The 49,981-nt window shown below is 63.9% G+C and carries 45 protein-coding genes; 18 read left to right on the top strand and 27 right to left on the bottom strand.

The window, feature by feature from the left end:
- Positions 1–1,203: 1,203 nt before the first annotated feature.
- From FLO80_RS19740 to FLO80_RS19720, 5 genes are all read right to left on the bottom strand, one after another.
- Entirely contained in the window at positions 1,204–2,709 is a 1,506-nt protein-coding gene (locus tag FLO80_RS19740) for a tripartite tricarboxylate transporter permease (protein WP_111366467.1), read from the bottom strand.
- Between the two features lie 9 nt (positions 2,710–2,718).
- The gene (locus tag FLO80_RS19735) at positions 2,719–3,138 is read right to left on the bottom strand and encodes a tripartite tricarboxylate transporter TctB family protein (protein ID WP_111366469.1); all 420 of its coding nucleotides are present in this window, start codon (positions 3,136–3,138) and stop codon (positions 2,719–2,721) included.
- 18 nt (positions 3,139–3,156) lie between these two features.
- Complete coding sequence (locus tag FLO80_RS19730; RefSeq protein WP_188078362.1) at positions 3,157–4,098, bottom strand: tripartite tricarboxylate transporter substrate binding protein; 942 nt, start codon at positions 4,096–4,098, stop codon at positions 3,157–3,159.
- Between the two features lie 272 nt (positions 4,099–4,370).
- Positions 4,371–4,583 carry a hypothetical protein gene (locus FLO80_RS19725; protein ID WP_188078361.1) on the bottom strand — a complete coding sequence of 71 codons (213 nt, stop codon included), beginning with the start codon at positions 4,581–4,583 and terminating at the stop codon, positions 4,371–4,373.
- Between the two features lie 129 nt (positions 4,584–4,712).
- Positions 4,713–5,669 (bottom strand): AraC family transcriptional regulator, encoded by a 957-nt coding sequence (locus tag FLO80_RS19720; protein WP_111366861.1) that lies wholly within the window; start codon positions 5,667–5,669, stop codon positions 4,713–4,715.
- Between the two features lie 138 nt (positions 5,670–5,807).
- Here FLO80_RS19720 and FLO80_RS19715 point away from each other — a divergent pair, with 138 nt between their 5' ends.
- A complete protein-coding gene (locus FLO80_RS19715) occupies positions 5,808–6,335 on the top strand; it encodes a DUF4142 domain-containing protein (RefSeq protein ID WP_111366473.1) in 528 nt (175 codons plus the stop codon).
- Between the two features lie 50 nt (positions 6,336–6,385).
- Positions 6,386–6,691 (top strand): cupredoxin domain-containing protein, encoded by a 306-nt coding sequence (locus FLO80_RS19710; RefSeq protein WP_146611041.1) that lies wholly within the window; start codon positions 6,386–6,388, stop codon positions 6,689–6,691.
- Positions 6,692–7,006: 315 nt separating this feature from the next.
- Here FLO80_RS19710 and murJ read toward each other — a convergent pair whose 3' ends face one another.
- The 3 genes from murJ to FLO80_RS19695 form a co-directional block, all read right to left on the bottom strand.
- Positions 7,007–8,551, bottom strand: a complete 1,545-nt coding sequence (murJ, locus tag FLO80_RS19705; protein ID WP_111366477.1) for a murein biosynthesis integral membrane protein MurJ — start codon at positions 8,549–8,551, stop codon at positions 7,007–7,009.
- 196 nt (positions 8,552–8,747) lie between these two features.
- Positions 8,748–11,582, bottom strand: coding sequence for a [protein-PII] uridylyltransferase (locus tag FLO80_RS19700; RefSeq protein WP_111366479.1), 2,835 nt, complete (start codon positions 11,580–11,582; stop codon positions 8,748–8,750).
- Positions 11,542–12,726 carry a penicillin-binding protein activator gene (locus FLO80_RS19695; RefSeq protein WP_111366481.1) on the bottom strand — a complete coding sequence of 395 codons (1,185 nt, stop codon included), beginning with the start codon at positions 12,724–12,726 and terminating at the stop codon, positions 11,542–11,544. The genes FLO80_RS19700 and FLO80_RS19695 overlap by 41 nt, the downstream gene beginning before the upstream one ends.
- Positions 12,727–12,810: 84 nt before the next feature.
- Here FLO80_RS19695 and rsmI point away from each other — a divergent pair, with 84 nt between their 5' ends.
- From rsmI to FLO80_RS19675, 4 genes are all read left to right on the top strand, one after another.
- Positions 12,811–13,764 carry a 16S rRNA (cytidine(1402)-2'-O)-methyltransferase gene (gene rsmI / locus FLO80_RS19690; RefSeq protein ID WP_111366483.1) on the top strand — a complete coding sequence of 318 codons (954 nt, stop codon included), beginning with the start codon at positions 12,811–12,813 and terminating at the stop codon, positions 13,762–13,764.
- A complete protein-coding gene (locus FLO80_RS19685; RefSeq protein WP_246156750.1) occupies positions 13,764–14,177 on the top strand; it encodes a YraN family protein in 414 nt (137 codons plus the stop codon). The genes rsmI and FLO80_RS19685 overlap by 1 nt, the downstream gene beginning before the upstream one ends.
- Before the next feature lie 89 nt (positions 14,178–14,266).
- Positions 14,267–15,202 (top strand): glutathione synthase, encoded by a 936-nt coding sequence (gene gshB / locus FLO80_RS19680; RefSeq protein ID WP_111366485.1) that lies wholly within the window; start codon positions 14,267–14,269, stop codon positions 15,200–15,202.
- A complete protein-coding gene (locus FLO80_RS19675; RefSeq protein ID WP_111366487.1) occupies positions 15,199–16,098 on the top strand; it encodes an alpha/beta hydrolase in 900 nt (299 codons plus the stop codon). Before gshB ends, FLO80_RS19675 begins: the two co-directional genes overlap by 4 nt.
- On the opposite strand, the gene FLO80_RS19670 is transcribed toward FLO80_RS19675, so the two are convergent.
- The 3 genes from FLO80_RS19670 to cobU all read right to left on the bottom strand — a co-directional run bounded on the left by FLO80_RS19670 (position 16,076) and on the right by cobU (position 18,800).
- The gene (locus tag FLO80_RS19670; protein WP_111366489.1) at positions 16,076–17,590 is read right to left on the bottom strand and encodes a YifB family Mg chelatase-like AAA ATPase; all 1,515 of its coding nucleotides are present in this window, start codon (positions 17,588–17,590) and stop codon (positions 16,076–16,078) included. The two genes, FLO80_RS19675 and FLO80_RS19670, sit on opposite strands and share 23 nt — an antisense overlap.
- 119 nt (positions 17,591–17,709) lie before the next feature.
- Entirely contained in the window at positions 17,710–18,282 is a 573-nt protein-coding gene (locus tag FLO80_RS19665) for a histidine phosphatase family protein (RefSeq protein WP_111366491.1), read from the bottom strand.
- Positions 18,279–18,800 carry a bifunctional adenosylcobinamide kinase/adenosylcobinamide-phosphate guanylyltransferase gene (cobU, locus tag FLO80_RS19660; protein ID WP_111366493.1) on the bottom strand — a complete coding sequence of 174 codons (522 nt, stop codon included), beginning with the start codon at positions 18,798–18,800 and terminating at the stop codon, positions 18,279–18,281. Before cobU ends, FLO80_RS19665 begins: the two co-directional genes overlap by 4 nt.
- A 53-nt stretch (positions 18,801–18,853) precedes the next feature.
- On the opposite strand from cobU, the gene FLO80_RS19655 reads away from it, so the two are divergent.
- The 5 genes from FLO80_RS19655 to FLO80_RS19635 all read left to right on the top strand — a co-directional run bounded on the left by FLO80_RS19655 (position 18,854) and on the right by FLO80_RS19635 (position 24,739).
- On the top strand, positions 18,854–19,648 hold the full coding sequence (locus FLO80_RS19655; RefSeq protein WP_111366865.1) for a ChaN family lipoprotein: 795 nt from the start codon (positions 18,854–18,856) through the stop codon (positions 19,646–19,648).
- A gap of 61 nt (positions 19,649–19,709) precedes the next feature.
- Positions 19,710–20,912, top strand: coding sequence for a bifunctional phosphopantothenoylcysteine decarboxylase/phosphopantothenate--cysteine ligase CoaBC (gene coaBC, locus FLO80_RS19650; protein ID WP_111366495.1), 1,203 nt, complete (start codon positions 19,710–19,712; stop codon positions 20,910–20,912).
- Positions 20,913–20,969: 57 nt separating this feature from the next.
- Positions 20,970–21,410: a dUTP diphosphatase gene (gene dut, locus FLO80_RS19645; protein ID WP_439328722.1), complete on the top strand. Its 441-nt coding sequence runs from the start codon at positions 20,970–20,972 to the stop codon at positions 21,408–21,410.
- Entirely contained in the window at positions 21,410–22,462 is a 1,053-nt protein-coding gene (locus FLO80_RS19640; RefSeq protein ID WP_111366499.1) for a HesA/MoeB/ThiF family protein, read from the top strand. The genes dut and FLO80_RS19640 overlap by 1 nt, the downstream gene beginning before the upstream one ends.
- A gap of 258 nt (positions 22,463–22,720) precedes the next feature.
- Entirely contained in the window at positions 22,721–24,739 is a 2,019-nt protein-coding gene (locus FLO80_RS19635) for a M3 family metallopeptidase (RefSeq protein ID WP_111366501.1), read from the top strand.
- A 153-nt stretch (positions 24,740–24,892) separates the two neighbouring features.
- Here FLO80_RS19635 and FLO80_RS19630 read toward each other — a convergent pair whose 3' ends face one another.
- The 6 genes from FLO80_RS19630 to FLO80_RS19605 all read right to left on the bottom strand — a co-directional run bounded on the left by FLO80_RS19630 (position 24,893) and on the right by FLO80_RS19605 (position 31,261).
- Positions 24,893–26,389 carry a phosphomannomutase/phosphoglucomutase gene (locus FLO80_RS19630; protein ID WP_111366503.1) on the bottom strand — a complete coding sequence of 499 codons (1,497 nt, stop codon included), beginning with the start codon at positions 26,387–26,389 and terminating at the stop codon, positions 24,893–24,895.
- 17 nt (positions 26,390–26,406) lie between these two features.
- Positions 26,407–27,240 carry a 3-deoxy-8-phosphooctulonate synthase gene (kdsA, locus tag FLO80_RS19625; protein WP_111366505.1) on the bottom strand — a complete coding sequence of 278 codons (834 nt, stop codon included), beginning with the start codon at positions 27,238–27,240 and terminating at the stop codon, positions 26,407–26,409.
- Position 27,241: 1 nt separating this feature from the next.
- A complete protein-coding gene (locus tag FLO80_RS19620) occupies positions 27,242–29,002 on the bottom strand; it encodes a KpsE/RkpR family capsule polysaccharide export protein (RefSeq protein ID WP_111366507.1) in 1,761 nt (586 codons plus the stop codon).
- Positions 28,980–29,639: an ABC transporter ATP-binding protein gene (locus FLO80_RS19615; protein ID WP_111366867.1), complete on the bottom strand. Its 660-nt coding sequence runs from the start codon at positions 29,637–29,639 to the stop codon at positions 28,980–28,982. The genes FLO80_RS19620 and FLO80_RS19615 overlap by 23 nt, the downstream gene beginning before the upstream one ends.
- 218 nt (positions 29,640–29,857) lie before the next feature.
- Positions 29,858–30,883 carry a permease gene (locus tag FLO80_RS19610; RefSeq protein WP_111366509.1) on the bottom strand — a complete coding sequence of 342 codons (1,026 nt, stop codon included), beginning with the start codon at positions 30,881–30,883 and terminating at the stop codon, positions 29,858–29,860.
- Between the two features lie 3 nt (positions 30,884–30,886).
- The gene (locus tag FLO80_RS19605; protein WP_111366511.1) at positions 30,887–31,261 is read right to left on the bottom strand and encodes an ArsR/SmtB family transcription factor; all 375 of its coding nucleotides are present in this window, start codon (positions 31,259–31,261) and stop codon (positions 30,887–30,889) included.
- A gap of 97 nt (positions 31,262–31,358) precedes the next feature.
- Between FLO80_RS19605 and FLO80_RS19600 the strand changes: the two genes are divergently transcribed.
- Together FLO80_RS19600 and FLO80_RS19595 are read left to right on the top strand one after the other, a co-directional pair.
- A complete protein-coding gene (locus tag FLO80_RS19600; RefSeq protein ID WP_111366513.1) occupies positions 31,359–31,946 on the top strand; it encodes a uracil-DNA glycosylase family protein in 588 nt (195 codons plus the stop codon).
- The gene (locus FLO80_RS19595; RefSeq protein ID WP_246156749.1) at positions 31,943–32,725 is read left to right on the top strand and encodes an SseB family protein; all 783 of its coding nucleotides are present in this window, start codon (positions 31,943–31,945) and stop codon (positions 32,723–32,725) included. Before FLO80_RS19600 ends, FLO80_RS19595 begins: the two co-directional genes overlap by 4 nt.
- A 142-nt stretch (positions 32,726–32,867) precedes the next feature.
- Here FLO80_RS19595 and FLO80_RS19590 read toward each other — a convergent pair whose 3' ends face one another.
- The 3 genes from FLO80_RS19590 to pepN form a co-directional block, all read right to left on the bottom strand.
- A complete protein-coding gene (locus FLO80_RS19590; RefSeq protein ID WP_111366517.1) occupies positions 32,868–33,800 on the bottom strand; it encodes a 2-hydroxyacid dehydrogenase in 933 nt (310 codons plus the stop codon).
- A gap of 237 nt (positions 33,801–34,037) precedes the next feature.
- The gene (locus tag FLO80_RS19585; protein ID WP_111366519.1) at positions 34,038–34,502 is read right to left on the bottom strand and encodes a hypothetical protein; all 465 of its coding nucleotides are present in this window, start codon (positions 34,500–34,502) and stop codon (positions 34,038–34,040) included.
- A 6-nt stretch (positions 34,503–34,508) separates the two neighbouring features.
- Positions 34,509–37,058 carry an aminopeptidase N gene (pepN, locus tag FLO80_RS19580; protein ID WP_111366521.1) on the bottom strand — a complete coding sequence of 850 codons (2,550 nt, stop codon included), beginning with the start codon at positions 37,056–37,058 and terminating at the stop codon, positions 34,509–34,511.
- A gap of 184 nt (positions 37,059–37,242) precedes the next feature.
- Between pepN and FLO80_RS19575 the strand changes: the two genes are divergently transcribed.
- Positions 37,243–37,968 (top strand): YrbL family protein, encoded by a 726-nt coding sequence (locus tag FLO80_RS19575; RefSeq protein WP_111366523.1) that lies wholly within the window; start codon positions 37,243–37,245, stop codon positions 37,966–37,968.
- Between the two features lie 171 nt (positions 37,969–38,139).
- On the top strand, positions 38,140–40,263 hold the full coding sequence (locus tag FLO80_RS19570; protein WP_111366525.1) for a malate synthase G: 2,124 nt from the start codon (positions 38,140–38,142) through the stop codon (positions 40,261–40,263).
- Between the two features lie 21 nt (positions 40,264–40,284).
- Here the strand turns inward: FLO80_RS19570 and FLO80_RS19565 are convergent, their stop codons facing one another.
- Positions 40,285–40,815: a glutathione peroxidase gene (locus FLO80_RS19565; RefSeq protein ID WP_111366527.1), complete on the bottom strand. Its 531-nt coding sequence runs from the start codon at positions 40,813–40,815 to the stop codon at positions 40,285–40,287.
- A gap of 284 nt (positions 40,816–41,099) precedes the next feature.
- Positions 41,100–43,274, bottom strand: a complete 2,175-nt coding sequence (locus tag FLO80_RS19560; protein WP_111366529.1) for an RNA degradosome polyphosphate kinase — start codon at positions 43,272–43,274, stop codon at positions 41,100–41,102.
- A 307-nt stretch (positions 43,275–43,581) separates the two neighbouring features.
- Here FLO80_RS19560 and FLO80_RS19555 point away from each other — a divergent pair, with 307 nt between their 5' ends.
- From FLO80_RS19555 to FLO80_RS23055, 3 genes are read left to right on the top strand one after another with little or no spacing between them, the layout of a single operon-like run.
- The gene (locus tag FLO80_RS19555; RefSeq protein ID WP_111366531.1) at positions 43,582–44,529 is read left to right on the top strand and encodes a helix-turn-helix domain-containing protein; all 948 of its coding nucleotides are present in this window, start codon (positions 43,582–43,584) and stop codon (positions 44,527–44,529) included.
- Between the two features lie 22 nt (positions 44,530–44,551).
- Complete coding sequence (locus FLO80_RS19550) at positions 44,552–44,839, top strand: DUF4258 domain-containing protein (RefSeq protein ID WP_146611042.1); 288 nt, start codon at positions 44,552–44,554, stop codon at positions 44,837–44,839.
- A 26-nt stretch (positions 44,840–44,865) separates the two neighbouring features.
- Positions 44,866–45,315: a hypothetical protein gene (locus FLO80_RS23055; protein ID WP_223145520.1), complete on the top strand. Its 450-nt coding sequence runs from the start codon at positions 44,866–44,868 to the stop codon at positions 45,313–45,315.
- 114 nt (positions 45,316–45,429) lie between these two features.
- Here FLO80_RS23055 and FLO80_RS19540 read toward each other — a convergent pair whose 3' ends face one another.
- The 5 genes from FLO80_RS19540 to FLO80_RS22940 form a co-directional block, all read right to left on the bottom strand.
- On the bottom strand, positions 45,430–46,104 hold the full coding sequence (locus tag FLO80_RS19540; protein WP_111366535.1) for a P-loop NTPase family protein: 675 nt from the start codon (positions 46,102–46,104) through the stop codon (positions 45,430–45,432).
- Positions 46,104–47,171, bottom strand: coding sequence for an AI-2E family transporter (locus FLO80_RS19535; protein WP_111366537.1), 1,068 nt, complete (start codon positions 47,169–47,171; stop codon positions 46,104–46,106). The genes FLO80_RS19540 and FLO80_RS19535 overlap by 1 nt, the downstream gene beginning before the upstream one ends.
- 169 nt (positions 47,172–47,340) lie before the next feature.
- The gene (locus FLO80_RS19530; protein WP_111366539.1) at positions 47,341–47,874 is read right to left on the bottom strand and encodes a fasciclin domain-containing protein; all 534 of its coding nucleotides are present in this window, start codon (positions 47,872–47,874) and stop codon (positions 47,341–47,343) included.
- A 117-nt stretch (positions 47,875–47,991) separates the two neighbouring features.
- Positions 47,992–49,656 carry a pentapeptide repeat-containing protein gene (locus FLO80_RS19525; protein WP_111366541.1) on the bottom strand — a complete coding sequence of 555 codons (1,665 nt, stop codon included), beginning with the start codon at positions 49,654–49,656 and terminating at the stop codon, positions 47,992–47,994.
- Positions 49,657–49,745: 89 nt separating this feature from the next.
- Positions 49,746–49,981 (bottom strand): SGNH hydrolase domain-containing protein (locus tag FLO80_RS22940; RefSeq protein WP_188078360.1); only part of this gene is annotated, 236 nt, incomplete at its 5' end.

The following is a 49,981-nucleotide window of genomic DNA, read 5'->3' as shown; positions in this document are numbered from 1 at the left end:
CTTCAAGAACCGCGCATAGCGCCAACCCGGACCCCCGCAGGCCCGCCGCCGCTGCGCTATGTGAGGGCTACGCAGCGCCGGGCCTGCTCAGCTCAAAGGGGTCAATTTTGAATGCCGATAGGGGGTCAGCTTTGGATGCCGATTGACATCAAACACCCAGAATGTCGGCGAACGACCGAATTCAGCCCCCTTTGAATAAGTGCTCCCAGCGCAATTAGTTGTGGCTCGGCATGTAGATTTTCTGCCCTCTCGCTTACCTTCGAGAACGAATCTGGACCTGCATCTTGGGGATTACCGTCTCGGGCGCGAGCTTTCGAAATACCTTTCAAGGCGCAAGCTTCAATTCATCCCGTTTGATCCGGCTTGGGTGCTCGATTGCGAAACACTCGACTGCAAGACGGTTGTCGAGCATGTGGAGCGGTCCTTCGCTGATGCACAGGGAGAGTTTCCAGAAGCGGAGCTTCCGCCCTATGAGAAGATGATCAGCGAGAACCGCAAAGTCGTTCGCGCCTTCGCGAACAAAGCGAAGCCTTTGCTGGGGCGTGGTGCAGTAAGACCAATGTCGATCTTCCGGATGTGTGCGAGATCGGAGAGGCTCGGGAGGTTGTCCGTATGCGCGAGAATGTCGGCTTGCTTGATTTCGAGCTGGTGGATTTGCACCGCGTACCCGCTCTGTGCCAGCGCGCTGGCCCTCGTACGCAGAAGGCGGCCCCCTGAAAACCCACGAAGGCGGCGGCTACCAAGTCCGGATGGGACGGCCAAGGCATATGCCGTTCATGCGTCCTGGCTCCTCGGAACGGGCGACACCTGAGTGACGATTGATCAGGCCCACCACCGCAAGAAAGAGGGACGGCGAGCCTCTTTCACCCACCGAACCGCTTGGACCAGCCGAACTTAAATACGCTGTAAATTCAATATGGCTCAACCGGTCCAAACCGTTCAGTAGCAAACAATGCCATGTGAGGGGCGCAGGAGGGGCCGGCTTTTCCAGGATAAGCCTCTTTATTTGTTGGTTTTTACGATATTTCATGCATCGGATTGCTTGGCGGTGAATGCGCATATTGGCGGCCTTCCGCTACATCAATCGATGCGAAACTGGACGGATACGTCGACAGAACCCACAAACGCCCTGAATTGGTCGTTGCGCATTAGAATAAACGCGCATCATAGCGTTCCGTCGCGGCGGAAAAGATCATCAGTGCATCAGCTTTGGCTGGCGCTCCGGTCAACCCGGCGAGTGAGGATAACAGCGGTGACCAAGGCTAGCAACGTCAAAGCCAAGCCGACCGGATAGTCCAGCAGCTTTGCCGGGTCTCCATTGAGTAGTGCCAACGTCTGGCTGAGCGAAACTTCAAGCCGGGGGCCGAGAAAGAAGGCAATGATGAAAACGACAACCGAGATGCCGAGGGATGTCATGACGTAAGCAAGAACGGCGAACACAAGCATCACACCGATGCCGAAGAGTCCGCCCGAAGCAAGGTAAACCCCGGCAAAGCACATGAGAAGTGCTGACGCGAATATGAAACTTTCAGGCGCCGAAACCACCCGCACCCAGAATCGCAGTCCAAACAGGCCGATTATGAGATTGCCAAGGTTGGCCAGAAGCATGGCGCCAAAGAGACCGTAGATCAGACGGCCTTGGGTGTCGAACAGGAAGGGGCCGGGCTGTATGCCGTGGATCATGAAGGCGCTGATGATCAACGCCGCGCTGACCGAGCCGGGAATGCCCAGCGTGAGAAGGGGGATCATATTGGCCCCCATGACCGCGCTGTTGGCCGACTCGGTGGCGGCGATGCCTTGAATATTGCCTTTTCCGAAGCTCTGCGGGTCTTTGGCGGCTTGCTTTGCTGTGGCGTACGACATGAAGGCGGCCGCCGTGGAGCCGATGCCGGGGAGAGCCCCGAGTAACGTGCCGATCGTGGCGCCGCGTGCGAGCGTGAAACGGCAAGCCCAGTATTCGTGCCAACTGACCATGCTGTCTTCGCGCGGTTGGCCTTTGGGAAGTCGAACAGCCGGGCGCACCTCGCGCCGGCTTTCGCTCAGGCGGCGCAAAAGCTCGGATATCGCCAGCATGCCGATGGCGATGGCCGGCAGCGGGATTCCATCATAAAGCTCGAACTGGCCGAAGTAGAGCCGAGGTGTGCCGTGCTCGGGGTCGGTTCCGACCATGGCAGCAAGCAACCCCAGCGCTATTGCAATGACGCCTTTGACGAGCGAGCGGCCCATAAGCCCTGCAATTACTGCAAAGGCCAGCAACATCAGGCCGAAGACTTCGACAGGCCCCATGCGCAACGCAAGGATGGCAAGCGGGGCCGAGACGGTAATGAGGACGATATCGGAAACCGTGTCGCCGGTGACGGAGGAGTAGAGCGCCATTTTTGTGGCTTTGAGCGGCTTGCCTTGCTTGGCGAGCGGGTGCCCGTCAAGTGCTGTTGCAGCTGCATCGGGTGTACCGGGCGTGTTAAGCAGAATCGCCGGAATGGCTCCGCCGACGAGTCCGCCTTTGTTGACGCCGACGAGAAAGCCGATACCTGCGAGCGGGTCCATCCCGAAGGTGAAGGGAATAGCGATTGCCATCGCCATGACCGGGCCGATTCCGGGAACCGCGCCGACGAATTGTCCGACGAGCACCCCCGCAAAGACGAAAAACAAATTGGCCGGTGTGAACGCATCGCCGAGACCGGCGAAGATGATGGTGAGTTCAGGCATTGTGCGGCCTCATGGCAGGGGGCGCTCCAGCAAGACCGTGATCACAAACCAGATGACAGCGGGCATGACCAGGCTGCCAAGGAGTAGCCAAGGCCAGCGCCGCTCGTAGGCAAGCCACATGAGGCCAAATGCCAATGGCGGCGCAGTGTAGACAAAGCCGAGCACATCCAAAAGCCAAAGCGCGAGCGCCAACACCCCAGCAAAGAGAGCCGCGCGCAGCCAGTTGAATGTAGACGGCTGGGCATCACCCACGGGATTGAACATGAGCGCGATGCCGCAGAGGCCAAGCACGAGCGCAAGGAGAAACGGGAGCGTGCGCGGCTTGAGCCAGCCATATTCGGCAGTTTCAACCTGCCAGGGGATGATCCAAAGATAAAGAATCACCCCCAGCAGGGCAAAAAACGCGCCGGTCAGCCTGTCGGTCAGCATGAAGCGCGCGCTTTCAGGTCAATTCGCAAAGAGCGCGCCGACATTTGTGACGCCGTCGCGCATCATGTTCTCTGTGCCATCCGGCCCCATGTTGTGGATTGGCGACTTGAGCGTGTTTAGCACCACATCTTTCACCGTATCGGATTCGAGAGCGGCAGCGAGAGCTTCGGTGAGCGCCTCGCGCGCATCATCGGGCGTTCCGGCCGTGGTCGCAAAGAAGAAGACCGGATCGACATAGATGTCGTAGCCCTGCTCTTGCAGCGTGGGCGTGTCGGGCGCGTAATTGTGTCGGCTGTTGTTCATTGAGGCGATCATCTTGATCTCGCCTGCTTCGAGAAATGGGATATGTTCGCCGGCTTCAAACGCCGCAATCGCTTGCCCGCCAAGCACGAGTTTTGCATTTTCCGCGCCGCCCTTTGTAGACAGAAACTGGAACTCAGCCCCTGACTGCGCCATGACAAAGCGCATCGCGAGCTCTTGAGGCTTGGCGTCGAAGGCGACGGGCGCGTCGTTTGCCTTGGCGTAGTCGACAAGCCCTGCGACGTCGTCGAACGGGGCATCGGAGCGGGCGATGAGGGCCAGTTGCGCGCGAGTTGCAGTGCCGAGGTAGTCAAAACTGTCGAGGTTGAATTTCAGCTTTTCAGGGCGATTCACGAGATTGACGAGGATCGGCATGCTGACGCCAAGCCCGATGACCGAGCCGTCAGCAGGGCGGTTGGCGATGCCTGTGAACATGGCGATGCCGCCACCGCCGGGCTTGTTTTCGGCAATCACGTTCCAGCCGGTTTGCTCTTTCATGACCTTCGCCACAACTCTGCCGATGGTATCGGTTGAACCACCAGCGCCGAAGCCGATTTGCAGGGAAATGTTGCCTTTTGGTGCCCACTCCGCCTGCGCGGCGCTGGCCAGCATCACTAGCGAGGCAGCAGCAAGTGCCTTGAATTTCAGTGTGATTTTCACGTCTTCCTCCCTTTCAACCGACATTCCCCAAGTGGCCTGCCGCTTGACGCAAGTTTGCAAGATTCTGCCAGTTGATCAAGTTTCCCGTGCCGCGCTGATCAGAATATCGCGATGTAAGAGGATCTTCACCCGAACCGACCTCAAGAGAAATGGCGTCGCCGCTCGCGCCAGGTGGTGTGATCTCTGCGCGAGAGAAAGGGCAGGCAGTCTGCCCTTTGGAAAAGCGTTCTCTCGATCCGGCTGCGGTCGAATTTTCTCGCTGTTTTCGAGGGTTATGCGGGGAGGGCTGTTCGTCTGCACCGGATCAGTCCGAGATGGTGATCGGAGAACACGGTCAGCAGGAATGCCGCGACGCCGACCAGCGGCGAGATGGTGAGCGCGAGCGGGTTCGACCCTCCTAGCCCGAGCAGGAACGGCAGGCCGATGAGCATCAGCGCGACCAGGTGGTCGAACCGGGCGTGAATGGTCTTGGTGATGAAGCGCATGGCGCAAAGTCCTTTCGGTTGCAGGTCAGGGCCGGTGGTTCACCTGTAGCTCACCCGATCCATCTATCAACCGCGGGACGTTGAAGTTCAGTTTGCCCGTAGTGTCTTGCAGAACGTCCGAATGATCTGTCATGCCACGTCGCGCCTTGCAAAGCCCGACTGCCGGAATGCGGCGGGCGAGACGCCGATTTCCTTCTTGAAGACCCGGCTGAACGCCGATTCCGAGGCGTAGCCAGAAATCTCCGCCGCTTCGGCGACCGACAGGCCCCGCTGGACCAGCGCTTCGCGTGCGATCTGCATCCGCCACGACGTGACATAGGCCATCGGCGTGACCCCGATGCGCGCCGTAAAGCGGTCGGCGAATCCGGTGCGCGACAGCCCGGCCTCCCGGGCGAGTTCGGCCACCGTCCAAGACGCCGTCGGCGCACGGTGAAAGGCCGCCAGCGCCCGGCCGAGATGCGGGTCGGCGAAGCCCGCCACACCGCAATCGACCGCTCGCGATTGCTCGACATGGGCGCGGATCGCCTGGGCGAAGATCGCCTCGGACATCTTCAGCGCGATGAGATCACCCCCGAGCCGCGCCCCGCCGGCCTCGGCGCCAATGACCTTCAGCGTTGCCTCGAGCCAGGGCCCGGCTTCATCGCCGTAGCCGCGGAGATGAATGAAGGGGGGAAGCCGGTCAAACAGCAGGTGCCTCGATCCCTCGGCTAGGGCGAAGTGCCCACAGATCAGTTGTGTGTCACGCGGGCTTTCGTCGCCGCCCCAGACCAGCATGCCGTGGCCCGGGAAGCCCGAGCGCGACAGAATATCGTCGAGCGGTAGCGCCTCTTTCGGGCTGGTGTGACGGCAGGAAAGCACATGCGCTGTCCCATGCGGGATGATGACGAGATCGCCCTGCGCCAGATGCACCGGCGCGGACTGGCCCGCGACGCGCACCAGCGCCTCGCCGCGATGCGCGAAATGAAACCGCGCCACGTCGCGGAACGCAGGGACGCGCACGCCCCACGGCTCGGTAAAGCTTGTCCGGAAGTAGAGCGTGCCCCGCAGCGAGAGGCGGGTGAGGATGTCACTGAGCAGGTCCAACATGCTCCGCAGTTTACCAGCAAAATCATCGTCGTCCAGATATCCGGACGATTGAGCATGAAACCTGAACCATCCGGCATTCATACGTCGGCCCCGCTCTGACATCCCTATCGCATCGAAACCCGATCAGGAGATCAACCGATGAAGACCCTTGCTCTTGCTGTCGTCCTCGCCGCCACTGCCGCCGACTCTGGCGCCCGGGCCGAGGAGCCGATGAACGATCTCGAAATCGCGCACGCCGCCTATACTGCCGGCGGGCTCGACATTCGCTATGCGCACCTGGCGCTGGCAGTGTCCGAGAATGACGCGGTGCGCGACTTCGCCCAGACAATGATCCGCGACCATTCGGCGGTGAATGAAGCAGCCGGCGCGCTTGTCACGGAATTGAACGTGACACCGCAGGACAACGCGCTTTCCCAGGCGCTGGTTGAGGGGGCGGCGGCCAAGCGCGCCAAACTCATGACGCTGGATGGCGCCGCTTTCGACTGCGCCTACGCCAACAACGAACTGGGCTACCACCAACTCGTCAACAAGACCGTCGCGGAAAGCTTCATTCCAGCGGTGACAGTCGCGCCGCTGAAGGCGCTGCTCGAGGATGCGCTGGTCACATTCCGCGCGCACGAGAAGCATGCGGCGCAAATGGTCGCGGGGCTGCGGTGCGCCGACTGACGCACAAGACGCGCCGGTGGTTCGGTCAGGGTCTGGGCTGTGCCTTGGGTATGGCCGGGGCGCCCCGCACCGTCAGGGCGCATGACAGGGCGCACGAGGTCGAGGTGCGCATTGCGCACTTCGCCTTCGATCCCACCTGGATCGAGATTCTCGTCGGCGACAGCGTGATATGGATCAACAACGATCTCGCCCCGCACACGGCAACAGCCAAAGATGCGGCATGGGACACCGGCTCGATTGACCGGGGAGACACCCGCCGGATCACGTTCGAGGCGCCCGGCGAGCATCCGTATTTCTGTGCGTTTCACCCGCACATGAAAGGCAGTATTCTTGTTCGTTCCCGCAGTGAAGGCTGACCGCCCCGAACATGCATCAGCCCATAACCCCCGTGAGCCATTCGATCACGTTTAGTTCTTTGGTCTGCTTCGGCATTCTATACCACCATCCTCGCCACCAAAAAATTTGCCACTCAGCGCAAATCCCCGTAGCGGTTCGCGAGATGACGTGGAGATAAGGTCATGAGAAATAGGTTGGAAACCATCACTTTTGCGATGATCCGAAACTATGTGCACATCGTGTGTGGCTGACTTCCCCTCCACCTGCATGTACCGTCGGCAAAAGGCATGAGATTTTTGCAGGATCGTGCGCCACATGTCGATTGCCATGATCAATCAGACTTTGCGGCGCAGGTTGTCACGAAACTCACGCAGTGAGAACGCACCAAGAAGTTGGCCCAGCCCGAAATAGCTGGTGATCCCCGCGCCAATAAGGATCAGGAGTGCGAGGTAACGCCAGCCGGGTGCGGATATCATCGGGCCCAAGAGCAGGTTCACGCCCCATAGAACCGCCCCCATTAACACCGCGGCAAGGGTGATACGCCAAATCCGACGGCGGAACCTGTCATCGAAACGTGCGACGTCGCCCATGGCGCGCGCGCCGCGCGCCAGAAGCCAGACCATCACCCAACCGGCAAGCGTGGTGGCCAGTGCGGCGGCGATCCAGCCGATGTAGATATGCAGCCCGATCGCAACCACCGCGTTGATCATCATCGCCCATAGGGCGTACCGGAACGGTGTACGCGTGTCCTCACGTGCAAAATAAAGCGGTTGAAGCACCTTTTGCAGAACGAAAGCGGGCAGACCCAGACCATAGACAGCAACAGCGAGTGCGATGGCGGCACTGTCATCGGAGGTTTGTGCGCCGCGCTCGAACAGCACCGACACGAGGGGCATCGGGATCACAATAAGCGCCACGGAGGAAGGGATGGTGAGGGCCAGTGAGATCTCGCCGGCGCGGGAAAGGGCATGGCGTGCGCCGTCACTGTCCTTGTCGCGCAAACGCCGTGACAGGTCGGGCAACAAAACAATACCCACAGCAATTCCGACGACGCCGAGCGGCAGCTGATAGAGACGGTCGGCGGCGAAGAGCCAGCTCACGGCGGCGTCATAGCGCGAGGCCACTTGTTGGCCGACGAGTAGGTTGATCTGCATCACGCCCGAGCTGAGCGCCGCGGGGATGGCCACGACCACGAGATGCTTCATGTCGGGGGTCCAGCGGGGTCGTCCGGGGCGAATGCGCACCCCGGCGCGGGATGCTGCCGACCAGACCAGTGCAAGCTGGGCCAGACCGGCAAAGGGAATGGTCCAGACCAGCCAGACGATCACGGTTTGTCCGAGCCAGACTGCGATCGCCATGGCACAGATCACGAAGATGTTGAGAAGGACCGGCGCGGCGGCTGCTACGGCAAAGCGCCCGGTGGCGTTCAGAACACCCGAGAACAGAGCCGAGAGCGACATGAACAGGATATAGGGAAAGACGATCCGTCCGAAGCCCACGGTCAGGTCAAAGCGTTCATCCCCCGCAAAGCCTTCGGCTGTGGCCCAGACCAGGGCCGGCATGAAGATCATCGCCAGCGCGGTCAGGATCAGCACAATGAAGGCCAGACCGCTGAGGGCTTCGCGGGCAAAGGCCTGTGGGTCTTCGCCTGCCTCGTAGCGTTTGGCGAACATCGGAACGAAGGCAGCATTAAAGGCGCCTTCAGCGAAAAACCGGCGGAACATGTTGGGCAGTCGGAAGGCCGCCACGAAGGCATCCATCACCGGCCCGGGTCCGATCAGAGCCAACAGCATGATCTCGCGCAGAAAGCCGAGGATTCGCGAGGCGAGCGTCCAAAACCCCACGGTGAGAAAGCCGGAGACGAGGCGGATGGGTTTCATGATCTGCTCGGGCCCTTGTTTGGGGCGTTTTAACCTGCCCTGCGCCTGTTGGGAATGTGGCTTGGCAAGGACGGGCTAAAAAATCCGTTCAACGCGGTTCAGCGGTGTTTTTTGCCGTGGCAGGGAGCGATGGCGTCACAGGTACTGTTTCCGGTGACGACAAACAGGTTAAGTTCCAGTTTGGAATTCGATTGCCTCAGGGCCTGCGGGCACGTTCCACGCCGGTCTCGATGGCTTCACGAAGTCTTTTCTCAAGTGCTCTTTGCTTGGCCTTGGAGTGTAGTTTCAGACCGAACATGTCTTTGACATAAAAGCTGTCCACGACTTGTTCGCCATAGGTCGCGATCACCGCCGAAGCGATATAGATATTGGCGTTGGCCATGGTCCGGGTCAGGTCGAAAAGAAGGCCGGAGCGGTCGCGGGTGTCGACCTCGATGATGGTATAGATCTCTGACCCGTCATTATCGAAGGTGATTGATGTCGGCACGCGAAACGCTTTTTCGCGCGTCTTGAACTTGTCGCGATCCGCGATCGCATCGGCGGCGATGATCTCGCCCTTTAGGGTCTTGTGGATCATGCCCTCGATTCGTTTGAGCTTGCCGGCTTCGAAGGGGTGGCCCGCGGAATCCTGAATCCAGAAGGCGGCCGTGGCATATCCGTCTTTGGTGGTGAACGTCCGGGCATCGACGATATTGGCGCCGACAAGTGCCAGCGCGCCGCACATCCGGCTGAAAATCCCCGGGTGGTCGGCCATGGCGAAACAGGCGCGGGTGGCGTCGCGGTCATCGTCAGGATGCAGATCGATGCGGATCTCGTCATCCTCGATACCCTTCAGAAGCCGGGCAAAGACGACATGGGCAGTGACATGCAACCCCTGCCAATAGGGATCGTAGTGGCGCGCGGTTTCGATCTTGAGATCGGCCGCATCCCAATCCGGCAGTGCCGCGCGCAGGTTCTTTTTCGCTTCGGTGCCGCGTACTTCGCGCGAAAGCGCCTCGATCCCTTCTTCGAGGGCAAGCCGGGTCTGCCGGTAGAGCGCGCGCAGGAGCACTGCTTTCCAGTTGTTCCAGGTCTTGGGGCCGACGCCGCGGATATCGCAGACGGTCAGCAGCAACAGTAGGTCGAGCCGAGCCACGCTGCCTACAGCCTTGGCAAAATCGCGCACGGTGCGCGGATCGGCAATGTCGCGTTTCTGCGCCATGTCGGACATCAGAAGATGGTAGCGGACAAGCCACTCGACAGTGTCGACCTCTTTCGGCTTGAGCCCCAGCCGGGGTGCCACACGCCGCGCGATCTGGGCCCCGAGGATCGAGTGGTCGACGTCGCGCCCCTTGCCGATATCATGGCACAGCATCGCCACCATCAGGACCTTGCGGTTGAGCCGTTTGCGTTTGAGAATATCCGCGGACACGGGCAGCTCGTCGTCGAGCTCTCCCTGTTCGATGGCGTTGAAATTCGAGATCACCTGGATCGTGTGCTCATCTACCGTATAGGCGTGATACATGTTGAATTGCATCATCGCCACGATCGGTTCGAATTCGGGAATGAAGGCGGCAAGCACGCCCAGTTCGTTCATCCGCCGCAGGGCACGTTCGGGGTTGCCGTGCTTGAGCAGAAGATCAAGGAAAATGCGGTTGGCTTCCCTGTTTTCGCGCATCTCATCGTCGATCATGTCGAGATTGGCCGTGACGAGCCGCATCGCGTCCGGGTGGATGAGCATCCCGGTGCGCAGGCCTTCTTCGAACAGTCGCAAGAGGTTCAGCGGGTCGGAGAGGAATGCCTTTTCGTCCTCGATCGCCAGCCGTCCATGGATTTGCAGATACCCGGGCTTGAGCTTGCGGCGGCGCTTGAACAGCCGCTCGAGCAGGGGTTCGGCCTTGGCGTGGGCGGCTTCGAGCTTGGTCAGGAAGATGCGTGTCAGGTCGCCCACGCGGGTGGCCTGACGATAATAATCCTGCATGAAATGTTCGACGGCACGCCGACCGCCCTTGTCGGCATATCCCATCCGGTCGGCGACCTGTACCTGTAGATCGAAGGTGAGCTGATCATTCGGGCGCCCGGTGATCAGGTGTATGTGGCAGCGTACCGCCCAGAGGAAGGTCTCTGCCTTGTCGAAGGTACGGAATTCGTCTTCTGAAAAGACCTTGAGACGCACAAGATCACGCGCGTTGCGCACATCGTGGATGTATTTCGCGATCCAGAACAGCGATTGCAGGTCACGCAGGCCGCCTTTGCCCTCTTTCACATTGGGTTCGACCACATAGCGTTCCCCCTGTTTGGCATGCCGGGTTTCGCGCTCGGCCAGTTTCGCCTCGATGAAGTCGCGCTCGGTGCCTTTGAACAGATCTTTACGCAGGCTCTGGTTCAGCCGTGTCGCCAGCGGGGTATCGCCGGTGATATGTCGATGCTCGAGCAGCGCGGTGCGGATGGTGTAATCGTCGCGCCCGAGGCGCAGGCAGTCCTTTATCGTGCGGCTGGCATGGCCGACCTTGAGCCGCAAATCCCACAGGATATAGAGCATGGATTCGATGACGTTCTCGGCCCATGGCGTGATCTTGCGGGGCGTCAGAAACAGCAGGTCGATATCCGATTGTGGGGCCATTTCACCACGGCCGTACCCGCCCACGGCCAAAAGCGACAGGTGTTCACTCGCGGTCGGATCGGGCGGGGGATGGATGTGGGTGGTAACGAGATCGAAGACGCTGATGATCAGGCTATCCGTGAGCCAGCTATAGGCGCGGATGGCGGGGCGGGCAGCGAACGGGTCAGCGTGCAGGCCCGCTTCGATGGCGGCAAATCCGTTCTTGCGCGCATCGGACAGCACGCCAACAGCGGCGCTTCGCAACTCGGTTTCGTCGCGGGCCGTTGCTGCGGCCGCGTTGAGCGTGTGCGAAATCGCTGCCCGGTCGAAAATCGCGGCGGCCAGGCAGATCAGGTCGTCAGGTATGTCGGCAGGCGCCGTTGCGGCGGTACCGAACGGAGCGGACGGGTCAGAGCCCGGCGCCGCCGAAGGCTCTTGGGGCAGGGTCAATCACAACCACCTGTTTGTCACGGATCTGGGCCACGGCGAGGCCCCGTTCATTGGTGCCGTCGGCAAGGAGGCGGAAGATGCCCGTGGCCCCTTGGAACCCCGCACCCTGGGTCAGGGCGCTGGTTGAAAGCGCATTGGAGCGACCGGATCTCACCAACGCACCGATTGCGGCGATGCCGTCATAGGCCAATCCCGCGATTGGATGTGGCGCACTGTCGTTGGCGGCGGAATAGCGCGCGGCGAAGCTCTGGGTCCGGCTTGGGTCGGGCTGTGCGAACCAACCGCCTTGAACACCGGGCATTTCAAGCGTTTGCGGTGGAATGTCCCAGCGGGTCAGGCCGATAAACTGGGCCTCGTCAGGCCCAAGCCCGGCCTCCGGCAGCATCTGGGCGAAGAGTGGCAGTGCACCGGCTGTATCGGCCGTGAGAAAGATCGTGTCGGCCTGACCCGAGCGGGCAGTGGCCTTAATACGGGGAATGGCGGAAATGACCCCTTGTTGGCTGAACGTATATCCGACCGAGCCGACCAGCGTGGCGCCGTTGGCAGCGACCGCGTTCTGGATGGCGCGACTGCCGAGCTGGCCCGACAGGTTCTCGGAATGGACCACGAGAACTCGGGATTTGCCTTGGCGCCGGGCGAATCCCATCAGCCGGTTGGCGGTGTTCTCGAATGTGGGGCCGAGCACGAAGACATTTCCGCCCGCAATGGTGGTGTTGTTGGAGAAGGCCAGGACGTTCACACCCTTGTTGGCAACAGCGTTTCCGACCGCATTTGCGGATTCGGCATAGACCGGGCCGAGGATGATCTTTGCCCCGTCGGCCACGGCCTGCTGGGCCGCGCTTTGTGCCTGAGCTGCATTTCCGGCCGTTGCGTAAACCCTGAGATCGACCTCAACCCCGTCGAGATCGGCCGCGGCGAGTCGCGCGGCATTTTCGAGGCTTTGGGCAAGCACGTTATCGCCGGGCTGTTCCGACCCGCGCGGCACGAGCAGCGCGACAGGCACCGGGGCCGAAGGATTGATCGACGGGCCGCGCATTCCGGCGCCAGACCGGTTGACTGGATCACAAGCCGCAAGCCAGATCATCGACAGAAGGGCGATGAGAGGCGCGGCGCTCTTGCGGATCGGGGTCAAAACAGCAAACATGGGCAAATGAACACTCCCTTTTGGCCACCCCCCACGGGCGGCAGCATTTGCAGGGAATAATAGACGTCACATCCATGGGGTCCAGTGGTGAATCCGAAATCCGCCGATCTTGACGGAGGTCTCTACCTTGTTTCGGTGCCGATCGGGACGGCGCGGGACATCACGCTCAGGGCGCTTGACGTTCTGGCGGGCGCGGATGTGATCGCGGCCGAGGATACCCGCTCGATGCGGCGGCTGCTGGAAATCCATGGCGTGGCTCTGGGGGATCGTCCACTGATTGCCTATCACGATCACAACGGGCCAAGGGTGCGGCCTAGGTTGCTGCAATGGCTGCGCGAGGGCAAATCGGTGGCCTATGCCTCGGAGGCGGGAACACCGATGGTCGCCGACCCCGGTTTCGATCTCGCCCGGGCGGCGCGAGACGAGGGAACGCCGGTCACGGCGGCCCCCGGCGCAGTGGCTGCGATTGTGGCGCTGACGCTTTCGGGCCTGCCGACTGACCGGTTCCTTTTCGCGGGGTTCCTGCCAAGCAGCAAGGGGCGGCGAAAATCCGCCCTGCAAGACCTGGTCGCGATACAAGCGACTCTGGTTCTTTACGAATCGCCCAAGCGCTGCGCGGCGGCGCTGGCCGACATGGCAGCGGTTCTTGGTGGAGACCGTCCTGCGGCGTTGTGCCGGGAGTTGACAAAGAAGTTCGAAGAGGTGCGCCGCGGCACGCTGGCCGAGCTGGCCCTCGGCGCGGCAGAGCGGCAGGTGCGGGGAGAGGTCGTCATCGTGGTGGGTGGGGCCGATGGGGATTCATTGAATATTAGCTCCAATGATGTCGATTCGAGATTGAAAGAGGTGATTCCTGGGATGTCGCTGCGCGATGCGGTGGACCTTGTGGCGGCGGAAAGCGGTATGAAACGAAGGCAGGTCTATCAGCGGGCGCTTGATTTGATCGACCGTGATGCGGCCAACGCACAAGGCGATGACAAGGAACCAGGCGTGGCAAATGACGCTGAAGCGAATGGCGAAGATGGAATGGATGCGGAATGATGGCTGAGGTCAGGGATGAGACCTTTGCCGGAGCGATGTCGACGCCTGCCCGCAAACGACGTGGTCGGCGCGCCTATATCGCCGGGGCTTTGGCCGAGGAACAGGTGGCGCGGTATTACGAGCTGCGCGGGTTGCAGCTTGCTCATCGGCGCTGGCGCGGGTCCCGGGGCGAGATCGACCTTGTTCTGCGCGACGGCGATGCCGTGGTTTTTGTCGAGGTGAAATCCGCGCCGACCCATGCGCGTGCCGCCGAAAGCCTGCGCCCTGCGCAAGTCAGGCGGATCATGATGACGGCGCAGGAATTCCTGGGCCGGGAACCGCGGGGAGAATTGACCGAGATGCGTCTGGATGTGGCGCTGGTCGATGGGCAAGGCGTGATCGAAATCGTGGAGAACGCGCTTTCGGATTTCTGAGCGCCGGACCGGTTGGTGAGGATTGCGCTGGTCGCGGGCTTGGGCCATGTAAGGGGTTGACCTCGAGCAGCTGAGCAAGGGAGCGGCGCATGAAGATCGCAATCCAGATGGACCCGATCGGGCCGATCGATATCGACGCGGACAGCACGTTCCGAATCGCCGAGGAGGCACAGGCGCGGGGGCACGAACTTTTCTATTATACACCGGATCACCTGTCCTATCAGGGGGGGCGGGTGACGGCGAAGGGCTGGCCGCTGGAGGTGCAAAGGGTCAGGGGAGATCATTTTCGGCTCGGGGAGCGGCAGGTGGTCGATCTGGCCGATTTCGATGTCATCTGGCTGCGACAGGACCCGCCGTTCGACATGTTCTACATCACGACCACGCATCTGTTGCAGCGCCTGACGCCCAAGACGCTGGTGGTGAATGATCCGTTCTGGGTGCGCAATTATCCCGAGAAACTGTTGGTTCTCGACTTTCCGGACCTGACGCCGCCCACCACCATCGCCCGGGATCTCGACACGATCCGGTCGTTCAAGGACAAGCATGGCGACATCATCCTCAAGCCGCTTTACGGCAATGGCGGGGCGGGTGTGTTTCGCCTTACCGAGAGCGATCGAAACCTGTCGAGCCTGCATGAGATGTTCACCGGCTTTTCGCGCGAGCCGTTGATTGCGCAGAAGTTCCTGCCCGATGTCTCGAACGGGGACAAGCGCGTGATTCTGGTTGACGGGGAGCCGATCGGCGCGATCAACCGGGTGCCGGCCGAGGGCGAGACGCGGTCCAACATGCATGTGGGCGGGCGGCCTGAAAAGATAGAACTGAGTCCGCGTGACCGCGAAATCTGTGACCGGATCGGCCCGCTTTTGCGCGAAAAGGGGCAGATCTTCGTGGGGATCGACGTGATCGGGGACTACCTGACCGAGATCAACGTGACCTCGCCCACCGGCATTCAGGAACTTGAACGCTTCGACGGGATCAACGTGGCGGGGCGGATCTGGGAGGCGATCGAGGCGCGCCGGGCGTGAGCCTTGTCCGGCAGATCCTGAACCGCGGTCTGCGGCTTTTCGAGAAACGGCAGCTTGCACGGGCGCGGTCGCATGAGAAATTGCGGCGCTCGTTCGAGTTCAAGGCGCGGCTGTTCTTTCATGCCCCGCGGGGTAGCCGGGTGCAGGCCGATCATCTGAACGGGGTGCCGGTCGAATGGGTGTCGGGGCCGGGTGTGGCGCGAGGCGCGGGACCGATCCTGCTTTATTTTCATGGGGGTGGCTATGTCTTTGGCTCGCCGCGCACGCATCGGGCGATGTTGGCGCGGGTTTCGGGGTTGAGCGGTCTGCCAGCCTGTTTGCCCCAGTATCGCCTTGCGCCCGAGCATCCGTTTCCGGTGGCGGTTGAGGATGCCTTGAGCACATACCGCGCGGTGGCCGGGCGGCCGGGGGGCGTGATTCTGGGGGGGGATAGTGCTGGTGGAGGGCTGGCGCTGGCCTTGCTTGGAGAGATATTGCGACAGGGTGAGACCCTGCCGAAGGGTCTGTTCGCGTTTTCCCCACTGACCGATCTGAGTTTTTCAGGGGCCAGTATCGAGGAGAATGCGCACGCCGATGTGATGTTGCCACCGGGCAGATTTGACGAGGTGACCGAGATGTATCTGCCGCAGGGTGAAGTGCAGGACCCGCGTGCGTCGCCGCTTCTTGCCGATTTCGCCGGAGCGCCACCGGTCTGGCTTACCGTGGGGGACACCGAGATCCTGCGCGATGATACTCTGCGTATTGCCGAGCGGATGCGGGATCAGGGCGTGGTGGTCGAGGCTGTGCTGGAGCATGATCTGCCGCATGTCTGGCCGATCTTCCAGCCCTTTCTGCCCGAGGCCATGGCGACGCTGCGGGGCTTGGCGCGCTGGATCAACTCTCTTTCAGAGCGGTGATGCGATAGCTGACCGCTTCTGCGACATGCGGGCGGTGGACCTCGTCTGAACCATCGAGATCGGCAATGGTGCGGGCGACGCGCAACACCCGGTGATAGCCGCGGGCCGAGAGGCCGAAGCGCTCGGCGACGCGGGTCAGGAGCGCACGCCCCTCGGCGTCGGGCGTGGCGATTTCTTCGAGCAGGGCACCCTCGACATCGGAATTGAGCCGCGTGCCGGGGTGATCGGCAAAGCGTTCGGCCTGACGGGTGCGGGCGATGGCGACGCGGGCAGCGACCGCGCGGGAGTCGTCACCCGAAGCGGGTAGGTCGAGATCGGTGAAGGCGACGGGCGGCACCTCGACGCGCAAGTCGAACCGGTCCATGAGCGGGCCGGAAATGCGGCCGAGATAGTCCTCGCCACATTGCGGCACCCGCGCGCAGGCCCGGGCGGGATCGGAAAGATAGCCGCATTTACAGGGGTTTGCCGCGGCGACCAGCATGAATTTGCAGGGGTATTTCACATGTGCGTTGGCGCGGGCGATCATCACCTCGCCGGTTTCGATCGGCTGGCGCAGGGTTTCGAGAACGGCGCGGGCGAACTCGGGGAATTCGTCCATGAAGAGCACGCCGTTATGGGCGAGGCTGATTTCGCCGGGTTTTGCATGCCGCCCGCCCCCGACAATGGCGGCCATGGAGGCGGTGTGATGAGGTTCGCGAAACGGGCGGCTGCGTGAAATGCCGCCCTCGTCGAGAAGCCCGGCCAGTGAATGGATCATCGAGGTTTCGAGCGCCTCGCCGGGATCGAGCGGCGGCAGGATCGTGGGAATCCGGGCGGCCAGCATCGACTTGCCCGAGCCCGGCGTGCCGACCATGATCAGGTGATGGCGCCCGGCGGCGGCGATCTCGATGGCACGCTTGGCCCGTTCCTGCCCCTTGACGTCGCGCAGGTCGCGGGCATGCGGCGCCTCCTTGACCTCGCCGGGTTCGGCGGGCGAAAGCGGGCTCTGACCGGTAAGGTGGCGCACCATGTCCGAAAGTCGCGCGGCCGCGATCACCTGGGTTGCACCGACCCATGCGGCCTCGGCCCCCGAAGCGTCGGGGCAGAGGAGGATGCGGTCCGCTTCGGCGGCGGCCATGGCGGCGGGGAGCGCGCCCACGACGGGGATGAGACAGCCGTCGAGCGACAATTCCCCGAGTGAGGTGGCCGCCTCCACCGCATCGGGCGGAACGATTTCGAGCGCCGCGAGCAGGGCGAGCGCGATGGGCAGGTCGAAATGGCTGCCTTCCTTGGGGATGTCGGCGGGCGAGAGATTGACGGTGATGCGCTTCGACGGCAAGGCAATGGCCATGGAATTGAGCGCGGTGCGCACCCGGTCGCGCGCTTCGCTCACCGCCTTGTCGGGCAGGCCGACGATGGAGAAGGCGGGGATGCCCGGGGTGACGGCGCATTGCACCTCGACATTGCGCGCCTCGACCCCTTCGAAGGCAACCGTGTAGGTGCGAGCGACCATTCTGACCCCGAGGCTTGGTTAAACTTGGTTAACCCGTAGCGTGCGGACGGTTTACGAATGGTTAATTCGGAATGGGGTTTTCGAAAGGCACGTCCTTTCGCGCCACGCGCGAAGGCGCGTCAGGGGAGGTGATTGACCCGTTCGGCGTGCCAGCCGGTATTCGTGCGATTGAGTTCGGTCACGGAAAGATTGTCGATCTTGAACGAAAATGTCTCGTAAGCGGTGAGGCCGAGGGCCTTTTGCAGTTGTGTCAGGATCACGCCGAAATGGGCAACCGCGATGATGTCACTTTCGGGGTATTGGTTAAAGATGCGGTTAACGGCCCGGTCGACGCGGGCCGACAGGGTGTTCCAGCTTTCGCCGCCGGGTGGGCCGAGGTCGCCAGGAGTTTCCCAGAAGGCGCGGGCATGGACCTGGTCCTCGATCTCGTTATGGCGTTTGAGTTCCCACGCGCCAAAATGCATCTCGCGCAGGTCGGGATCGTGGGGCAGGCGCGGGCGGTCGCGGGCGATGGCGTCGGCGGTGGCCGTGGCGCGGATGAGATCCGACGAAATGACGGGTGCCTCGCGCGGCAGGAAATCGGCCAGACGGTCAAGGCGGTCGCGATCCGAAAGGTCCGCAGGCAGATCGGACCAGCCGACCATGGATTTCGCATGGGTCGGCCCGTGGCGCACCCAGAAGATGCGGCTCATGCCACCGGGCCCTTGAGCGTGACCGGCAGTCCGGCGGTCACGAGGATCACCCGTGCCGCGCGGGCGGCGATGGATTGATTGAGGCGGCCCTGCGCATTGGCGAACCGCCGCGCCAGCGCGTTATCCGGCACCCCGGCGAGACCGACCTCGTTCGAGACCACGACCAGGTCGGAGGTGCAGTCGGCGAGCCCGGCGAGGAGTGCATGGGTTTCGGCCTCAAGGTCGCTATCGGAAAGCAGGTGATTGGAGAGCCAAAGGGTCGCGCAATCGAGCAGCACGCAATGACCCGCCGCGATGTCGCGCAGCCGCTGGGCCACGGCGAGGGGTTCCTCGATGGTGTGCCAGCCAGGGCCCCTTGCCTTGCGGTGGCGCGCGATCTTTTGCGTCATCTCGTCATCGAAGGCCTGGGCGGTCGCGAGATAGATCATCGGCTTGCCCGATTGCCGCACCAGCCCCTCGGCGAAGGCCGATTTGCCGCTGGCTATGCCGCCGAGAACCAAGGTCAGTTGCGCAGGCATGGGCGTCTCCTTAAACAGGTCGGAGTTAGCAGAGTGCAATGGCGGAGGGAAGCATGAGAGGGTTGATCATCGCGGTGTTGGCGTGGGCCGCGAGCGTCGCGCAGGCCGGGGTGCCGCAGGAGATGCGCGCGGCGGATGTGGTCATCCTCGGCGAGGTGCATGACAACGCCCATGCCCACACGCGGCAGGCCGAACTGGTGGCGGCGTTGCAACCCAAGGCGATCGTGTTCGAGATGCTGAGCTCGGAGCAGGCCGGGCGGGTCACGCCGGATCTGCGCAAAGACGCCGGGGCGCTTGCGCAGGCGCTGGGCTGGGCCGCGACTGGTTGGCCGGATTTCGCGATGTATCACCCGATTTTCACGGCGGCGCCCGAGGCGCGCATCTTTGGGGCGGCGGTGCCGCGCGGGGCGGCGCGCAAGGCGATGGAGGCGGGCGTGAGTGCGTTCTTTCAAGGGGATGCGGCCCTTTATGGCCTCGATCAGCCGCTGGACGCCGATCAGCAGGCGGCACGGGAACGGTTCCAGTTCGAGGTGCATTGCGAGGCGCTGCCCGAGGAGATGCTGCCGGCGATGGTCGATCTGCAACGGCTGCGCGATGCGGAACTGGCCCGCCAGACGCTGGTCGCACTTGATGAGACCGAGGGCCCGGTGGTGGTGATCACGGGAAACGGTCATGCGCGCAAGGATTGGGGGATGCCGGTCTACCTGGGCCGCGCGGCACGGGGCGTGGCGGTATTTTCGCTGGCCATTGCCGAAGAGGGCCGGGTTGAGGGCGCGTTCGACGTGGTCGAAGACGTGCCAGTGGCGGAGCGCGAAGACCCGTGCGCGGCGTTTGGCAAGCAAGACTGATGCCATTGTTTTCGCGCCCCTTCCACCGTAACACTGTGGCGTGAGCACCGGGGAGGTCGCGATGCTGGGCGGCAAACGTATTCTTCTGATCATCGGCGGCGGGATCGCGGCCTATAAATGCCTCGACCTGATCCGCAGGCTGCGCGAGCGCGGGGCCGCGGTGACGCCGGTGATGACCCGCGCGGCGGGCGAGTTCGTGACCCCGCTTTCGGTTGCGGCGCTGGCGGGCGAGACGGTGCATTCCGACCTGTTCGATCTGACCGCCGAGGCCGAAATGGGCCATATCCAGCTTTCCCGAGTGGCCGATCTCGTGGTGGTGGCCCCGGCGACCGCGGATTTGCTGGCCAAGATGGCGGGGGGGCATGCGGATGACCTGGCCTCGACACTGTTGATGGCCACGGACACGCCGGTCCTGGTCGCTCCGGCGATGAATGTGCGGATGTATGAGCACCCCGCCACGCAGCGCAATATCACGCTGCTCAAGGGCGATGGCGTGCGCTTTGTCGGCCCGAACGCGGGCGACATGGCCTGTGGCGAGCACGGGCCGGGGCGGATGTCGGAGCCGATGGAGATCGTCGCGGCGATTGAGCAGGCGATGGGCGACGGGCCATTGCGGGGCAAGCGGGTTCTGGTGACATCGGGGCCCACGCATGAGCCGATCGACCCAGTGCGATACATCGCCAACCGGTCGTCGGGCGCACAGGGCACGGCGATTGCCAAGGCGCTGGTCGCGCTGGGGGCCGAGGTGGTGTTCGTGACCGGCCCGGCCGATGCGCCGCGCCCGGTAGGGTGCGAAATGGTCGAGGTGGAGAGCGCGCAAGAGATGCTTGGCGCGGTTCAGGATGCGCTTCCGGTCGATGCAGGGGTGTTCGCGGCGGCGGTGGCCGATTGGCGGGTGAAGGTGGCGAGCGGGTCGAAGATCAAGAAAGAAAAGGGAAAATTGCCCACGCTCGAATTCATCGAGAACCCGGATATCCTGGCCACGGTCAGCCAGATGAGTGAGGGCCGTCCGGGGCTGGTGGTGGGGTTCGCCGCCGAGACCTGTGATGTGATCGGGAATGCGCAGGCCAAGCGGCTGCGCAAGGGGTGTGACTGGATCGTGGCCAATGATGTGCGCCCGGAAACCGGGATCATGGGCGGGACGGAGAACGCGGTGCATCTGATTTCCGAGGGTGGGGTCGAGGATTGGCCGCGTATGGGCAAGGACGAGGTTGCGCGGCGTCTGGCGGTGCGGATCGCCGAGGCGCTGGCGCGTGAGAGTTGATGTCTTCGGTGGGAGTATTTCGGCAAAGATGAAAGGCAAGGCGTGGTTCAAGTCAGGTTGAGTTGGGTTGAGGGGGCGGATCGGGACGTGCCGCTTCCGGCCTATGAAACGCCGGGCGCGGCAGGCGCGGACCTGCGCGCGAACCTGCAGGAGCGGGGGCGCGTGGTGCTGGAGCCGGGCCAGAGGGCGTTGATTCCGACCGGATTAAGGATCGAGATTCCAGTCGGTTACGAGGTGCAGCTGCGACCGCGTTCGGGGCTGGCGCTCAAGCATGGGATTACGCTGCCCAACAGCCCCGGCACGATTGACAGCGATTACCGCGGGGCATTGGGCGTGATCGTGATGAATGCGGGGCAGGAGGTTTTCGAAGTCGCCCATGGCGAGCGGATCGCGCAGATGGTTGTCGCGCCGGTGGTGCAGGCGGGTTTCGTTCTGGTGGACAGGTTGAGCGAGACGGCGCGCGGCGGGGGCGGGTTCGGCTCGACAGGCCGAGGCTGATGCTGGCGGTACTGGGGATCATGGCGGTGGTCTGGGGCATGGGCCGTGCGCTGCGCCTGCCCGGCGGGGTGGTCTGGTCCCTTATCGCATTGGTTTATATTGCGGTTCTGGTAATTCAGCTGGTTTTTCCCGATGCGCATCCCCTGCGCGTGGCGACCGGGGGCGGGCCGGAGGGGTGGCTGATCCTTGGAGGAGTGGTGGCTCTGGTGGGGCTCTACATGCGGGGGCTGGCGTGGTTGAAGCGGCGGGCCGCGCCGGTTGAAGAGGCCGAAACCCCGGCGCAGGGGGTGTTCGCTCCGGGGGAGTTGAACCGCTATGCGCGGCATGTGGTGCTGCGCGAACTGGGCGGGCCGGGGCAAAAAAAGCTAAAGCAATCCAAGGTGTTGGTGATCGGGGCCGGGGGGCTGGGATCGCCGGTTCTGCTTTATCTCGCGGCGGCGGGCGTGGGGCGGATCGGGGTGATTGACGACGACGTGGTGGAGGCGTCGAACCTGCAGCGGCAGGTGGTGCATACGGATGGGCGGACGGGGATGCCGAAGGTGCAATCGGCGATGCAGGCGATGGAGGCGCTCAACCCCTATGTCGAGGTTCGGCCCTATCAGCGGCGGCTGACCGGGGAGATCGCCGGGGCGCTTTTTGCGGACTATGACCTGGTGATCGACGGGACCGACAATTTCGATACCCGATACCTGGCCAACCGGACCTGTGTCGATGCGGGCAAGCCGCTCATTTCGGGGGCGATCGCGCAGTGGGAGGGGCAGGTTTCCCTGTTCGACCCGGCGCGTGGAGGCCCTTGTTATCAATGCATTTTTCCCGAGGCCCCGGCGCCCGAACTGGCGCCCTCCTGTGCCGAGGCGGGGGTGGTTTCGCCCTTGCCCGGGGTGGTCGGGTCGATGATGGCGCTGGAGGCGGTGAAGGCGATCACCGGGGCGGGCGAGACCCTGCGCGGTCAGATGATGATCTTTGACGGGTTGCATGGTGAAAGCCGCAAGATGCGCCTCAAGCCGCGCCCCGATTGCCCGGTTTGCGCAGGCCGGGGCGGGGAAGGTTAACGCCACCGTGCGGTGCCCGAAAGGGGGGGGTGACATCCGGCTGCTGCCCGGCTGACATCCGGCTGCCGGGTAAAGTGGTTTCATATGTAACCGTTTGGGGTTAACGGGGCGTGCGGTGGGCCCTTGAGACGGGTCGGAGTGGGGGTCAACCCCCACACCCCCGAGGTATTTGCAGTCAGATGAAGCACGGCGCGGCATGGCATTGTGGGGGCCTGCGCGAGTGGCTATGTCTGGGCGCGAAACTGACAGGAGGCCGCCATGACCAACCCGCTTTTGACCGACTGGGACACGCCGTTCGGGATCGCCCCGTTCGACGCGATTTCGGACGAGGATTTCGCTCCGGCGCTGGAGGCGGCACTGGCCGAACACGAGGCGGAGATCGCGGCGATTGCCGGGGATGCGGGGCCGGCCGATTTCGACAACGTGATCGGGGCTCTGGAAGCGGCGGGAGAGAAGCTCGACAAGGTGTTGTCGGTGTTTTTCACCGTGGCGGGGGCGGACAGCAACGATGCGCGGCAGGCATTGCAGCGCGATTTCTCGCCCCGGCTGGCGCGGCATTTCGCGGCCGTGACGGCGAACAAGGCGCTTTATGCCCGGATCGAGGCGGTATGGGAGGCGCGCGCGGAGCTGGATTTGAGCGAGGAGCAGGCGCGGGTTCTGATGTTGACCCGGCGGAGTTTCCTGCGCGCGGGCGCGGCGCTTGAGGGGCAGGCCGACGCGCGCATGACCGAGATCAAGGCGCGGCTGGCCGAGCTCGGCACCGCGTTCACCCAGAACCTTCTGGCCGATGAGCGCGAATGGGTGATGGAATTGACCGAGAGCGATCTGGAGGGGGTGCCGGGGTTCGTGGTCGAGGCCGCGCGGGCGGCGGGCAGGGAGAAGGGGGCGGATGGGCCGGTGGTCACGCTGTCGCGCTCGCTCATCGTGCCGTTTTTGCAATTCTCGCCGCGCCGCGATCTGCGCGAGCGGGCGTTCCGGGCCTGGGCCGCGCGCGGTGCGAACGGCGGCGAGACCGACAACCGCGCGATTGCCGGTGAGATCCTGGCGCTACGCGAGGAGCGGGCGAAGTTGCTCGGCTATGGCAACTTCGCCGAATACAAGCTCGAGACCGAGATGGCCAAGACGCCGGAGGCGGTGCGCGAGTTGTTGATGGCGGTGTGGGAGCCAGCCAAGGCGCGGGCCGAGGCGGATGCGGCGGTGCTCGAATCCATGATGCACGAAGATGGCGTGAACGGGCGGCTCGAGCCGTGGGACTGGCGCTATTACGCGGAGAAGCGGCGCCGGGTCGAGCATGATTTCGACGAGGCGGAAGTGAAGCCCTATCTTTCGCTCGACGCGATGATCGCGGCCGCCTTTGCCTGTGCGAACCGGCTGTTCGGGTTGGAGTTCAAGCCGCTGGAGGTGCCGCTCTACCATCCCGATTGCCGCGCCTGGGAGGTGACGCGCGAGGGGCGGCATGTGGCGGTCTTTATCGGCGATTACTTCGCGCGCGGCTCGAAACGCTCGGGCGCGTGGTGTTCGGCGATGCGCGGGCAGGCCAAGTGGCCACGGGAACAGGCGCCGGTGGTGATCAACGTGTGCAACTTTTCCAAGGGCGATCCGGCGCTCTTGTCCTATGACGATGCGCGCACGCTGTTTCACGAGTTCGGCCACGCGCTGCACCAGATGCTGTCGGCCGTGACCTATGAGAGCGTGTCGGGGACATCGGTGGCGCGTGATTTCGTGGAATTGCCGTCGCAGCTTTATGAGCACTGGCTCGAGGTTCCGCAAGTGCTGCGCGAGTTCGCCCGGCATGTGGAGACGGGCGAGGCGATGCCTGCGGCGCTGCTCGACAAGGTGCTGGCGGCGGCGAATTTCGACCAGGGGTTCCAGACGGTGGAATATGTCGCCTCGGCCATGGTGGACCTTGAGTTTCACGACGGGGCGGCGCCGGGCGACGTGATGGCGCGGCAGGCCGAGGTGCTCGAGCGGCTGGGGATGCCGGATGCGATCGTGATGCGCCATGCCAGCCCGCAATTCGCGCATGTGTTTTCGGGGGATGGGTACTCCTCGGGCTATTATTCCTACATGTGGTCCGAGGTGATGGACGCCGATGCCTTTGCCGCCTTCGAGGAGGCGGGCGATGCGTTTGACCCGGATCTCGCGCGGGCGTTGGAGGCGCATATCCTGTCGAAGGGCGGATCGGTCGATGCGGCGGAGCTTTATCAGCGGTTTCGCGGGCGTTTGCCCGGGGTTGAGGCGCTTTTGAAGGGGCGGGGGTTGGTCGCGGCCGAGTGACCGGCTGCACTTGGGGCGTCGCGCGGGTTGGCGGACCGGGATTGAGTATTTGGGCCAAGAAAGAGCAGGGGTGCGGGTTCAGCCAGCCCGCTGGTCTCTTTCTTGGAAAAAATACTCATTGTGCCGGTACGGGCAGGCGCAATGCATGATGTATCAGATCGTCTGATCGTAGGCGCCGACGCCGGGTTCGGTACGGATCACGGTGTCGATATCCGCGAAGATGGCGCGCATTTCCGCCTCGGAGGCCGAGCTTTCGCAGACCACGACGAGGTTGGGCGTGTTCGATGAGGCGCGCACGAGGCCCCATGAGCCGTTGTCGAGGATGACGCGGGCGCCGTTGACGGTCACCACTTCCTTGATGGGGCGGTTGGCGATGGTCTCGCCCGCTTGGTGTTTGGCCACCAGTTTTTCCACGATGCGCGCGAGGATGTCGTATTTCTCGGTATCCGGCGCGTGGGGCGACATGGTGGGGGTCGCCCATGTTTTGGGCAGGGCGCGTCGCAGGTCGGACATGGATTTGTCGGGGTTGCGGTCCATCAGCTTGCAGATCTCGACCGCGACGCGCAGCCCGCAATCATAGCCGCGCCCGATCGGTTCGGCGAGGAAGTAGTGGCCGGATTTCTCGAACCCGGCGAGCGCACCGATTTCCTTGACCCGGCGTTTCATGTGGGAATGGCCGGTTTTCCAGTAATCGGCCTTGGCGCCGTTTTTCTGCAACTCGGGGTCGGAGGCGAAGAGGCCGGTGGATTTCACATCGGCCACGAAGGTCGAGCCGGGATAGAGCTTGGAGAACTCGCGCGCCATGATGACGCCGACCTTGTCGGCGAAAATCTCTTCGCCCTCGTCATCGACCACGCCGCAGCGGTCGCCATCGCCGTCAAAGCCGAGCGCGAAATCGGCGCCGCTGGCTTTGACCGATGCCGCCATGTCGTGGAGCATTTCCATCGCTTCGGGGTTGGGGTTGTAATGCGGGAAGGTGTAGTCGAGTTGGTTGTGCGAGGAGATGACCTCGACGCCCAGTCTCTCGAACAGTTCCGGCGCGAAGGCGCTGGCGGTGCCGTTGCCGGTGGCGCAGACGACGCGGAGCTTGCGGGTCATGCGGAAATCGCCCACGAGATCGTCGAGATAGGCCTCTTTCACGCCATGGACGAATTCGTAAGAGCCGCCGGGGGCGGGCTCGCCCTGGCCTTCAAGCACGATGTCGCGCAGCTCGGCCATTTCGTCGGGGCCGTGGGTGAGCGGGCGTTCGAAGCCCATCTTGACGCCGGTCCAGCCATTGGGGTTGTGGCTGGCGGTGACCATGGCGACGGCGGGGGCGTCGAGGTGGAACTGGGCGAAATAGGCCATCGGGCTGAGTGCCGGGCCGATATCCTTGACCTCAATGCCCGCCTGCATGAGGCCGAGGATCAGCGCGTTCTTGATGGACAGCGAATAGTCGCGGTAATCGTTGCCGACGGCGATGACGGGGTCGATGCCGCGGCGGCGCATCTGGGTGCCGAGGCCCAAGCCGAGCGCGGTCATGCCGGGCAGGTTGATCTCGTCGGGGTATTTCCAGCGCGCGTCATATTCGCGAAAGCCCGTGGGCCGGATCATCGGGTCGCGCAGGAATTCCCACGTGTTGGGGGCCACGTCGCTCAAGGGTCTGGTCATGATGAATGCTCGTTTGTTCAAATCGTGATCGGGTCGGCCTTGGCCAGCCGGTCGAAGGCCATGAGGGAGCGCACGAGCCCCTGCATGGCGTCAAGCGGGATCATGTTGGGCCCGTCGGAGGGGGCGTTGTCGGGGTCTTGATGGGTTTCGATGAAGACGGCGGCAATGCCGAGGCTGACGGCGGCGCGGGCCATGACGGGGGCGAATTCGCGCTGTCCGCCCGACGCGCCGCCAAGCCCGCCGGGCTGTTGCACGGAATGGGTGGCGTCCATCACCACCGGGTAGCCCAGGCGCGTCATCTGCGGCAGGGCGCGCATGTCGGCGACTAGGGTGTTGTAGCCAAAGGATGTGCCGCGCTCGGTCAGCATCAGGCGCGTGTTGCCGGTCGACTCGAGCTTGGAAACCACGTTCGCCATGTCCCAGGGGGCAAGAAACTGGCCCTTCTTCACGTTGATCGCCGCGCCGGTGCGCCCGGCGGCGAGCAGGAGATCGGTCTGGCGGCAGAGGAAGGCGGGGATTTGCAAGACGTCGGCGACCTCGGCCACGGGGGCGCATTGATCGGGCAGGTGCACATCGGTGAGCACCGGAACGTCCAGCGCCGCTTTCACATCGGCGATGAGCCTGAGCCCCTCGTCGAGGCCCAGCCCGCGCTGCCCGGAAAGCGAGGTGCGGTTGGCCTTGTCGAAACTGCCCTTGAAGATGAACCCCGCGCCCGCATCGGCGCAGATCTCTTTCATGCGCCCGGCGATCATCAGGGCGTGATCCACGCTTTCGAACTGGCAGGGGCCGGCGATCACGGTGAGTGGCAGGTTGTTGCCCAGCGTGAGCGGGCCGAGGGAGACGTGTTTCATGTCAGGAGGAGACCTGTTCGCGCAGGATGGACGAGGTGAGCGAGACCATGAGATAGATGCCGGCAAAGATCAGGAAGGCCAGCAATGTATTCTCGAAGGCGCGCGGATAGGCAGGCGCGTCGGCGGCGATCGGGCGCACCGGGACGGTGAGGTAACGCACCTGCCGGTTGGCTTCGAGCGCGGTCTGTTTCTCGTTCTGGAGTGCCGATTGCAGGAACAGGTCGGCGGTGGCGAGATCGGCCTTGGCCATCTCGATCCGGGCGGCGCGCGCGGCGAGCGAATCCGTGCCGGATTGGGCCTCGGACATCTCGGCGGTGAGGCGGGTCAGCAGGTTTTCAAGCCGTCTTATGTCGCCGCTGGCGCCATCGACCTTGGCCTGGTTGGGGCGCGCGTTGTCGAGCAGCGCCTGAAGCTGAAGCTGTTTTTCCTGCAACTGCATCTCGTATTGCCCGATCTGCTGACGCAGCACGGCAAGCTGTTCGGTCGGATCAACGCCTTGCGTTTCCTGGAGCCGCACCAGCGCCTCTTGTGCCTCGCGACGTTCGGTCTTGGCCTTTTCGAGGCTTTCGCTGGCCGAGCGCATCGCGTCCTCGCGTTTCTGGCGCGACAACTCGTCCACCCGTTCTTCGGCATAGGTGATGAGATGCGAGGAGAAATCGGTGGCGATCTGCGGGTCGGCGGCGATCACCTCCATCCGGACGACGCCTTCGGTCGGGTCATAGCCGATCTTGATGTTTTCCTTGTAGAGCTTGTAGGCGTCTTCGTTCGTGGCGTCGGGGGAGAGCCGCTGAATCGGGTCGATCCAGTCCTGCGAGAAATGCGCCTTGTAGCCCATCTCGTCATCAAGACGCTGCATCGCGTCCTTGGATTGCAGGTAGGATTGCACCGCGATGCTGTCCTGGCTGGTGGCGTATTGCGTGGGCAGGAAACCGCCCATGCCGGAGCCACCCGCGCCGTCGGCCTGAAGGATCAGGAATTCGGTCTTGGTGGAATACATCGGTGTCGCGACAGCGAAATAATACCAGCCCGCGAGGAGGGTGGGCAGGAACACGAAGGCCGCCAGCCGCGTGAACAGCAGGATCAGCCGCTTGCGGCGGCGGCGCATGATGTCGCGCTGGATCGCCATGATCTCGGAAGCGCGTCGATCGGCGGGCGAGGTGGTGTCGGTCGAGGGCAGGTTGGTCTTGCCGGGTTGGACGGTCTGGGGCAGGTTCGACGTGGCCCCGGCGGGAAGATTGCCGGTATCGGCGATGGCGGCCCTGCCACCCGCGTCCTTGGGGACGACCAGTTCGAGCATGGTGGAGCGTTGAAACGGGTCGATGCCGCGCAGGCGCAACTGTCGCACCGCGTCGAAGTCGGAGATCGGGGCGAGCCCGTGTTTCTGGGCCACGCGGCGGGCCATGCGCAGTTGCCGCCCGGTCAGGCCCTCTTTGCGGATCGCGTCGATATCGGTTTCGGTCCGGGTTTCGCGGGCCGATGCAACCTCGCCGGATCGGGCGGGTCCGGATTGGGAATTGGCCGGAGAATTGGCCGGGGAAGCGGCAGAGGCGTTGTCGTCCGCGGCTGGCGCGGCCTGGGGGTCGCGCAACAGTTTCTCGGGGGTCACGGGATCGCGCAGGGCTTTGGCCGCGGCTGGCGATGCTTTGCCGTGGCGAGCGTGATCCTCGGCAACGCGGGCTTGCGCGCGCTGTTCCGCCCCCGCAGCCGCACCTGGCGCTGTCCGGTGGATGCGGAATTTTCTAGCCTTGGGTTTCGTAGTCATAGAGCTGTTTCGCTTCTTCCAAGGTATCGAACATATGAAGTTTGCCAGCCATCAGAACGGCAGCGCTGCGCACGAATTTCTCTAAAGTCTCGGGTTGGTGCGAGACAATGACGGTCGTCGTATTCTGCAATCTTTCGCGCAGGATGTCGCCTGCTTTCTTGTTGAATTCCACGTCCGTGGAGCCGGGCATGCCCTCGTCAATGAGGTAGATGTCGAAATCGAGCGCGAGCATCAGCGCGAAGGAGAACCGCGCCCGCATCCCCGAGGAATAGGTGCCGAGCGGTTGCTCGAAATATTCGCCGAGGTTGCACAGCCAGCGGCAGAACGCCTCGACATAGTCGGGATCGAGCCCGTAGAGGCGGGCGATATAGCGGCTGTTTTCAACCGCCGAAACCTTGGACACGACCCCGCCCATGAAGCCCAGCGGGAAAGAGATGCGCGAGCTGCGCCGGATCGTGCCTTCGTCGGGTTTTTCAAGCCCGGCCATCATGTTGATGAGCGTCGTCTTGCCCGTGCCGTTGGGGGCGAGGATGCCGAGCGAATTGCCAAGCTCGACCCGGAAGGACACCTGTTCGAGGATCACCTTCCGTTGGGAGCCGGTCCAGAAGGACTTGCTGACGTTTTCGAACTCGATCATACCCTGCTCCGATTGTTCGCGGGCAGCCCCCTGATACCCGGGTTGCGTGAAGGCATCATTTAGATTGGCCCTCACCGGCCGCGATCTTTCCATAGCGTATATACCCAACTTTTAGGCAAGAATAAGCCCCCTGAGTGTTGGGATGTCGTTTTAACGCATGTGCGGACCGGCCCTGTCACGGGCCGGTCCGTTGGTGTCGTGGTGTCCGTGCCGCGATTTCAGGCCAGCGCGGCCCAGCCCAGCCCGGCCAGCATCGCGCCGAGCACCGCAAAGCCCATGTAGGCGGCAAAGACGCGCGGCTTGACCAGGGCCCAGACCGCGATGGCGGCGGGCAGGCTGCTGACGCCGCCGGCGATCACGAAGCTCATCGCGGCGCCCGGCGCCATGCCCTGTTGCAGGAGCGCATCGACGAGCGGCACCGCGGCATAGCCGTTGAGATAGGCCGGTGCGCCGACGAAGGCCCCGAGCAGGATCGGCCGGATACCGTCGCCACCCAGCACGCCGGCGATCATGTCGGCAGGCACGTGGCGGATCATCAGCGCCTCCAGCACATAGGCCAGCGACAGCCACTTGAGCAGGAAGACGGCGTTCTGCAGTGCGTTGTCGCGGAAGGTCGTGCGGCGCTCGGCATGGGCCCAGAAGCGCCAGACGGGTTGACCCGAGAAGGGTTTCTTCGCGCCACAGCCTCCGACCGTGGGTTTCTCGCGCAGGGGATCGGCAAAGACGGCAGAGGATTTGAACAGCATCGTGCCGAACCCGCCCATGAGGCCGAGCGCCACGGCGAAGCCGGTCTTGGCCAGCGCGAAGTCGAATCCGAGCGTGCCGGCGGTGATCGAGAACATCGCCGGGTCCATCAGCGGCGAGGCGAGCCAGAAGGCCATGACCGCCGAGAGCGGCGCGCCGACCGCCAGAAGGGCGGCGATAAAGGGAATGACCTGGCACGAGCAAAACGGCGAGAGCCCGCCAAACAGCGCCGCCAGCAGGATCATCCGCATCTCGCGCCCCTGGAAGGCGCGGGCCAGAAGGCTCTCGGCGCCGGTGGCCTTGAGCCAGCCGATCGCCAGCACGGCAAACAGGATAAACGGTGCGGTGCTGGCCAGCGCGCCGGAGGCGAAGTCCAGCGTGGGCAGGAATTGCGCCCGCTCGAACACGGCCACGGCCAGAAGGATCAGCCCCAGCGCAATCCAGGCCCAATCGGGCCGCAGGCGGGACAGGCGTTGCGGGATAAGGGAGGTGTCAACCATTGTTCAAAGGGTCCTTTTGGCCTGGTTCTGGTTGGTTTGGTCATGATCGTGCGCAGTCGATTGCGGCGCATCGACACAGCATTGTCGGGTCAGGAAGTCGGTGAGCGCGCGCAACTCGTCATAGGCGACGGCGGCGCAGATGATCTGTCTCCCCTGCCGCTTTTGCGTGACAAGCCCGGCCTGCGCCAGCGTCTTCATGTGGTGGGTGAGGGTTGAGCCGGTCACGCCCGAGCGTTCGCCCAGCGTGCCGATGGTCAGCCCCTCCGGCCCGGCGCGCACGAGGGTGCGCAGCACGCCGAGCCGCTGTTCACTGCCCAGCGCCGCGAAGGTCGAGGCGGCCTGAACAAGGTCAAGATCGTCGGTGTCTGAATGTTTCATGATTCTAGAAATATCGAAATGATGGCGCCGTGTCCATAATTATTTTCATGAAGTTCGAAATGTTTGATGTGGCCGCGCTTTCAGGTAAGCTGGAGCAATGAAAGATTTGGCTTCTGAAATAAGAGCTTGCCGGTTATGTGCCGAGACGTTCGCGACCACGGCAACCGGCCATGCACCACGCCCGGTGGCGTGGTTCGCGCCGGGGGCGCGGCTGTTGATCGCGGGTCAGGCGCCGGGCATGCGGGTCCATGAATCGGGCCTGCCCTTCGATGATCCCTCGGGCGAGCGGTTGCGCGACTGGATGGGGATCGGGCGGGACATCTTCTATGACAAGAGCCGGATCGCGATCGTGCCGATGGCCTTCTGTTTCCCGGGGTATGACGCGCGCGGCAGTGACCTGCCACCGCCCGCGATCTGTGCGCGGACATGGCATGCGCGGGTTTTGGCGTCGCTGGCGGATGTGCGGCTCACGCTGCTGGTTGGGGGACATTCGCAGCGTTGGCATCTGGGCACGCGCATGGGGGTGACGGAACTGGTGCGGAGCTGGCGCGATCATGCGCCGCGGGTTTTCCCCTTGCCGCATCCGTCATGGCGCAATACCGGGTGGTTGAAGAAAAACCCGTGGTTCGAAGAGGAGCTTTTGCCGGTGCTTCGCGACGAGATTGCCGGGGTTCTGCGCCCGTGACACGAACACTGCTCGAACAGGCGCTGGCCGCGATGCAGGCCGCCCCCGGGGACGAGGCCGCGCGGCTGGCGTTCTTTGCGACGCTGGCCGATAGCGAGGTGATGCTGCTCTTGACCGGTGAGGCCGAGGGCGACCGGATCGAGCCGGAATTGATCGAGGCGGACGGGGCGCGGTTCGTGCTGATCTTTGGCAGCGAAGAGCGGCTTACTGAGTTTACCGGCGCCCCGGCCCATTATGCGACGCTGTCGGGGCGGGCGCTGGCCGGGATGTTGGGCGGCGAGGGTCTGGGCCTTGCGCTGAACCCCGGAACGGAAGCGGGCGCGGTCCTGCTCGGGCCCGATGAACTGGGCTGGCTGGCCGAAACGCTGGCCCCTGCACCCGACGAGAGCCGCGCCTTGCCGCGAAGCCTGCATGCGCCGGACCTGCCCCAGGAGGTCGTGGCGGCGGTCGATGCGCGGCTGGCCAAGGCGGCGGGGCTGGCCCGCGCTGCGTGGCTGGCGGGGGTGACATGGGCCGATGACAGCGCGGGGCATCTTCTGGCGATCACCGGCGCGCCCAAGGCGGCGCAGCCCGCGCTGGCGCGTGCGATCTCGGAGGCGGTGCTGTTCTCGGGGCGGGATCTGCGCGTGGATGTGGGGTTTTTCGCGCCGGACGATCCCGTGATCGCCCGGCTGGAGCGGGTGGCGTTGCGGTTCGATCTGCCGGAGCCGGAGACGCCTGCGGCATCTGTGCGCCCGGCGCCGGGATCGGACCCCGAGAAGCCGCCGATCCTGCGCTGAGGCAAAACGAAGGGCTGCCGGAGAGCGTGTGCCTGTGAGTATTTGGAACCAAGAAAGAGCAGGGGGCTACACGAAGATCATCGTGTAACCTCTTTCTTTCTTGGGGAAAATACTCAATCCAACCTGTGCTGTCGTTCTTTGGTCAATACCCGGCGCTGCGGTCGACGAGATGTAGGAAGGGCGCGCCCTCTTCGCCGCGGCGCACGTTCTCGGCGATCACTTCGGAGGCGGGGCCGGGGCGGGTGTCGGACGCAATATGTGGTGTTACCGTGACCTTTGGGTGCGACCAGTAGGGGTGGTCGGCGGGCAGGGGTTCCTTGCGGAAGACGTCGAGCGTGGCGTGGGCGATCTGGCCCGACTCGAGCGCGGCGAGCAGCGCGTCATCGTCGATGAGCGTGCCGCGGCCGGGGTTGATCACGAAGGCGCCGGGGGCGGTGAGGGCAAGGGTTTCGGCGTTGAGCGTGTTCTCGGTGGCCGGGGTGTTGGGCAGGAGAAGGATAATGATTTCAGCATCTTGAATCGCGTCCTTCAAGCCGGAATCGCCGTGGTGGCAGGTGACGCCCTCAATCATCTTGGGGCTGCGCGACCAGCCCGAGACGGCGAAGCCGAGACCGGCCAGGGCGGTGGCGCAGGCGCGGCCCAGTTCGCCCAGTCCGAGGATCGTCACCGACCGCTCATAGGCGAGCGGCGGGGGCGAAGGTTTCCAATGATTTGAAGGGTTTACGATATGGGCATCCATGCCGAGATGGTGCCGCAGCGTGTGGCCGGTGACCCATTCGACCATGCCTTCGGTCAGCCCGCCGCCGACCATCCGCGCGAGGGGGATGTCGAGGGTCGGGTTGGGCGCTACGTGTTCGACCCCGGCCCAGAGATTGAGCACCGCCTTGGCCCGGGTGAAGGGGGTGAAATCCTGCACTTCGGAGTTCGGGGCATAGATGATGTAATCAACCTCTTCGGGGGGGAATTCAGTGGAAAGAGAATAGCTTACCCCGGTCTTTTCAAGTGCCGTGCGCAGCGGTTTCTCGTATTCGGCCCAACTGTCGGGGCGAGCGGCGAAAAGGATGTTCGCGGTCATGATCTGCCTTCTGGAATGGTTCGTTCGCGGCGCAGGGTGGACCGGGGCGCAGGCCGATGCAAGGGGGCCACGACCGGCGCGCGGTGGGGTTAACGTGATTTTTCGCGGAAAAATCGGGGGGGTGATCTCCGGCTGTTGTGCGGCTGCGATGCGTGCACCGCCGCGTTGCAGCAATTCTTAACGGGATATTCAGTAAATGCAGCGTACGCTGCCGATGGGTCGCGGCCCGGTCTCCGCCTAGCCGATCAGGGAGAAGTGGTGGCGTTCGGTGCGGATGCCGTGCGCCTTGAGCAAGTCCTCGAAGGGGCGATGCGGCGGCGTGGCGGCGTGGGGCAGGCGGATCTTGCGCCCGTCGCGCAGGATGAGGGTGATCCGCACCGAGAGATCGAGCCGCGTGTCAAAGCGCACCTTGTCGATCAGCGCGAGCGGCAGGCTGTCGCCGGTGGTCCGGGTCTGCCAGCCAAGGCCGCGATCATCGAGGGTGAGCGTGGCGCGGGGGTTGGTGATGAATTCCCAGAGTGCCGGCAGGGTGAAGAGCGCGAAGCCGAGCGCGATCCACCAGGCCATGTCGATGAGCATGACGAGGGCGATGAGGGTGGCATAGGTGAGGGCGAGGGTGATCAGGGCCGCGCGGCTGCGCCCGTGGCTTTCGTGGGTAAAGCCCGGGGGCAGCGGGGGCGGATCGGGGGGGCGATCACTCATGCCGGGTCATCCGAGGATGCGGGTGATCATCTCGGTGGTGTCGCCCGAGAGGTTCGGCGTGGCGAGGATGCGGTGCAGTTCGGCCTCGATCAGCGCCTGCCGGTCGGAATCGTAGCGCCGCCACGTCTCGAACGCGGTGCACATGCGGGCGGTGGTCTGCGGGTTGAGCGGGTCGAGCGCGATCAGGTGATCGGCGAGCAGCGCATAGCCCTTGCCCGAGGCGTGGTGAAAGCCCGCCGGGTTCATTGTCAGCGCGCCCAGCGTGGCGCGGAAGCGGTTGGGGTTGCGGATGGTGAAATCGGGGTGCCGGGTGAGGGTCTCGGCGGTTTCGGCGGTCTTGTCGGGGGGGGCGTTGGCGATCTGGACCGAGAACCATTTGTCGATCACGAGGCGGTCATGGTTCCATTGTTCGTGGAACCGTCGCACGGCGTCATCGCCACGCCCCGCCGAGATCAGTGCCGAGAGCGCGGAGAGCTGCTGGGTCATGTTGTCGGCGCTGTCGAATTGTTTCTGCGCCAGCGTGCCGCCGTCGAGCCGGGTGAGCATCGCCATGGCGGCGTTGGCAAGGCTGCGGGCGGCGGATTGCGTGGCATCCGGGGCATAGGGCGCATCCACCTGGTATTGCGCGTAAAGCCGCGTGGCGGTGTCGTGGAATGCCTGCGCGCGGGCCTGTTTGAGGGTTTCAAGCGCTTCCCAGATCGCCTGTGGATCGGGGGTGTGGCCGTGATCGTGGAGCGTCTGGGCCAGTTCGTCCTGCGAGGGCAGGCCGAGGGCGAGGGCGCGGAAGGCCGGGTCCTGTTCATCGTCGCGGATGAGACGGTGCAGCGCGTCGAGATAGCCCGCATCGGGGGCGGCGCCGTCGCGGATCATGGCGATGAGGCAGTCGAGCGCGAGATCGTGGCCCGCCTGCCAGCGGTTGAACGGGTCGGTGTCATGCGCGAGCAGGAAGGCGCGGGTGGCGTTGTCGCTCGCGTGGTCGAGGATTACCGGGGCCGAGAAGCCGCGCAGGATCGAGGGGACGGGTTTCGCGGTGAGCCCGTCGAAGGTGAAGCTTTGCTCGGGTTCGGTCATTTCGAGCACGGTGGTGGGCAGCACCTCGTCGCCATTGGGACCGAGCAGCCCCACGGCGATGGGGATGACGCGCGGGGCCTTGTCGGATTGGCCGGGGGTGGGGGGCGTGTGCTGGCGGAAGGTCAGCGTGTAGCGGCCGTCGCCGAAGTCATCGCTGACCGAGAGGCGCGGCGTTCCGGCGTCATCATACCAGCGTTTGAATTGTGAGAGATCGCGACCGGTGGCATCCTCGAACACCTTGAGCCAATCCTCGATCGTGGCGGCGTCGCCGTCATGGCGGGTGAAATAGAGGTCGAGCGCGCGGGCATAGGCCGCGTCGCCCACCAGCGTTTTCAGCATCCCGATGAGTTCGGCGCCCTTTTCATAGACCGTGGCGGTGTAGAAATTGTTGATCTCGACAAAGCTTTGCGGTCGCACGGGATGGGCCAGCGGGCCGTTGTCTTCGCGAAACTGGCGGGCGCGCAGCGCGATCACGTCCTCGATGCGTTTCACGGGTGCGGAGCGCATGTCGGCGATGAACTGGCTGTCGCGAAAGACGGTCAGCCCCTCCTTGAGGCACAGTTGAAACCAGTCGCGGCAGGTGATGCGATTGCCGGTCCAGTTGTGGAAATATTCATGCGCGATGATCGCCTCGATCCGTTCGAAATTGGCGTCGGTCGCGGTTTCCGGGCTGGCCAGCACGCAGGAGGAGTTGAAGATGTTGAGGCCCTTGTTCTCCATCGCGCCCATGTTGAAATCGTCGACCGCCACGATGTTGAAGAGGTCGAGATCGTATTCGCGGCCATAGACCTTTTCGTCCCATGTCATGGATTTCTTGAGCGCCTCCATGCCGAAGGCGCATTTGCCCTCGTCGCCGGGGCGGACCCAGATGTTGAGATCGACCGTCTTGCCCGACATGGTGGTGAACGTGTCGGGGTGATTGCGCAAATCGCCCGCGACGAGGGCGAAGAGATAGGCGGGCTTGGGCCAGGGGTCGTGCCATTCGGCAAAGCCGGGGCCGGATGCGCCGGGATTGCCGTTGGAGAGCATCACCGGCACGTCGCCCTCGATGCGCACGGAAAACGGCGCCATCACGTCGGGGCGGTCGGGATACCACGTGATCTTGCGAAAGCCCTCGGCCTCGCATTGGGTGCAATACATCCCCCCGGATATGTAGAGCCCTTCGAGCGCGGTGTTGGCGGCGGGGTCGATCTCGACCTCGGCCTCGAAGGTGAAGGGGGTGTCGGGGGCGTCCATCTCGATGCCGCCCTCGACATGGCGCGGGGTGATCTCGGCGCCGTCGATCCGGGTCGAGACGGGTTTGAGGTTTTCGCCATGCAGGAAGAAATGCCGGTCGGGGGCGTCGGGGTTCGGCGAAAAGCGGATCTTTGAGAGGACGCGGGTGGCCGAAGGGGCGAGGCGGAAGGTCAGTTCGACCTCATCAACCGTGAAGCCGAAGGGGGTGTAATCCTTGAGATAGACGGTTTGGGGGCTGGCGTCTTTCATGCGGTCTCTCCTTCGGGGTCGGGTTGGGGGACGTTAGGGGCGGATGCGCGCGGCTTCAATGGGTGATCCGTTGCGCGTGCGTGGCCCGCAACGCGTGGCGCATGAGCCGCGCAGGCGGGTTTATGCCTGTCGTGGCAATTGGCTTTGGCCGCGGTTTGTGACACTTTGATAACGGTATTTTGGAATGCCTCTTCCGGCGCAGGTCAAGGATTTAGGTGTGCTCAAGGTCTCGGGCGAATCTGGCAAGTTTTGTATTCCGGTGAACAAGATCGCGTTGTCGGGGCGTGATCGCGTGGCGCGCGGGAATGACCGGGCGGTGTATTTTCACCCCGATTACCCGGATGTTCTGTTCAAGGTTCTGCTCGACCTGTCGGAAATCAGGCTCAAGGGGTTTCGCGGGTGCAGCCTTCGGATGTTCCCGTCGACGCGGATGCGGGCGATTTTCAAGGAGTTTGAGTGCTATATCTCGGTGCAGACGCGGGTCGGCACGGCCGAGGGCGATCTGCCGATTCCGCGCATGCTCGGCTTTGTCGAGACCGATCTCGGGTCGGCGTCGATCGTCGAGCGGATTCAAGACGGTGCGGGGGTGATCGGGCCGAACCTTTTGAGCATGCGCGAGAGCGGCGCGTTCGGGCGCGAGCATGTTCCGCTCCTGAACGATTTCGCGCAACGCCTGCTGAGCTGGAAGGTGCGCACGACCGACATGAACATGCTCAACGTGAGTTACGGCATCCGCGACGGGCGGCCGCAATTCGTGCTGGTCGACGGGATCGGCGACAATTTCGCCATTCCGATCCGAACATGGTCGGAACGCGCGATGAAGCGGGGCCATAGCCGGAGTTTCGCCAAGATCGCCCGGCATTTCGATCTCGTCTGGGACCCGGTGGCGCACCGGTTTGTGGAAGGCTGATGCGCGATGACGGGCGGGGTGCATCTTTCGTGAAATTGCGCGGGAGCCGCGGATTATTCGGATTGGTTTGATAATCCTTCCTCCTGATTGGTAAAAAAACATAACCAGTTTTGTTGCCGCCCGGTAATCTCTTGGCTAAACATGGGCTGAATTGCCGCGAAGGAGGGCGTCATGAGCGAACGGATCGAGAAGCACGGGTTGCAGGTGGATGAGCGGCTCGTCGCTTTCGTGGAGGCGCGCGCGCTGCCCGGGACGGGGGTCGAGGTTGACGCGTTCTGGTCGGGGCTTGCGGCGCTGGTGCATGAGCTTGGCCCCGAGAATCGGAGGCTTCTGGCCCTGCGTGAAGACATCCAGTCGCAGATCGACGCCTGGCACCTGGAGCGGAAGGGTCATGGGCATGACGCGGCCGCCTATCGGGCGTTTCTGGAGGAGATCGGCTATATCGTGCCCGAGGGGCCGGATTTCAGCATCGAGACCAAGGGCGTCGATCCCGAGATTGCCGAGGTGCCGGGGCCGCAACTGGTGGTGCCGATCACCAATGCGCGCTTTGCGCTCAATGCCGCCAATGCGCGCTGGGGCTCGCTTTATGACGCGCTTTACGGCACCGACGCGCTGGGCGATCTGCCGCAGGGCGGTGGGTATGATCCGGCCCGCGGGGCGCGGGTGATCGCCTGGGCCAAGGCGCATCTCGACAAGGTGGTGCCGCTGGCGCGGGGGTCATGGGCGGATGTGCGCGCGCTCGGGCTTGCGGGCGGTGTGCTCGTCCCGGCGCTGAAGGATGCGGGGCAGTTCGCGGGGCATATGGGCGACGCGGATTCGCCAAGCGGTATCGTATTGAAAGTCAATGGCTTGCACATCGTTCTTGATGTAAAGCCTGAAGGCGAGATCGGCCAGAACGATCCGGCGGGGATCAACGATATCCGGTTGGAATCGGCGATGTCCACGATCATGGATTGCGAGGATTCGGTGGCCTGTGTCGATGCCGAGGACAAGGTTCTGGCCTATTCCAACTGGCTTGGCCTGATGGATGGCAGCCTCGCCGAGGAGGTGAGCAAGGGCGGGCGGACCTTCACCCGGGTGCTCAACCCCGACCTGGAGTTCACCGGGGCGGACGGTGCGGCGCGGGTGCTCAAGGGGCGGTCGTTGATGCTGGTGCGCAACGTGGGGCATCTGATGACCAACCCGGCGATCCTCGACCGCGATGGCAACGAAGTGCCCGAAGGGTTGATGGATGCGGCGATCACGGTGTTGATCGCGATGCATGACCGGGGGCGCAATGCCGCCCATGGCTCGGTCTACGTGGTCAAGCCCAAGATGCATGGACCCGAGGAAGTGGGGTTTGCCGACGAGATATTCACCCGGGTCGAAGGGTTCCTGGGCCTGCCGCGCTACACCGTGAAACTGGGCATCATGGACGAGGAACGGCGCACCAGCGTCAACCTCAAGGAATGTATCCGGGCGGCGAAACACCGGGTGGCGTTCATCAATACCGGGTTCCTCGACCGGACGGGAGACGAGATACACACCAACATGGAAGCCGGGCCGATGCTGCCCAAGGGCGAGATGAAATCGCAGCCCTGGATCACGTCCTACGAGGATCGCAATGTCGATATCGGGCTGGCCTGCGGGCTGCGCGGGCGGGCGCAGATCGGCAAGGGGATGTGGGCGATGCCGGACCTCATGGGCGACATGCTCGACCAGAAGATCGGCCATCCGAAGGCGGGGGCCAACTGTGCCTGGGTGCCGAGCCCCACGGCGGCCACGCTGCACGCGACGCATTACCACGAGATTGACGTGCTGGCGCGGCAGGACGAGATCGCGGCAGGCGGGCCGCGCGGGACGCTGGACGATCTCCTGACCATCCCGGTGATGACGGGCCGCAACCTGAGCGGTGAGGAGCTGACCCGCGAAATCGAGAACAACGCGCAGGGCATCCTGGGCTACGTGGTGCGCTGGATCGATCAGGGGGTGGGCTGTTCCAAGGTGCCCGACATCAACGATGTGGGGCTGATGGAGGACCGGGCGACCTGTCGGATTTCAAGCCAGGCGCTGGCCAACTGGCTGCATCACGGGGTGGCGGATCAGCATGCGGTGATGGAGGCGATGAAGCGCATGGCCAAGGTGGTGGACGGGCAGAACGCGGGCGATCCTGCCTATCGCCCGATGACGCCCGGGTTTGACGGGCTGGCGTTTCAGGCGGCCTGTGACCTCGTGTTTCGCGGGCGGGTGCAGCCTTCGGGCTATACCGAGCCGGTGTTGCACCGGCGGCGGCTGGAGCTCAAGGCGCAGGGGTAGGCCCGGTTCAGGTACTACCCCTCAGGTGCCCGGCGGTAGAAGCGCCTCGATCTCTGCGGTGATGCCGCGCGAGAGGGGTTCGGTGCGCGCGCCGTAGGTTTCGACGACCTGCCCCTCGGGGCCGATCAGCACCTTGTTGAAATTCCAGCGCGGGGTGAACCCGGCCTCGGCGCGGAGCGAGGCATAGAACGGGTGGGCGTCGGGGCCGCGCACATGGGTGATGGTGGTCATCGGCAGGTCGAGGCCGAATTGCACCTCGCAGAATTCCTTGACCTCGGTATCGGTGGCGAGTTCCTGTCGGAAATCGTTCGACGGCACGGCCAGCACGACAAGGCCCCGGTCGCGGTAGCGGTCATAGAGCGTTTGCAGGCCGTCATATTGCGGGGTGTAGCCGCAGCGCGAGGCGGTGTTGACGACGAGAACCGGCCGCCCGGCCCATTGCTCGATGGAAAGCGTGCCGCCGTCGATCGACTCGAAGGGGGTTTCGAGGTCGAGGGCGTGGGCGTTGGTGCCCAGCAGGATGGCGACGGTAAGGGCGAGAATGCGGATCATGGCGGGCCTCCTTTGGTCAGGTTACGGGGCAGGGGGCGGAGTGGATCAGTTTGGCGGTTGGGCCGGGGGTGGGTGGTGGTGGTTTGAAACCGTGGGCGGACCTTTCGACGGAAGGGCGGTGCCCGGCCGCGGGTGGGCGCTTGCACCGGTTTTGAGAGGCACTTTATGGTGCCACATATTCCGACGATTGTCGGTGGTCAGGTGGTGAAAAGCGCCCGCCCGGGGGGCGGTCGGGCGCTGCCCGGGCGGCTTGCGCCGCTGTTCCGGGCGGCTTGCGCCGCGCTTCAATCCTCGCTGTGGGTCAGTTGCGGGACGTCGGCGGCGCCGGCGGTGCCGCGACCCGAAAGCGAGGGGTGTTCCATGAAGAAGCGGTGGCAGGAGAAGGCCAGCCCCTCTTCGGGCGGGGCGGCGCGGGCGAAATGGCCGTCGGGGGTCATCACCCAGCTTTGCGCCACGTCGGCCATGTTGGCGGCCATGATCTGTTCGGTGATCTGGGCCTTGACGGTGGGGTTGCCGATCTCGACGAGGGTTTCGACGCGGCGGTTGAGGTTGCGGCCCATCCAGTCGGCGGATGACATGAAGACCCGCGCCTTTTTATGCGGCAGGCCCTTGCCGTTGCCGAAACACACGATGCGGGAATGTTCGAGGAATCGCCCGACGATGGATTTCACGCGGATATTCTCGGACAGGCCCTGGACGCCGGGGCGCAGCCCGCAGATGCCGCGCACCACGAGGCTGATCTTCACGCCCGCGCGCGAGGCGGCATAGAGCGCGTCGATCACCTCGGAATCAATGAGCGCGTTCATCTTGGCCCAGATCTCGGCCGGGCGGCCGGCCTCGGCATGGGCGATCTCGGCCTCGATCATCTCGAGCAGGCGGGGCTTGAGCGAGAGCGGCGAGATCGCGAGGTTTTCGAGGCTTTCGGGCTGGGCATAGCCCGAGAGGTAGTTGAACACCTTGGTGGCGTCGCGCCCCAGCGCCGGATCGCAGGTGAAGAACGAGAGATCGGTATAGATGCGCGCGGTGATCGGGTGGTAATTGCCGGTGCCGTAATGGGTATAGGTCACCAGCCGGTCGCCTTCGCGGCGCACCACGGTCGAGATCTTGGCATGGGTCTTGAGGTCGAGAAAGCCATAGACCACATGCGCGCCCGCCCGCTCCAGTCGGCGCGACTGGCGGATATTGGCGGCTTCGTCGAAGCGGGCCTTGAGCTCGACCAGCGCGGTGACGGATTTGCCGTCCTCGGCGGCCTCGCAGAGCGCGTCGACGATGGGGCTGTCGCGCGAGGTGCGATAAAGCGTCTGCTTGATCGCCACCACGTCGGGATCGCGCGCGGCCTGCGCGAGGAAACGCACCACCATGTCGAAGGTTTCATAAGGATGATGCAGCAGCATGTCCTTCTGGCGGATCGCGGCGAACATGTCGCCGTCGAAATCCTGCACCCGTTCGGGCACGCGCGGCGTGAACGACGGCCAGAGCAGGTCGGGGCGGGTATCGAGCACCAGCTCGTCGAGATCGGCCATGCCGATCAGCCCGTCGATCTCGACCACCTCGTCATCGGAGACATGGAGTTCGCGCTTGATCAGGTCGAGAAGCGCGGGCGGCGCGTCGGCCGAGACCTTCATGCGCACCACCTCGCCGCGACGGCGGCGCTTCAGTGCGGTCTCGAATTCGCGCACGAGGTCTTCGGCCTCTTCCTCGACTTCGAGGTCGCTGTCGCGCAGCACGCGAAAGGCGCAATGGCCCTTGAGCGCGTAGCCCGGGAAGAGCGAATCGATATTGTCGAGCAGCAGTTCCTCGAGCGGCAGGAAACGGTGCAGGCCCTCCTTGGCGGGCAGCGGCACGAAGCGGTCGATCTGGTGCGGGATCGGCAAGAGCGCCTTCAATTCGCGCTTGTCGCGCTTGCGTTCGAGTTGCAGCGCGAGGGCAAAGCCGGTGTTGGGGATGAAGGGGAAGGGATGCGCGGGGTCGATGGCCAGCGGCGACAGCACGGGAAAGACGCGGGCGAGAAAGACCTCGGAGAGGTGCGTGCGGTCGCTCTTGGACAGGGTTTCACGGGTGCAGATCGAGATGCCCTTGTCCTGCATCTCGCTGGAGAGCGTGTCATAGGTGGCCTGTTGATGGGCCATGAGGTTGCGGGCCTCGGCGTTGATCAGCTTGAGCTGTTCGGCCGGGCTCAGCCCGTCGGCGGCGGGGGTGGTCACGCCGCCATGGGCCAGTTCGCGCAGGCCAGCCACGCGCACGGTATAGAATTCGTCGAGATTATTGGCCGAGATCGACAGGAAACGCAGCCGTTCGAGCAGCGGCACGCGGGGGTTCTCCGCCTCTTCGAGCACGCGCCAGTTGAACCCGAGCCAGCTCAGTTCACGATTGAAAAAGCGCCCCGGCCCGGTGATGTCGAGATCGGGCATATCGGTCGGGTCGATGAACGGGTTGGCGAGAAAATCTGCGTTCGGCATGGGGGCGTTATGCGGGTTTCTTGTAACGGTTGGGTGACGACGGGCGAGTGTGCGCCCTGTGGGGAGGGTTGTCCAGTGCTCGCGGGTGGGTGGGGGTGCGGGGCTGCGATATGTGGGGTGATTGGCATGATGAGTTTGGGAGCGATCGGTTTCACTGTGCGTCGCGCCATGAATGAGCATTAAATAGGCGAAATTTAAGAACCATTGATTCAAGTACAGAATTTTATGCAAGAATTTTCAATAAAAGCCTATTTTAAAAGATGTTTATTAAGCTCATGATGAAATCTCATAAGCGCTGGAGAAGCCAATGACCAAGATCAATCGAAATCGCCTGAGTGACCTGCTCGACCGCTATCCGCGCAGCCAGAAGGAACTGGCGGGAGAGATCGGCACGGACGTCGGTACCCTGTCTCGCTGGAAGACCGGTAGGATCGAGAACATCCGGAGCGACAAGCTCGCTAAACTGTGCGAGGCGTTGGGCGTCACGCCGACTGAGATTTGCGCCGAGGGCCCCCTGCCCGAAACCGCTGCGGGCGGAGAGGCTGCACGGCGGGATCAGATTTCGATGGTTCTCGACACGGGCTGTCGCAACGCGCTGGCATTGGTCGCTCGCCGCTATGGCGTCACCCGGCAACAGATTGTCGAAGTCGCTCCGCTTTTGTTTGCGATCATGGCCGAGCAATCTCTCAAGGAGCGGCGCCTAGAGTTGCAAGCGCTTAAGGATGCACTTGTCAAAATCGAAGGTTCCGCTCCCCGACACCTTCGCAACCGGCTGCACGCATCATGGAATCCAGACGATCAGGAGCTGCTGGAGGCCGAAGAAAGCTCAATCGAACACCGTGATCTGTTCGCCGTGCGCGTGGGGCACTGGGATGAGAACAGTGCCAAGGACAACCCATTTGCGCGCTTCCTCAACGCGAGGCTGTCCGAAACCGGCCTGCCAAATGAAGAAGGCGTCGCATGGGATGATGACGACGCGCCACGCTACGGGGTCGGTATCGAGGAACTGGTCGATATTCTGGGCGAGGATGAGAACGCGCGCCGTCTGATCCTCGACGGCAAGGTCGCGCTTGCTGAAATGCCGGGCGATATCCGCAAAGCCACGCAAGACGAACGGGCGGCGTGGGTGAAGAAAGAGGCCGATGACGTCTTGAAAACGACGAGCGAGTTGGACCCTGCTACGCTTGTCAACAAGGCGCGGGAGCCCGTCAGGAAAAGGCGCGCGCCCGAGAAGGGCGATGAAGATGACTTCTGAAAGGGAGGAGGCCATAAACGCAATGAAATTGAAACTGACACCGCATGCAGCCATGCGGTTTGCCCAACGCGGCTTTCGCGACGGAGATGCGGAGTTGATCATGGCGATCGGCACAGAAGTCGAGGGCGGGTATCTCATGCGGGAGAAGGATGTTCGGGAGGCGGAAGCCTGGTTGAAACGCCAAGCGCATAAGCTCCGTCGGCTAGTAGGGAAACGTGTGATTGTCGCAGGTGATATGATTGTCACGGCCTACCACGCCCGACCGAGCAAGCAATGGCACCTGCTGCGGCAGGCCCGTGAGTACAACTGATTTAGCACTGAAACAGGAGTTTGGAGATGAAGGCCAAGGGTAAAAAGCCCGCGGGGCGTCTGATTGTCACCGATGCGATAAAGAGAAAGGGGAAGAACATGGTAGAGAAATTTCTTGATGGAAACCCCGAGGCGAAATGCTTTTTCGAAAGCCGGAAGGGGAGAAAGACCGCCAAAGCAGAACGTAGCGGGATCACGCTGAACGACGAGGATGCCGCCATCGCCAAGGGCATGTTGGCGCGCGGTGACCGACAACATGACATCGCCGCATGGTTTGGTGTGAATGGTGGGCGGATTGCCGACATCAAAACGGAAAAGACATTCTCGCATGTTGCTCCGGTTTACGACAACCTGCCTCCGGTCGGTCCTTATCTCTCTGGTCGAGCCAGCAATGCCGCGCATGAGACCATCGCAATGGTCGTCAAGGAGCTTCGTGATCTGGCTCAACGTCTGGATCAGCGCCTGAAAGAGACTTGACCAAGTGCAGTATCTTGACCGGAACGTTGGTCTTGTCCGCTCCACCGCAACAACGCACCTGCCCCTCCATCTTTCCCCAACCCAGAGGAATGTTTGCAAGGGTGTGCAAGAGGCTCAGCCTGCCAGCCTGCCCACCAGTTCGATCGCGAGGCGGCGGTTGATCTCGCGCCCCTGGTCGAGCGCGGCCTCGTCCAGTGCCGCCACGATCCGCCGGGCGGTGTCGAAGCTGCGGTCGATATGGCGCAGCAGGTAGGGGATCGTGTCGGGGGTGGGCGAAAGCTGGCGGTCGGTGAAGAGTTTCATCAGCACCGCCGCGAGCAGATCGTCATCGGGCGGCGCGATGATCACGGCTGTGGTGCCTTCCATGCGGCTTTGCAGGTCGGGCAGGGCAAGGCCCCAGCGGGCGGGCGCGGTATGGGCGGTGAAGAGCAGCGCGTGCCCTTCGGCCAGCGCGAGGTTGTGCAGGTGAAAGAGCGCCTCTTCGGCGCGGATGTCACCGGCGATCATCGGCACGTCCTCGATCACGAGGCTGGTGCGGGCGAGGCGAGGGATGTCGTGACCGGCGAGATCCTGCGCGGCGACGATCGTGGCCCCCGACAGGGCGGCCCAGACATGGGCGAGATGGGTCTTGCCCGCGCCCGACGGCCCGAGCAGTGCGAGCTTGCGCCCGGGCCAGTCGGCCCAACCCTCGATCATGGCGACGGCCTGGGCATTGGCGGGCGAGACGAAGAAATCCTCGCGCCCGTGCGCGGTGCGGACGGGGAGGTCGAAGCGAAGCTGTCGGGCCATCACGGTTCGTCCTGCGAATCCAGCCCGCGATAGAGGCGGCTTGAGCGGTAGCTTTCGATCCCGAACCGGGCGAGAACGCCCAGCGTGGCGGCGAGCGGCACCGCCACCAGCATCCCCACGAAACCGAACAGCGTGCCGAAAACCGACAGCGCGAAGATGAGCCAGACCGGGTGCAGGCCGACCGAGCCTCCGACGAGTTTGGGGGTGAGGACATTGCCTTCGGCCACCTGTCCGGCGACGAAGATCGCGGCAACCAGTCCGATCGTGATCCACTCGCCCCAGAACTGGAACAGCCCGAGGCCGATGGCCAGTGCCCCGCCAAGGATCGCGCCGACGTAAGGAATGAAGGTGAGGGCGCCCGCGACAAAGCCGACGACCAGCCCGAATTGCAGCCCCACCACCATAAGGGCGACGGCGTAATAGGTGCCGAGGATCAGGCTGACCGTGCCCATGCCGCGGATGAACGAGGCCAGCACGGTGTCGATCTCGGCCGCGAGTTGGCGGATGACCGGCGCGTGATCGCGCGGCAGGAGCGCGTCGATGCGGGCGACCATGCGGTCCCAGTCATAGAGCAGGTAGACCGCCACCACCGGCACGATCACGAAGAGCAGCACGATATTGATGATCGAGGCGGCCGAACTCAGCACCGCTTCGAGAAGCTCGCCGCCGCGGTCCTGGACCTTTTCGCCCACCGCGAGAAGCGATTTGCGCAGGGTGCTGTCGGCGTCGACCAGTGACGGGAAACGCTCGGTGAGAAACGCCTGGAGATCCTGGGCCAGCTGTGGCGCGGTGTTGAACAGCGCAATCGCCTGTTGCACCAGCGTGGGGATGACCAGCAGGGCCATGAGGATGAAGACGAGCGTGGCGACGATGGTGATGATCGCGGTCGCGACGCCGCGCGATGCGCCCAGCCGTTCGAGCCGGTCGGCCACGGGATCGAGGAAATAGGCGATGGCGCCGCCCAGCACGAAGGGCAGGATCACGTCGCCCAGCGCCCACAGCACCACCACGAAGACAACCGCGGCGATGCCCCAGTACCTGACCTGATCCCTGACCGGAAGCGCCATGTGTTCCCCGCGTGATCCCTTGCCCGTTGCGCACCTTATGTCGCCGCTGGGGCCGGGCAAATCAAGCCTGTTCTGGCCTGCCGTCGGCGGGATGCCACGAAAAACCCCGCCCCCGGGGGAGGGCGGGGCGTCTCACCGCGCGGGCGAGCCCGGGCCGATCAGCGGATGATCAGCAGTCCGGGTCGTTGCCCGGCAGGAGAACCTTGTCGACGACGTGGATCACGCCGTTGCTGGCCTCGATATCGGCGACGATGACATTGGCCATCATGCCGGAGCCGTCGTCGAGCATCACGCCCTCGCCCCGCGTCACGCAGAGATTGGCGCCGTCAAGCGCCGTGCCCGAGGCCATCGTGCCCATGGGAATGTCGCCCGACATCACCGCGCCGGAGACGACGTGATACATCAGCACGTTGGTCAGATCGTCCTTCATGCCGGGTTCGAGAAGCCCCTCGAGCGTGCCCTCGGGCAGGGCGGCGAAGGCATCATCGACCGGGGCGAAGACGGTGAACGGGCCTTCGCCCGAAAGGGTTTCGCCGAGATCGGCGGCGGTGACGGCGGCGACGAGCGTGCTGAACCGCTCATCCCCGGCGGCGATTTCGACGATGTTTTTCATCCCGTGACCGCCGGCCAGCGCAGGCAGGGCGGCACCGAACGCCGCGATGGCGGTGGCGGACGCGGCAATGAAATTGGTGAAACGGGTCATGAAGACCTCCTCGTGTCAGGTGATTGCGTTGTCGTTTCCTGTGCGGCCACACGTGAAGGGTTACGGGGGCTGCTCGGGTGCGGATCACGGGATCASGGGAGTGTGATTTGGGGKGGGCTAGTTGGAGGTGGGTTTGGGGGGTGGGGTGTAGGTGGCGGGGTTGGAGAGCCATTTGCGCCATTGGGTGTAGAAAGTGGTTTCGTCAAATGGGGGCAATTCCCAGCCAATCCGATGGATGGGGCGGTTCGGCAATTCCCAGTCAGGCCAATGGACGGGGCGGGTGATGCGTTTGGGCAGGGTCACGCTGGCATCGCCGAAGGTCGCGTCGACCTGTTCTTGTGTGATTCCCACGGATGAATAATCCACATTCCGCAGCGCAGCACCTTGCAGCTTAGCGTCGTGGAGGCCTGTGTGGCTGTCCATCCGCGCCTCGCTGAAATCCGCCCCCTCCATCCGCGCTCCGAAGAGGCCCGCCCCCTCCATCCGCGCCTTACTGAGGCCCGCCCCCTCCATCCGCGCCTCGAAAAGCAACCCCCCTTCCATCCGCGCCTCGAAAAGAACCCCCCCTTCCATCCGCACGCCCCAGAGGTCTGCCCCTTCCATGCGCGCCCCGCCGAGGGCTGCCCCTTCCATGCGCGCCCCGCCGAGGGCTGCCCCTTCCATCCGCGCCTCGCCGAGGGTTGCCCCTTCCATGCGCGTCCCGACAAAGTTTATCCCCTCCATGCGTGTTCCGCCGAGGGTTGCTCCTACCATGCGCGCGCCGACGAGGACTACGCCCTCCATCCGCGCCTCGGTCAGTTGGGCGCCAGCGAACACCGCGTCCGAGCCGTCGGGCTGTTTCGCGGCCATGTCGGCACGTTGCAGGTTGGCCCCGCTCAGGTCCAGCCGATAGCCGCGATAGGCATCGAGCGTCGCTTTCCACTCCCGGAGGCTCGCCATGAACGCATCCAGTTCCGCCTTGCTCAGCGCGTCCGCGCCCGGGTCATCCGGCAGGCGCGCGAAATCACTGTCGAAGGGCCAGACAGTCGTCTCGGTCGGCGGATCTGGCCATGCGGCTTCGACCCTGCGCTGCTGCGCGTTGCGCCGCCCGATCACCGTCAGTGCGAGTTGCACATCGGTGCGGGGCTTGGGCAGGCTTTGCGCCCATTCCCGGGCGTTGCTGTCAACAATATTTCCGAACCGCGCTTTGCGCCATTCCAGATGCGCGGTGCGTTCTTCCTCGGTTGCGTCGGCTTTCAGCGGCTCCCAGTCGATCAGCGGGAAATCCACCGGCTTTCGCGCGTTCGAGTTCTCGCGGATATAGGCGCAGAGGATTTCCATCACCCGCACATGGTCGCGGCCGTTGTCGTGGCTGGTCGAATCCTGTGCGATGCGCTCCAGCGACAGGATCGCGCCGATGCGGACCTCGATATTGGGTTTGGTGGTTTCGTCGCCGTCCTTCTTGACGGTCTTCTCCGCCCCCAACTGTTCCACCGCCTTGTTGATCCGGTCGGTGATGTGGCCTTCTTTCTGGTAGCGCACGGTCTGGTGTTTCAGCACCGTGCCCCAGATCACGAAGGGCGCGCCGAGAAGGGCGGCGATGAGGGCGCCTGTGCCGAGGCTGGCCTCGCCCCTGCCAAAGAGAACGCCGTAGATCAGAAAGAAGGCGGCGGCATAGGCCCCCGCGATCAGCAGCGCGAGAAAGAGGGCAACGAGGGGCCCGAGCGGACGCGCGACCCGCCAGTCGGGGGCCTTGGAAAGCGCCATCCAGTCGAGGAGGTCTTTCGGCTGCTTGTCATCCATCGCACGCCCTTTCACCTGCACCTCGGCAACCCTTGCGGGATATGGGCGTGGGATCAAGGGTGAAGGCGGGCGATCCCCGGGCGGGGCGGTCAGCGGGTGAGGATCGAGGCCACGATGGGGGGCAGCATCAGGTCGATGCCGGGAAGGCTGGGGTGGTTGCCGTCGGAGTAGAGCAGGGCGCCGTCGCGCACGAGGCCGCAGGTCTCGTCGGTGCAGAAGCTCTCGGCGGGGTCGACGATCCGCACGCGCCCGGCGGGCAGGCCGCTTTCGGCGAGGGCGCGGGCAAAGAGCGCGCGGGCCTGGTCGCCGGGCCGGTCGGMGAGGG

The organism is Aquicoccus porphyridii, assembly GCF_008369105.1.
In the GTDB taxonomy this organism is placed as follows: domain Bacteria; phylum Pseudomonadota; class Alphaproteobacteria; order Rhodobacterales; family Rhodobacteraceae; genus Aquicoccus; species Aquicoccus porphyridii.
Note: the sequence above shows the minus strand (reverse complement) of the source record. Positions and strands in the feature narration are given on the sequence as shown.

Coding starts and splice junctions, on each gene's coding strand:
- FLO80_RS19615 (WP_111366867.1), bottom strand. CDS start 29,639: ATGATCGAGTTCGAAAACGTCAGCAAGTCCTTCTGGACCGGCTCCCAA.
- FLO80_RS19600 (WP_111366513.1), top strand. CDS start 31,359: ATGAAAGATTTGGCTTCTGAAATAAGAGCTTGCCGGTTATGTGCCGAG.
- FLO80_RS19635 (WP_111366501.1), top strand. CDS start 22,721: ATGACCAACCCGCTTTTGACCGACTGGGACACGCCGTTCGGGATCGCC.
- FLO80_RS19630 (WP_111366503.1), bottom strand. CDS start 26,389: ATGACCAGACCCTTGAGCGACGTGGCCCCCAACACGTGGGAATTCCTG.
- FLO80_RS19725 (WP_188078361.1), bottom strand. CDS start 4,583: ATGCGCTTCATCACCAAGACCATTCACGCCCGGTTCGACCACCTGGTC.
- FLO80_RS19575 (WP_111366523.1), top strand. CDS start 37,243: ATGCCTCTTCCGGCGCAGGTCAAGGATTTAGGTGTGCTCAAGGTCTCG.
- FLO80_RS19530 (WP_111366539.1), bottom strand. CDS start 47,874: ATGACCCGTTTCACCAATTTCATTGCCGCGTCCGCCACCGCCATCGCG.
- FLO80_RS19540 (WP_111366535.1), bottom strand. CDS start 46,104: ATGGCCCGACAGCTTCGCTTCGACCTCCCCGTCCGCACCGCGCACGGG.
- FLO80_RS19665 (WP_111366491.1), bottom strand. CDS start 18,282: ATGAGCCGCATCTTCTGGGTGCGCCACGGGCCGACCCATGCGAAATCC.
- pepN (WP_111366521.1), bottom strand. CDS start 37,058: ATGAAAGACGCCAGCCCCCAAACCGTCTATCTCAAGGATTACACCCCC.
- FLO80_RS19535 (WP_111366537.1), bottom strand. CDS start 47,171: ATGGCGCTTCCGGTCAGGGATCAGGTCAGGTACTGGGGCATCGCCGCG.
- FLO80_RS19735 (WP_111366469.1), bottom strand. CDS start 3,138: ATGCTGACCGACAGGCTGACCGGCGCGTTTTTTGCCCTGCTGGGGGTG.
- FLO80_RS19585 (WP_111366519.1), bottom strand. CDS start 34,502: ATGAGTGATCGCCCCCCCGATCCGCCCCCGCTGCCCCCGGGCTTTACC.
- FLO80_RS19525 (WP_111366541.1), bottom strand. CDS start 49,656: ATGGATGACAAGCAGCCGAAAGACCTCCTCGACTGGATGGCGCTTTCC.
- FLO80_RS19565 (WP_111366527.1), bottom strand. CDS start 40,815: ATGATCCGCATTCTCGCCCTTACCGTCGCCATCCTGCTGGGCACCAAC.
- FLO80_RS19715 (WP_111366473.1), top strand. CDS start 5,808: ATGAAGACCCTTGCTCTTGCTGTCGTCCTCGCCGCCACTGCCGCCGAC.
- FLO80_RS23055 (WP_223145520.1), top strand. CDS start 44,866: ATGAAGGCCAAGGGTAAAAAGCCCGCGGGGCGTCTGATTGTCACCGAT.
- cobU (WP_111366493.1), bottom strand. CDS start 18,800: ATGCCTGCGCAACTGACCTTGGTTCTCGGCGGCATAGCCAGCGGCAAA.
- FLO80_RS19695 (WP_111366481.1), bottom strand. CDS start 12,726: ATGTTTGCTGTTTTGACCCCGATCCGCAAGAGCGCCGCGCCTCTCATC.
- FLO80_RS19670 (WP_111366489.1), bottom strand. CDS start 17,590: ATGGTCGCTCGCACCTACACGGTTGCCTTCGAAGGGGTCGAGGCGCGC.
- FLO80_RS19620 (WP_111366507.1), bottom strand. CDS start 29,002: ATGACTACGAAACCCAAGGCTAGAAAATTCCGCATCCACCGGACAGCG.
- gshB (WP_111366485.1), top strand. CDS start 14,267: ATGAAGATCGCAATCCAGATGGACCCGATCGGGCCGATCGATATCGAC.
- FLO80_RS19655 (WP_111366865.1), top strand. CDS start 18,854: ATGAGAGGGTTGATCATCGCGGTGTTGGCGTGGGCCGCGAGCGTCGCG.
- kdsA (WP_111366505.1), bottom strand. CDS start 27,240: ATGAAACACGTCTCCCTCGGCCCGCTCACGCTGGGCAACAACCTGCCA.
- FLO80_RS19550 (WP_146611042.1), top strand. CDS start 44,552: ATGAAATTGAAACTGACACCGCATGCAGCCATGCGGTTTGCCCAACGC.
- FLO80_RS19560 (WP_111366529.1), bottom strand. CDS start 43,274: ATGCCGAACGCAGATTTTCTCGCCAACCCGTTCATCGACCCGACCGAT.
- FLO80_RS19555 (WP_111366531.1), top strand. CDS start 43,582: ATGACCAAGATCAATCGAAATCGCCTGAGTGACCTGCTCGACCGCTAT.
- murJ (WP_111366477.1), bottom strand. CDS start 8,551: ATGAAACCCATCCGCCTCGTCTCCGGCTTTCTCACCGTGGGGTTTTGG.
- FLO80_RS19685 (WP_246156750.1), top strand. CDS start 13,764: ATGGCTGAGGTCAGGGATGAGACCTTTGCCGGAGCGATGTCGACGCCT.
- FLO80_RS19570 (WP_111366525.1), top strand. CDS start 38,140: ATGAGCGAACGGATCGAGAAGCACGGGTTGCAGGTGGATGAGCGGCTC.
- coaBC (WP_111366495.1), top strand. CDS start 19,710: ATGCTGGGCGGCAAACGTATTCTTCTGATCATCGGCGGCGGGATCGCG.
- FLO80_RS19710 (WP_146611041.1), top strand. CDS start 6,386: ATGGCCGGGGCGCCCCGCACCGTCAGGGCGCATGACAGGGCGCACGAG.
- FLO80_RS19605 (WP_111366511.1), bottom strand. CDS start 31,261: ATGAAACATTCAGACACCGACGATCTTGACCTTGTTCAGGCCGCCTCG.
- FLO80_RS19720 (WP_111366861.1), bottom strand. CDS start 5,669: ATGTTGGACCTGCTCAGTGACATCCTCACCCGCCTCTCGCTGCGGGGC.
- FLO80_RS19590 (WP_111366517.1), bottom strand. CDS start 33,800: ATGACCGCGAACATCCTTTTCGCCGCTCGCCCCGACAGTTGGGCCGAA.
- FLO80_RS19610 (WP_111366509.1), bottom strand. CDS start 30,883: ATGGTTGACACCTCCCTTATCCCGCAACGCCTGTCCCGCCTGCGGCCC.
- FLO80_RS19640 (WP_111366499.1), top strand. CDS start 21,410: ATGCTGGCGGTACTGGGGATCATGGCGGTGGTCTGGGGCATGGGCCGT.
- FLO80_RS19740 (WP_111366467.1), bottom strand. CDS start 2,709: ATGCCTGAACTCACCATCATCTTCGCCGGTCTCGGCGATGCGTTCACA.